This window comes from Planktothrix sp. PLAVEN19ND (genome assembly GCF_057220675.1).
This window is the reverse complement of record NZ_CM170132.1, coordinates 1,230,741-1,288,411: the sequence shown is the minus strand read 5'-3', so window position 1 is coordinate 1,288,411 and position 57,671 is coordinate 1,230,741. Positions and strand designations below refer to the sequence as shown.

The 57,671-nt window shown below is 40.7% G+C and carries 52 protein-coding genes and 2 pseudogenes (2 of these 54 cut by a window edge); 28 read left to right on the top strand and 26 right to left on the bottom strand.

What is annotated here, in order from left to right; translation table 11 throughout:
• Positions 1–35 carry the beginning of a D-alanyl-D-alanine carboxypeptidase gene (locus AC2D3N_RS05610; RefSeq protein ID WP_484693046.1) on the bottom strand. 1,276 nt of this gene lie to the left of the window's left edge, so 35 of the gene's 1,311 nt are visible here — the first part of the coding sequence; it begins with the start codon at positions 33–35; its stop codon lies beyond the left edge, outside the window.
• 166 nt (positions 36–201) lie between these two features.
• Here AC2D3N_RS05610 and plsX point away from each other — a divergent pair, with 166 nt between their 5' ends.
• From plsX to AC2D3N_RS05590, 4 genes are all read left to right on the top strand, one after another.
• Positions 202–1,245: a phosphate acyltransferase PlsX gene (plsX, locus tag AC2D3N_RS05605; protein ID WP_079679201.1), complete on the top strand. Its 1,044-nt coding sequence runs from the start codon at positions 202–204 to the stop codon at positions 1,243–1,245.
• Positions 1,246–1,424: 179 nt separating this feature from the next.
• On the top strand, positions 1,425–2,417 hold the full coding sequence (locus AC2D3N_RS05600) for a beta-ketoacyl-ACP synthase III (protein WP_079679197.1): 993 nt from the start codon (positions 1,425–1,427) through the stop codon (positions 2,415–2,417).
• A gap of 150 nt (positions 2,418–2,567) precedes the next feature.
• The gene (gene fabD / locus AC2D3N_RS05595) at positions 2,568–3,425 is read left to right on the top strand and encodes an ACP S-malonyltransferase (RefSeq protein WP_079679196.1); all 858 of its coding nucleotides are present in this window, start codon (positions 2,568–2,570) and stop codon (positions 3,423–3,425) included.
• Positions 3,426–3,584: 159 nt separating this feature from the next.
• Positions 3,585–4,388, top strand: coding sequence for an alpha/beta fold hydrolase (locus tag AC2D3N_RS05590; protein ID WP_484693045.1), 804 nt, complete (start codon positions 3,585–3,587; stop codon positions 4,386–4,388).
• 19 nt (positions 4,389–4,407) lie between these two features.
• Here AC2D3N_RS05590 and proX read toward each other — a convergent pair whose 3' ends face one another.
• From proX to AC2D3N_RS05555, 7 genes are all read right to left on the bottom strand, one after another.
• Complete coding sequence (gene proX, locus AC2D3N_RS05585; RefSeq protein WP_484693044.1) at positions 4,408–6,351, bottom strand: glycine betaine/L-proline ABC transporter substrate-binding protein ProX; 1,944 nt, start codon at positions 6,349–6,351, stop codon at positions 4,408–4,410.
• The gene (locus AC2D3N_RS05580) at positions 6,348–7,598 is read right to left on the bottom strand and encodes a quaternary amine ABC transporter ATP-binding protein (RefSeq protein WP_484693043.1); all 1,251 of its coding nucleotides are present in this window, start codon (positions 7,596–7,598) and stop codon (positions 6,348–6,350) included. Before AC2D3N_RS05580 ends, proX begins: the two co-directional genes overlap by 4 nt.
• Positions 7,599–7,664: 66 nt before the next feature.
• Positions 7,665–9,020, bottom strand: coding sequence for a MurL C-terminal domain-containing protein (locus AC2D3N_RS05575; RefSeq protein WP_484693042.1), 1,356 nt, complete (start codon positions 9,018–9,020; stop codon positions 7,665–7,667).
• Between the two features lie 3 nt (positions 9,021–9,023).
• Positions 9,024–9,518, bottom strand: coding sequence for a DUF427 domain-containing protein (locus tag AC2D3N_RS05570; protein WP_484693041.1), 495 nt, complete (start codon positions 9,516–9,518; stop codon positions 9,024–9,026).
• A gap of 229 nt (positions 9,519–9,747) precedes the next feature.
• Positions 9,748–11,298: a radical SAM protein gene (locus tag AC2D3N_RS05565; RefSeq protein ID WP_484693040.1), complete on the bottom strand. Its 1,551-nt coding sequence runs from the start codon at positions 11,296–11,298 to the stop codon at positions 9,748–9,750.
• A gap of 193 nt (positions 11,299–11,491) precedes the next feature.
• On the bottom strand, positions 11,492–13,078 hold the full coding sequence (locus AC2D3N_RS05560; RefSeq protein ID WP_079679191.1) for a mechanosensitive ion channel family protein: 1,587 nt from the start codon (positions 13,076–13,078) through the stop codon (positions 11,492–11,494).
• Positions 13,079–13,285: 207 nt separating this feature from the next.
• On the bottom strand, positions 13,286–13,492 hold the full coding sequence (locus AC2D3N_RS05555) for an SUMF1/EgtB/PvdO family nonheme iron enzyme (protein WP_484693039.1): 207 nt from the start codon (positions 13,490–13,492) through the stop codon (positions 13,286–13,288).
• 237 nt (positions 13,493–13,729) lie between these two features.
• Here AC2D3N_RS05555 and AC2D3N_RS05550 point away from each other — a divergent pair.
• The 5 genes and pseudogenes from AC2D3N_RS05550 to AC2D3N_RS05530 all read left to right on the top strand — a co-directional run.
• Positions 13,730–13,882 (top strand): annotated as a pseudogene (locus AC2D3N_RS05550) (IS701 family transposase); the annotation flags it as partial.
• Positions 13,883–14,408: 526 nt separating this feature from the next.
• On the top strand, positions 14,409–16,463 hold the full coding sequence (locus AC2D3N_RS05545) for an NAD(P)H-quinone oxidoreductase subunit 5 (RefSeq protein WP_484693038.1): 2,055 nt from the start codon (positions 14,409–14,411) through the stop codon (positions 16,461–16,463).
• A 149-nt stretch (positions 16,464–16,612) separates the two neighbouring features.
• Positions 16,613–18,199, top strand: a complete 1,587-nt coding sequence (locus tag AC2D3N_RS05540) for an NAD(P)H-quinone oxidoreductase subunit 4 (RefSeq protein WP_484693037.1) — start codon at positions 16,613–16,615, stop codon at positions 18,197–18,199.
• Between the two features lie 205 nt (positions 18,200–18,404).
• Positions 18,405–18,623 (top strand): DUF433 domain-containing protein, encoded by a 219-nt coding sequence (locus tag AC2D3N_RS05535; RefSeq protein ID WP_484693036.1) that lies wholly within the window; start codon positions 18,405–18,407, stop codon positions 18,621–18,623.
• A gap of 50 nt (positions 18,624–18,673) precedes the next feature.
• Positions 18,674–19,141, top strand: a complete 468-nt coding sequence (locus AC2D3N_RS05530) for a DUF29 domain-containing protein (protein ID WP_484693035.1) — start codon at positions 18,674–18,676, stop codon at positions 19,139–19,141.
• A 159-nt stretch (positions 19,142–19,300) separates the two neighbouring features.
• Here the strand turns inward: AC2D3N_RS05530 and AC2D3N_RS05525 are convergent, their stop codons facing one another.
• The 3 genes from AC2D3N_RS05525 to AC2D3N_RS05515 all read right to left on the bottom strand — a co-directional run bounded on the left by AC2D3N_RS05525 (position 19,301) and on the right by AC2D3N_RS05515 (position 21,055).
• Entirely contained in the window at positions 19,301–19,567 is a 267-nt protein-coding gene (locus tag AC2D3N_RS05525; RefSeq protein ID WP_484693034.1) for a type II toxin-antitoxin system RelE family toxin, read from the bottom strand.
• Positions 19,557–19,778 carry a hypothetical protein gene (locus AC2D3N_RS05520; RefSeq protein ID WP_484693033.1) on the bottom strand — a complete coding sequence of 74 codons (222 nt, stop codon included), beginning with the start codon at positions 19,776–19,778 and terminating at the stop codon, positions 19,557–19,559. Before AC2D3N_RS05520 ends, AC2D3N_RS05525 begins: the two co-directional genes overlap by 11 nt.
• A 155-nt stretch (positions 19,779–19,933) precedes the next feature.
• Positions 19,934–21,055, bottom strand: coding sequence for a ligand-gated ion channel (locus tag AC2D3N_RS05515; RefSeq protein WP_484693032.1), 1,122 nt, complete (start codon positions 21,053–21,055; stop codon positions 19,934–19,936).
• A 91-nt stretch (positions 21,056–21,146) separates the two neighbouring features.
• Between AC2D3N_RS05515 and rpsP the strand changes: the two genes are divergently transcribed.
• The 7 genes from rpsP (at position 21,147) to AC2D3N_RS05480 (ending at position 25,797) form a co-directional block, all read left to right on the top strand.
• Positions 21,147–21,434 carry a 30S ribosomal protein S16 gene (gene rpsP / locus AC2D3N_RS05510; protein WP_079679590.1) on the top strand — a complete coding sequence of 96 codons (288 nt, stop codon included), beginning with the start codon at positions 21,147–21,149 and terminating at the stop codon, positions 21,432–21,434.
• Between the two features lie 19 nt (positions 21,435–21,453).
• Positions 21,454–21,819 (top strand): KH domain-containing protein, encoded by a 366-nt coding sequence (locus AC2D3N_RS05505; protein ID WP_484693031.1) that lies wholly within the window; start codon positions 21,454–21,456, stop codon positions 21,817–21,819.
• Between the two features lie 303 nt (positions 21,820–22,122).
• Positions 22,123–23,082 carry a PhoH family protein gene (locus AC2D3N_RS05500; protein WP_079679182.1) on the top strand — a complete coding sequence of 320 codons (960 nt, stop codon included), beginning with the start codon at positions 22,123–22,125 and terminating at the stop codon, positions 23,080–23,082.
• Positions 23,083–23,170: 88 nt separating this feature from the next.
• Positions 23,171–23,575: a ChuX/HutX family heme-like substrate-binding protein gene (locus AC2D3N_RS05495; protein ID WP_079679180.1), complete on the top strand. Its 405-nt coding sequence runs from the start codon at positions 23,171–23,173 to the stop codon at positions 23,573–23,575.
• Positions 23,576–23,675: 100 nt separating this feature from the next.
• Complete coding sequence (locus AC2D3N_RS05490) at positions 23,676–24,500, top strand: DUF6816 family protein (RefSeq protein WP_484693030.1); 825 nt, start codon at positions 23,676–23,678, stop codon at positions 24,498–24,500.
• A 6-nt stretch (positions 24,501–24,506) separates the two neighbouring features.
• Entirely contained in the window at positions 24,507–25,343 is an 837-nt protein-coding gene (locus AC2D3N_RS05485) for a transglutaminase-like domain-containing protein (protein ID WP_484693029.1), read from the top strand.
• An 85-nt stretch (positions 25,344–25,428) separates the two neighbouring features.
• Complete coding sequence (locus tag AC2D3N_RS05480; RefSeq protein WP_484693028.1) at positions 25,429–25,797, top strand: Lin0512 family protein; 369 nt, start codon at positions 25,429–25,431, stop codon at positions 25,795–25,797.
• 193 nt (positions 25,798–25,990) lie between these two features.
• On the opposite strand, the gene AC2D3N_RS05475 is transcribed toward AC2D3N_RS05480, so the two are convergent.
• Positions 25,991–26,500 carry a hypothetical protein gene (locus tag AC2D3N_RS05475; protein ID WP_079679175.1) on the bottom strand — a complete coding sequence of 170 codons (510 nt, stop codon included), beginning with the start codon at positions 26,498–26,500 and terminating at the stop codon, positions 25,991–25,993.
• Positions 26,501–26,619: 119 nt separating this feature from the next.
• Here AC2D3N_RS05475 and AC2D3N_RS05470 point away from each other — a divergent pair, with 119 nt between their 5' ends.
• The gene (locus AC2D3N_RS05470; protein WP_484693027.1) at positions 26,620–27,909 is read left to right on the top strand and encodes a YcjF family protein; all 1,290 of its coding nucleotides are present in this window, start codon (positions 26,620–26,622) and stop codon (positions 27,907–27,909) included.
• A 10-nt stretch (positions 27,910–27,919) separates the two neighbouring features.
• On the top strand, positions 27,920–28,351 hold the full coding sequence (locus AC2D3N_RS05465; RefSeq protein WP_484693026.1) for a DUF29 domain-containing protein: 432 nt from the start codon (positions 27,920–27,922) through the stop codon (positions 28,349–28,351).
• Positions 28,352–28,535: 184 nt separating this feature from the next.
• On the opposite strand, the gene AC2D3N_RS05460 is transcribed toward AC2D3N_RS05465, so the two are convergent.
• Together AC2D3N_RS05460 and shc are read right to left on the bottom strand one after the other, a co-directional pair.
• Positions 28,536–29,006 (bottom strand): GUN4 domain-containing protein, encoded by a 471-nt coding sequence (locus AC2D3N_RS05460; protein WP_079679170.1) that lies wholly within the window; start codon positions 29,004–29,006, stop codon positions 28,536–28,538.
• Positions 29,007–29,103: 97 nt separating this feature from the next.
• Complete coding sequence (gene shc / locus AC2D3N_RS05455; RefSeq protein WP_484693025.1) at positions 29,104–31,065, bottom strand: squalene--hopene cyclase; 1,962 nt, start codon at positions 31,063–31,065, stop codon at positions 29,104–29,106.
• 226 nt (positions 31,066–31,291) lie between these two features.
• Between shc and AC2D3N_RS05450 the strand changes: the two genes are divergently transcribed.
• Positions 31,292–32,557, top strand: coding sequence for a glycosyltransferase (locus AC2D3N_RS05450; RefSeq protein ID WP_484693024.1), 1,266 nt, complete (start codon positions 31,292–31,294; stop codon positions 32,555–32,557).
• Between the two features lie 17 nt (positions 32,558–32,574).
• Here the strand turns inward: AC2D3N_RS05450 and AC2D3N_RS05445 are convergent, their stop codons facing one another.
• Entirely contained in the window at positions 32,575–33,657 is a 1,083-nt protein-coding gene (locus AC2D3N_RS05445; protein ID WP_079679164.1) for an AI-2E family transporter, read from the bottom strand.
• 135 nt (positions 33,658–33,792) lie between these two features.
• Here AC2D3N_RS05445 and AC2D3N_RS05440 point away from each other — a divergent pair, with 135 nt between their 5' ends.
• Positions 33,793–35,703: a GTPase family protein gene (locus AC2D3N_RS05440; protein WP_484693023.1), complete on the top strand. Its 1,911-nt coding sequence runs from the start codon at positions 33,793–33,795 to the stop codon at positions 35,701–35,703.
• Between the two features lie 123 nt (positions 35,704–35,826).
• Positions 35,827–37,557: an Rqc2 family fibronectin-binding protein gene (locus tag AC2D3N_RS05435; RefSeq protein WP_484693022.1), complete on the top strand. Its 1,731-nt coding sequence runs from the start codon at positions 35,827–35,829 to the stop codon at positions 37,555–37,557.
• A 23-nt stretch (positions 37,558–37,580) separates the two neighbouring features.
• On the opposite strand, the gene AC2D3N_RS05430 is transcribed toward AC2D3N_RS05435, so the two are convergent.
• From AC2D3N_RS05430 to aroB, 4 genes are all read right to left on the bottom strand, one after another.
• Positions 37,581–37,979 (bottom strand): type II toxin-antitoxin system VapC family toxin, encoded by a 399-nt coding sequence (locus AC2D3N_RS05430; RefSeq protein WP_079679160.1) that lies wholly within the window; start codon positions 37,977–37,979, stop codon positions 37,581–37,583.
• Positions 37,980–37,983: 4 nt separating this feature from the next.
• Positions 37,984–38,229: a hypothetical protein gene (locus AC2D3N_RS05425; RefSeq protein ID WP_079679158.1), complete on the bottom strand. Its 246-nt coding sequence runs from the start codon at positions 38,227–38,229 to the stop codon at positions 37,984–37,986.
• 90 nt (positions 38,230–38,319) lie between these two features.
• Positions 38,320–39,348, bottom strand: a complete 1,029-nt coding sequence (locus AC2D3N_RS05420) for a peptidoglycan recognition protein family protein (RefSeq protein ID WP_484693021.1) — start codon at positions 39,346–39,348, stop codon at positions 38,320–38,322.
• Positions 39,349–39,556: 208 nt separating this feature from the next.
• Positions 39,557–40,666 carry a 3-dehydroquinate synthase gene (aroB, locus tag AC2D3N_RS05415; protein WP_484693020.1) on the bottom strand — a complete coding sequence of 370 codons (1,110 nt, stop codon included), beginning with the start codon at positions 40,664–40,666 and terminating at the stop codon, positions 39,557–39,559.
• Between the two features lie 113 nt (positions 40,667–40,779).
• Here aroB and petL point away from each other — a divergent pair, with 113 nt between their 5' ends.
• A complete protein-coding gene (gene petL / locus AC2D3N_RS05410; protein ID WP_484693019.1) occupies positions 40,780–40,884 on the top strand; it encodes a cytochrome b6-f complex subunit PetL in 105 nt (34 codons plus the stop codon).
• Positions 40,885–40,992: 108 nt separating this feature from the next.
• Here petL and AC2D3N_RS05405 read toward each other — a convergent pair whose 3' ends face one another.
• Complete coding sequence (locus AC2D3N_RS05405; protein ID WP_484693018.1) at positions 40,993–41,685, bottom strand: ISAs1 family transposase; 693 nt, start codon at positions 41,683–41,685, stop codon at positions 40,993–40,995.
• Between the two features lie 10 nt (positions 41,686–41,695).
• Here AC2D3N_RS05405 and AC2D3N_RS05400 point away from each other — a divergent pair, with 10 nt between their 5' ends.
• From AC2D3N_RS05400 to AC2D3N_RS05390, 3 genes are all read left to right on the top strand, one after another.
• Positions 41,696–42,028 carry a hypothetical protein gene (locus AC2D3N_RS05400; RefSeq protein ID WP_484693017.1) on the top strand — a complete coding sequence of 111 codons (333 nt, stop codon included), beginning with the start codon at positions 41,696–41,698 and terminating at the stop codon, positions 42,026–42,028.
• A complete protein-coding gene (locus AC2D3N_RS05395; RefSeq protein ID WP_484693016.1) occupies positions 42,015–42,569 on the top strand; it encodes an RNA-guided endonuclease InsQ/TnpB family protein in 555 nt (184 codons plus the stop codon). Before AC2D3N_RS05400 ends, AC2D3N_RS05395 begins: the two co-directional genes overlap by 14 nt.
• A 113-nt stretch (positions 42,570–42,682) precedes the next feature.
• Positions 42,683–42,823 carry a hypothetical protein gene (locus AC2D3N_RS05390; RefSeq protein ID WP_484693015.1) on the top strand — a complete coding sequence of 47 codons (141 nt, stop codon included), beginning with the start codon at positions 42,683–42,685 and terminating at the stop codon, positions 42,821–42,823.
• Between the two features lie 119 nt (positions 42,824–42,942).
• On the opposite strand, the gene AC2D3N_RS05385 is transcribed toward AC2D3N_RS05390, so the two are convergent.
• From AC2D3N_RS05385 to AC2D3N_RS05375, 3 genes are all read right to left on the bottom strand, one after another.
• Positions 42,943–43,383 carry a slr1601 family putative cell division protein gene (locus tag AC2D3N_RS05385; RefSeq protein ID WP_484693014.1) on the bottom strand — a complete coding sequence of 147 codons (441 nt, stop codon included), beginning with the start codon at positions 43,381–43,383 and terminating at the stop codon, positions 42,943–42,945.
• 252 nt (positions 43,384–43,635) lie between these two features.
• Positions 43,636–43,731: a photosystem I reaction center subunit XII gene (gene psaM, locus AC2D3N_RS05380; protein WP_026788242.1), complete on the bottom strand. Its 96-nt coding sequence runs from the start codon at positions 43,729–43,731 to the stop codon at positions 43,636–43,638.
• Positions 43,732–43,765: 34 nt separating this feature from the next.
• Complete coding sequence (locus AC2D3N_RS05375; protein WP_484693013.1) at positions 43,766–44,050, bottom strand: hypothetical protein; 285 nt, start codon at positions 44,048–44,050, stop codon at positions 43,766–43,768.
• Between the two features lie 33 nt (positions 44,051–44,083).
• Here AC2D3N_RS05375 and AC2D3N_RS05370 point away from each other — a divergent pair, with 33 nt between their 5' ends.
• A complete protein-coding gene (locus tag AC2D3N_RS05370; protein ID WP_484693012.1) occupies positions 44,084–44,782 on the top strand; it encodes a TerC family protein in 699 nt (232 codons plus the stop codon).
• A gap of 46 nt (positions 44,783–44,828) precedes the next feature.
• On the opposite strand, the gene ndk is transcribed toward AC2D3N_RS05370, so the two are convergent.
• Positions 44,829–45,278: a nucleoside-diphosphate kinase gene (ndk, locus tag AC2D3N_RS05365; protein ID WP_079679348.1), complete on the bottom strand. Its 450-nt coding sequence runs from the start codon at positions 45,276–45,278 to the stop codon at positions 44,829–44,831.
• Positions 45,279–45,407: 129 nt separating this feature from the next.
• On the opposite strand from ndk, the gene speA reads away from it, so the two are divergent.
• Entirely contained in the window at positions 45,408–47,399 is a 1,992-nt protein-coding gene (gene speA, locus AC2D3N_RS05360) for a biosynthetic arginine decarboxylase (protein ID WP_079679347.1), read from the top strand.
• A 114-nt stretch (positions 47,400–47,513) separates the two neighbouring features.
• Here the strand turns inward: speA and AC2D3N_RS05355 are convergent.
• Positions 47,514–51,830, bottom strand: a pseudogene (locus AC2D3N_RS05355) (amino acid adenylation domain-containing protein); the annotation flags it as partial.
• A 56-nt stretch (positions 51,831–51,886) separates the two neighbouring features.
• Between AC2D3N_RS05355 and AC2D3N_RS05350 the strand changes: the two are divergent.
• The gene (locus tag AC2D3N_RS05350) at positions 51,887–52,012 is read left to right on the top strand and encodes a hypothetical protein (protein ID WP_484693011.1); all 126 of its coding nucleotides are present in this window, start codon (positions 51,887–51,889) and stop codon (positions 52,010–52,012) included.
• On the opposite strand, the gene AC2D3N_RS05345 is transcribed toward AC2D3N_RS05350, so the two are convergent.
• A protein-coding gene (locus AC2D3N_RS05345) for an amino acid adenylation domain-containing protein (RefSeq protein ID WP_484693010.1) crosses the window boundary here: on the bottom strand, positions 52,007–57,671 show its end. Its footprint extends 8,519 nt past the window's final position; only the last 5,665 of its 14,184 coding nucleotides appear in the window; its start codon lies beyond the right edge, outside the window; it ends in the stop codon at positions 52,007–52,009. The two genes, AC2D3N_RS05350 and AC2D3N_RS05345, sit on opposite strands and share 6 nt — an antisense overlap.

The window sequence follows — 57,671 nt, the reverse complement described above, 5'->3', positions numbered from 1 at the left end:
ACACTAACTAATCCCGAACTCAGAATATCAATCATTGTAAATCGCTAAACACTATCAAACAAACCAAGATTGATCGTACCAGTGCCAGATCAAGATTGACTTGATCACGCCAATTAAAAAGCCATCCCCCAAGCGAGGAAAAGACAGGGCTTTAGAGCCGTTTTTTTGGTAAAATCCTGAAGGTTTCTCAAAAGTTGGTCAATGAGTTCAACTCGCGCACGAATTGCAATTGACGCTATGGGCGGAGATCATGCTCCCGCCGAAATCGTTGCTGGAGCGCTAATGGCCCAGGAAAAATGGGATGTGGAAGTCTTTTTGGTTGGCGACCCCGATCAAATTGAAGCAGCCCTCAAACACCACCATAGCAAGCTCCCTCTGTCTCAAATTATTCCGGCTGAAGGCACGATCGAAATGCACGAAGAAGCCTTGGGTGCGTTAAAACGCAAACCCAAAGCTTCAATTAACGTGGCTATGAATCTAGTTAAGCAAAAAAAAGCCGATGCCGTCGTCTCGGCGGGTCATTCCGGTGCAGCCATGGCCTCAGCCCTGTTGCGTTTAGGACGTCTGCCGGGGATTGATCGTCCGGCGATCGGAGCCGTTTTACCCACCATGAGGCCCGACTCCCCTGTTCTGGTGTTAGATGTGGGGGCAAATGTCGATTGTCGCCCTAAATTTTTAGAACAGTTTGCCGTGATGGGAACGATTTACAGTCGTTATGTTCTGGGAACATCTGAACCCAAAGTGGGGTTACTCAATATTGGTGAAGAATCCTGTAAAGGGAATGATCTAGCCATTCGCACCTATCAACTCCTAGAAAATCATCCTGAAATTGCCTTTGCCGGAAACGCCGAAGGGCGGGATGTCCTAACGGGGAAATTTGATGTGATTGTCTGCGATGGTTTCGTGGGGAATGTGCTTTTGAAATTTGCCGAAGGAGTGGGAGAAGCAGTTTTACAAATGCTCAAGGAGGAATTAACATCGGGATTACAGGCTAAATTAGGGACTACTCTGCTCAAACCCAGTTTAATGCGGTTTAAACAACGGGTGGATCATGTTGAACATGGGGGCGCCTTACTCCTTGGGGTGGCGGGGGTTTGCATTATTAGTCATGGATCTTCTAAAGCGGCAACGATTGCGAATGCGGTTCGTTTGGCAAAAGAAGCGATCGATAACCAAGTCCTAGAAAGGATTCAATCCCAATATCAAAAACACCCGCAACCGGATGAAAAGGTGATCAGTGGTTAATCTCTATTTCAGGGAATAGGGAACACCGGAACACTGGATGCAGCCTATCGGTTTGGGCATTAGTCCATGTTCTAACCGTGTTTCCACGACTGCTATAAAACAGCAAAATGTTCTTGTTTTCAGCTTTTTCCTGGTTACTGCTCGCTATTTTTAAGATCAAGACAAAGAACAGAGCATCAATGATAACAACAGGCATTGCAATTACGGGTTGCGGATCGGCTACACCCTCGGTTTTACTTGATAATTATGGACTCTCTCAACGGGTCGAAACCTCCGATGAATGGATTACTTCCCGCACCGGAATTTCTCAACGACGTTTAGCTGATTCTGATACCTCGTTGAGTCAATTAGCAATAGCGGCGGCTCAAAATGCGATCGCCATGGCGGCCATTGACCCGGTGGATATTGATTTGATTATCTTAGCCACATCAACGGCCGATGATTTGTTTGGTAGTGCCAGTTTTATTCAATTTCAACTAGGTGCAACTAAAGCGGTGGCTTTTGATATGACGGCGGCCTGTTCGGGATTTGTGTTTGGGTTAGTCACCGCCTCCCAATTTATTCGCACTGGAGTTTATCAAAATGTTCTTTTAATTGGGGCGGATGTCCTCTCTCGTTGGGTTGATTGGTCGGATCGCAGAACCTGTATTTTATTTGGGGACGGAGCCGGGGCGGTGGTTTTACAAGCGGATGAACGCGATCGCTTTTTAGGGTTTGAAATTAGAAGTGATGGCAGACAAAATCAGTCTTTAAATTTATCTTATCAACCCCAACCCCTGGAAATAGTACCCGGTGTTACCATTGGTCAAGGCACCTATCATCCGATTACGATGAATGGTCAAGAAATCTATAAATTTGCGGTTAAAAAGGTTCCAGAAGTCATTGAAAAAGCATTATTTAGGGCAAATTTAACCGTTGATCAAATTGATTGGTTAATTCTGCATCAAGCCAATCAACGCATCTTAAATGCGGTCGCAGAACGATTAAATATTCCCCATGAAAAGGTGATTAGTAATTTAGCAAAATATGGTAATACTTCTGCGGCTTCGATTCCCTTAGCTCTTGATGAAGCGGTGCGAGAGGGAAAAATTAAACCGGGCGATCGGATTATGACCTCCGGTTTTGGCGCAGGATTAACCTGGGGGGCGGCTTTGTTTGAATGGGGGAGATAAGGGTACTGGGAGCAGGGGGAGCAGGGGAGGCAGGGGAGGCAGGGGAGGCAGGGGAGGCAGGGGAGGCAGGGGAGGCAGGGGAGGCAGGGGGAGCGTCCTCAATTAACCATTAACCATTGACAATTGACAATTGACAATTAACTAATAAAAATGACAACAACAGCATGGATTTTTCCGGGTCAGGGTTCACAAAAAATTGGCATGGGATCGAATTTATTTGAACAGTCTGAACATCAAGAACGATTAAAATTAGCTGAAAAAATTCTGGGTTGGTCTGTTCCTGAAATTTGTCAACATCCCGAAGATAAAATATCTCAAACTTTATATACTCAACCTAGTTTATATGTCCTTGAAAGCCTACTAGTTGATCAGTTAAAACAACAAGGACAATCTCCCGATTATGTCGCGGGTCATAGCTTGGGGGAATATGTGGCTTTGTATGCGGCGGGAGTCTTTGATTTTGAAACGGGTTTAAAATTAGTTCAATGTCGCGCTGAATTAATGAGTAGTGCGGCGGGGGGACAAATGGCAGCGTTAATTGGGTTTGATCGAGAACAACTGGATCAACAAATTCAACAAACCCCCAATATTGTTCTGGCAAATGATAATAGTACCGCCCAGGTGGTAATTTCTGGAACCCCAGAAGCGGTTGATCAAGTCTTAGCTAATATTAAAGTCAAACGGGCGGTAAAATTAAACGTTTCCGGTGCATTTCACTCCCCCTTAATGCAGGAATCTGCCACACAATTTCAACAGATTTTAGACGGAATTTCCTTTAATAATGCCCAAATTCCGGTTATATCCAATGTTGATCCCACACCGACCACCGATGCAACGCTATTAAAACAACGCCTCACCCAACAAATGACGGGTTCTGTGCGATGGCGAGAAATTTGTTTACAATTATCAACATTAGGGGTGGCACAAGTTGTAGAAATTGGCCCTGGAAACGTCCTCACGGGTTTAATGAAACGGACTTGTCCCGAAATTCTGTTACAAAATATCTAGCAACCGTTGTTGCCGTTGTTGCGCTTCAGCGCAATCTTAACAGCCTTAGCAGCAACAAAGAAAGACAATATACTAAGGTTTGTTGTTACACTTGAGCACCTCTAAGATGGCGCTGAAGCGCAACAACGGGGAATATTAACCAGACTCACCTAAAATACCTTGAATTTTCTTAAACCCACTGCCCCCAGACCCGATTTGCCCCTATTCCTATTTTTCCCTGGAATGGATGGAACAGGTCAACTATTCACAGTTCAAATTCCTCGGTTAATGGATGGGTTTGAAATTCGTTGTTTAACCATTCCCCAAACCGATCAATCGGACTGGGAAACCTTAGTTAAAAAAACCATAGATTTAATTGAAATAGAACGTAAAACCAACCCCAAACGGGAAATTTATTTATGTGGAGAATCCTTTGGGGGATGTTTAGCTTTATTAGTGGCAATTTTTGCCCCCCATTGGTTTAGTCGTTTAATTTTAGTTAATCCCGCATCATCGATTAAACAACAACCTTGGTTACAATGGGGTTCCTATTTAACCCAATGGGTTCCCGATTGGTTTTATCCCAGTTCTGTTGTCGTTTTATTGCCTTTTTTAGCCGCTTTAGGACGGATTGAAGCCTCAGAACGTCAAGCTTTATTAATGGCAATGAAGTCCATTCCTCAAAAAACTTCAGTTTGGCGATTAGAATTATTACGATTATTTCAACCCACTGAATCCGAGCTAAATCGAGTTAATATTCCGGTTTTAGTGATTGCCAGTGGTGCGGATAGATTATTACCTTCGGTATTAGAAGCTCGATTTTTAACCCAAACTTTACCTAATTCTCAAATGGTGGTTTTACCCGATAGCGGTCATGCCTGTTTATTAGAAAGAGATACTGATTTATACACACTAATTCAGGCTTATTATGTTTCGGAGGAAAGCGATCGCATCGGTTCAATATCAGAGGTAACCGCTCTTTGAACACTACAGAATAGAGATCTCAAGAGTTATTGGTCTTTACTATAGCTTGAGTAATCCGGTCAAGCAGGATTGCCAACAAAACAATTGCGAGTCCTCCCACTGCCGCCATCCCCACATCCAAACGCCCCATTCCTTGTAATACCGTTAAACCCAGTCCCGGAACTGCAATCATCGAAGCAATTACCGACATTCCCAAAGCAAACAACACCGTTTGATTCACTCCCGCCAGAATCGTTGGTATGGCTAGAGGAATTTGCACTTCCCACAGAATTTGTCCGGGGGTTGAACCAAAAGCATAGGCCGCCTCCACCACTTCGGTTGAGACTTGTCGAATGCCCAAATTCGTGAAGCGAATTAAGGGGGGAAGGGCGTAGATAATTGTAGCAATTACCCCCGGAACTTCTCCAATCCCAAAGAGCATGACGACGGGAACCAGATAGACAAAAGTGGGCAGGGTTTGCATGGCATCGAGCAGGGGTCTAAAGGCTTGCTCAAAGCGATCGCTCCGCGCACAGGCTACACCCAAGGGAATGCCGACTATGATACAAAATATAACCGCCGTAACCACTAGGGCAAGGGAAATCATCGCGGCTTCCCACAGCCCAACAAAACCAATTAACGTTAGGGCAAGCAGGCTATAAATGCCCAAACCTTTTCCGGCAATTTTCCAGGTCATCAAGCTAATTAAAAGTAGAGAAATCAGAGGGGGAATAGCCAACAATAAACCGCGAACTTCTGTTAGTAACCAATTAATAGGAATACGAAAAGATTGGAAAAAGGGACGAAAGTTGTCTACCAGGAAATTAATGCCGCCTGTAATCCACTTATCTAGTGGAATGGTGTAAAGCCCGAAGGGATTTAGTAAGATATTCAGTCCTTCTAAACTTTTGTTAGTAGTATTGTTTATTATACTTGAGGGTTTTTCCCCTAGCTGGTTGCTGGTCTGATTGATTTGGGCTAACCACCCATCAAAAAGGTCTTGATTTTGCCTCACCCATTCTTCCGCATGACGACGAATATCTTGGGGTTTATCTTCACCCTTTTTAATCCGATAGCTTTCCTGAATCATATCTTCATAAGGAATTTTAACCCGTTCCAAGAAATGTTTAACCGATGGATGGGCGGCTAAAAATTTCCGGTTAGCAATCACTCGATATTTACCCAGAACCATCCCCAGATTTTTCCCATTGACAGATGTATCTTGGGCGGTAAGATTTCCAATATTAGAGGTGGTAAAAGGAACTTCTAACCAAATAACATCTTGATCGACCTTCAGCACCTGACCGAGCCAGAAAGGACTATAAACATAGGAAAAAAACGGTTTTCCTTGTTTGTAACGAGTTAAGGCATCGGCAATTAAGGCAGTATAATTTCCCTGATTGATTTCCACCGTATCCCGCAGTTTGTAAGCATCCATTTGATGTTCTATTTCTAACTCACAACTCCAACCGGGATCACAACCAACCAGATCGGCTTTGCCATCTCCATCGCTATCAAATAGCTGGGCAATTTTTGGATCTTGAAATTGTTGTAAGTTAGTAATTCCATATTTGTCGGCAGTCTTTTTATCAATCTGATAGCCCTGTATCAGAGGAAAAAGTAGACCGACTTTCTCCAACTTTTTTTCACCGCCAGCATTTTGATAAAATTCATTATGTCCGGGGTCTCCAAAGACGGGAGCAATATCTAAATCACCATTAGCGACGGCGGTATACAGGGCTGGATATGCCACCGATACCAGTGGTGCTGTTTTGTAACCGAGTCTCTCCAAGCCGATATTAACAATCTCAGTTTGAAACCGATCCTCAATCCAATCGCTTGTCCCTGAACGAACAGTTACTGTTTTTCCAGACAAAGCAGAATCGGTTGTTGTTTGGGCGCGGGAGGAAAAACTGATTAAACCGATCAGAAATAGAGTGGCCAGAACTAGCAAAGTTGATTGTTTCAGGCGTTTTTTAATCATAGATTTTCTCCTGTAATATTGATGCTGAGGGGTTCTTTTTGGGGGTCAAAAACTTCGCCAAACCGACTAAGACTAGCAAGGACATCTGCCTGTTCTAAAACTCCCTGAAACTTTCCGGTTTCATCAACCACAACTAGGCTTGGTTCGTTGCGGTAAAGGTGAAAAATATCTTCTAAAGGAGCGGTTGCTTTCACCTGGGAAAAGTTGGTTTGTATCAATTGATTGGTAATGTCTTTAAGGTCTTGCTGAATTTCCAGATCAAGCTGTTGTGGATCAATAAAACCTATCGGTTCTTGGTCAGGATTGAGTATATAAATTCGCTGGAGGTTTTGGTTTTGTATCTGTTGGAGTGCGACTTGATCTAACTCTTGACCGAGAATTAGACAAATAGTTGGACGGGCAATCGTGCCTGCTTTGAGGATTTGCCCTCGATTAACATCTTGAATAAAATCACGGATATAGTCATTAGTCGGTTGATTTAACAGTTCTTGTGGTGTCCCCAGTTGAACAATCACCCCCTCTTTCATCACCGCAATCCGATCGCCTAATTTTAAGGCTTCGGGAGTGTCGTGAGTAATAAAAACTATGGTTTTATTCAACTCTTTCTGAAGTCGTAATAATTCATTCTGCATCTCTCTACGAGTTAAGGGATCGAGGGCACTAAACGGTTCATCCATCAGCAAAATCTCGGCATCCGTTGCCAAAGCACGAGCCAGCCCCACCCTTTGCTGCATTCCCCCACTCAGAGCCGAGGGTCGATAGTCTGCCCATGGAGCCAGCCCAACCACTTCCAAGGTCGCCAACGCTTTTCTCCGACGTTGGGTTTTACTCATTCCCAGTAACTTTAGCCCGTATTCTACGTTATTCACGACAGTTCGATGGGGAAATAACCCAAAATGCTGAAATACCATCGATACTTTAGTGAGGCGAATTTGACGAATTCGTTTTTCATCTATATAAGCAATATCCTCATCATCAATATAAATGTGTCCCCGGGTTGGGGCAATCAAACGATTAATACAACGAATCAGAGTCGATTTACCAGAACCGGACAAACCCATCACCACAAAAATTTCGCCGGGGTTAATGGTCAAAGATACATCGGCAATACCGAGAACCTGACCTGTGGCCTGTAAGATAGCTTCTCGGCTGGCTCCCTGGGAAAACAGCTTCAGGGCAGCACCACAATTCTCTCCATAGATCTTGATCAGATGTTCGATACGAATTTTGGGTTTAGGATCACTCATGCTTTTTTGATCAAAAAAATAAAGGCTTTTGGGTTGAACCAGTGCAAATTATTGATTTTTTATTCTTTAGAAATTGCCTTTTAGTTGATCAAAAAGCTGATCGGGAATGGCGTGTTCTTTTGAATAAACAAAGTTATATTTTTGTTCTAGGGTCTGCCAATCTATAGAAGTGTCTGAAAGAATTTCTTGAGTAAATATTTCCAACGCTTTACCTGATAAACCTTTCTCGAAACATTTTTTCATCAGCAAACGGCTTTCATCGATTTCGCCAATACATTCAAAAGGAGTATGGGTTGATAACCCTAACATTTCTCGGAATGTGGGTAATAAATCTTCATCATCAAACAAGTTGGATTGAAACACAGCATCAACCTGCTCCGGTTGACAAAAAGCCATTAATCCTAACCAAACATAAGCACATTTAGGGCAGGTTTTACACCAAGGTTTTTGGATATTACAGGAATGGATTGTAGAAATAACTTCGGGATATTTGCTTAAGTTTTGAAAGATTCGGAAGTCGTAAATAGGTTGTAAAATGCTGAAATATTTAAGATCCGATAAAAGATAATCTCGAACAAATTGATCTAAAATTTGTTCAGCTTCCAGACTTTTACCCCATTGATGATTAACTTCTTGTCCAATTTCTGACCAAAACAGATTCCCTGTGTTAGCACTTTTTTCATGGGCTAGACATAAATAATTGTATCCTCCATCTAGCATTAAAATTAAGGATTCAAAGATAGAAACTGGGGTTTCTGGGGCGGTAATTCCTGAATTTTCGGGAAAATAGAGTTGGAGAAAGGGAAAGTCAACGAAATCATCAAAAATTGAGATTTTATGGCTTTTAATGGGTTGAACATTTTCCAATACTTGAGCAATTAAATTGTGTTGTAAATTGGCTTTGCCATAAACACTATGGGAATATTGCATAGAAGCGAAAGGAATATCTGCTTCTTGCAACATTTTCATCGCTAAAATACTATCTTTACCGCCCCCACAACCTGTAAGAATTGTATGATTATCCCCTAAAATCGAAACCGGATGACTTTCTCCTATCTCTTGTGAATAGATAATTTCAGGCTGTTGATAATCTGTGACATTGTTTTCATACCAATGTTGACCAAATACGCCTTGATATATTTTGACAAATAAATCTAAAACCGGCTTTTCCAGATGGGAGGAGATTTTGGAAATATCGTAATATTGGGGAAATAAGGAACAGAATTTCATGCCTTCAAATAAGGCAATATGGGCAGCAATGCGTTCTATTAAGGGTTGAGAATACTTTTCTATCAGTGCCGAAAAGCAGACATCATGATAAAAAACTTTAGTAGAAAATCGAAATTTATCGGCACTGTAAATAATATCGAGATGATGTTCATGAATGGTTAAATCATCTATTTTAAGGACTTCAATTTTCATGACTTACCATCCCCATGTATCTGGGCCACCTTTAAACGGCCCCACAATATCCGCCGTAATCCATCCCCCATAAAAGTCCCCGGATTGAGGGGTTACTAGCTCATCGTTAACATAGCAAGCATCCATTAAACAGGCAATAAAACCGTAGTATTCTGCAATGTCTACAAAATCGGAGGTTGGGTCAAAATATCGCCATGCAGCATGATTTATATATTGATCACCGATGCTGACATCGTAATATTGATATTGCCCTTTCCATTCACATAACCCTTTTTTTGGCGTTACAATTAGATGTTCTAATTTAATGTCTTCTGGGGGAAAGTAATAGGTCGGAGGATGACTGGTTTCTAAAACTCTTTTCCCTCTGTTGGTTTCGGCTAAAATAATCCCCTTACAAATTACCTTTAGATGTTTATTCGTGTCTTCTAAACAAGCGGGACGGGGATAATCCCAAACGGATTCTTGACCAGGTTGTGGGGGGATAGGATTGGGTCTCATTGTTGTATAGGGTGTTTAGATTTCTGGGATTAGATAATATCATTGTTTATCTCTTTTATTAAGATATAGCAATCCGCGCCTTCGAGACGGAGATTGTAATATTTGAAGGTAGGGGTTGGGTCTTCCAACCCAGATGCCAAGAGGGTTAGAAGACCCAACCCCTACAGGTTTTGATCACAAAACATTTAGACTTGCTATATCTTGATCAGATTGTATCAAAGTTAACTAATCAAGAATTACCGGATTTACTGACGGTTGATAGTTTGGTCAGTCCTCCATGATAGTTAATCAATTTAGATTCGGCTTTACCGATTTTAGCCAAGCGAAATTGCCACTCCGAAATATCTTCATAGCTGAGGTGGTGGGTGTCACAACTGGGCGTCCAGAACCCACCAATAATTGAGGGATCATCAAAACGCAATAAACCCGATTTGCGAATCGTTTCTCCTTGCGGTGTTCCGGGTATGGGGGAAATAGAATAAGAAGCGACTTGAAATTCAAGGTCAGGGTTAATTTCTCGGAGTTGTTGATGCAGTTCTAAAACGGCTTCCTCAAGACGCAATAAACTGTCATGGTTATCATCGGGAAAGCCAATGATTAAACCATAGACAATCACGGGAAGACCGACTCGAACGATCGTTTGCATCATCTCACAATGCTGTTGCCAAGGCAAAAGCTTGGCATAGGATTCTCGGCCAAAAACCGGACGTTCGGCGGGAATATAACCCAGAAAACCGCCCACTTTGCCATCCCATCCCCAGAGGGCTTCGATCAATTCTTCGTCCGGTGAGAGGTCTGTATGATCGTAGTTGCGTCCTTTGCCTAAAGTCGCTTTTCTCAGTTCCAAACCATTAGGCCATAACAGAGGCATTTCCATTTCTCTTGCGCCTTTGGTAATTTCCAGAACTTCCTCTCGTCCGCCGGGGAACAACACTCTACCGAGAAATTGATCGGAACCCATGACAGTACATTTAGCCCCGGCTTCCTTCTGACGTGCAACCCATTTGAGGGTGGTTTCCGGTGACATCCGCCGATAGCCTGATGTGTAAGTTGGTGTTTGGCAAAAGTCACATTTTCGATCGCACCCAATATCAGGATAGACCGAGCCAATGGGTACAAGGTCTTCGATAAAAGGTTCTTCTGAGTATTCTTGACCCAAACATTGCCGGGCGACGTCCACCGATGGGATTGCCCACTCATCGGGACTCATGGCTTTAGTCCGGGTTCGATAGGAACGGCCATCGGCGAAGATCACACCCGTGAGATCTTCTCGTGGAGTTGTTCCGACTACATAGTCAAAAATCGGCCAATTGGCTGCACCCGATTTATCAGTAACGATGGCTGTTGCACCCGCTTTCAGGTAATGTTCCGGTTCAGCAATGGCGTCAGAACCACCGACGACAACGGGTTTTCCTTTACGCGCTAGATGGGCAATCGTCATACAGGTTACCTGGCGTTCTTGGGTGTAGTTAACGGTAACTCCCCAAGCATCATGGGCTTCTGGGTCAATATCCGCAATCTTCCGCCCCACATAAGCTTTGGTCAGATTCATGCCTTTCCAGGTCACATCTCCAAAGGGTTCTTGACAATCGCCATCTTTGAGATTGACCAATTGGGCATCGAAACCACCCGCTTGCAGGTCAGCCATTAAAACCTGCTTACTCAGGAGAGTGTTGCGTCTATACAATGCCGTCCAGTTATGTCCATCTTCGTCATATAGCCCCAGGGCGGGTACTTCCACGAGTCCAATTGTCGGAGCCTTTTTTGAGGGTGATTTCATAACAATATTCTGGCTACTTGTTAATAAATTTGGGACAAAATTACCGAGGTGGGATACTATTTTGGGTTAGCTAATGCCAATCTTTGTGATCTTTATGCAGGACTAGATTAGTGATTGTCGTTCCTGCGAATAATCATACTACAAAATTGATCGCTATATTTTAAGATTTATAACACCCCCCAATCATGCTAAATTAGTCTTCACTACTTTCAGGGTGAGCCGGAAGTAGAATCCCTTCCTTTAACAAGGTATCCATAAAATTCTTTCGCAAAATCCGCTGAATCTGAAGATGTTTTCCGGGCTTAACTTTGGTTAATGTTCGTAACAATAAGTTAGACTCGCTCAGATTTTCTACGCCATCAATTTGTGTGGGTTCCAGTATATCTGTAGAATTGGCTTTTAACTGTTGTCCTACCTCCTCAATGACTTGATAAATATAAGCTAAATTAGAATCATAAGGGACGCTAACATCTACTACGGCAAAAACATATTGTTTGGAGTAATTGGTAATGGAACCCATATCGCCATTGCGAATAATTTGTAATTGACCATTGGGATGTCGGATGCGGGTTGTTCTGAGTTCAATGGCTTCAACAATCCCTTCTACTGTTGTTTCTTCAGCTTTTCTCAACTCAACATAATCACCCACTAAATAGTAGTTTTCAAACAGAATAAAAAACCCACTGACGATATCGTTAATTAGGGTCTGGGCTCCTAAACCGATAGCAATACCGACAATCCCCGCACCCGCTAATATGGGAGTGGGATTAATATCAAGGGTATAAAGAATGAAAATTCCAACGGTGAAATATATTAAATATTGCAATAAACTCCGAAACAACGGAATCAATGTTAAGCGTCTACTTCTTTGGATGTCTGTCAAATTCTGCTCTTTAAATACCACTTCTTCAATCAATAAGTGAACAACTTCAAATAACACCTGACTCAAGAAGATTAGGGCAATAATTTTAATAATTCGTAGACCAAAAGTAGAAAGTTGGGCGATTAATTGGATCTGTTGTGTTACTAATGTGGCGATGCAAACATAGATGACAAATTCCAGACACCGTTTTAATAAAGGTATAAGGTGTTGCAGACGAGCATAAAATCGCAACAGGTTATCCGAGTTAGAGTATTTGAGGGTGAGAACATCTAGGGTATCGACAATGGCGGCGGCGGCTTTTAAAACCAGTAATCCGACTGCTATAATCAGATAGATCCGTAGTGCGATATAGAGATATTCAGAAACGATGGCGGGTAATTTGAGAAATTGAGTACAGGAAATGATTACCCACAGCCATATTCCGCCTCGGATTCTTTGATAAAGGGCGGTAAAAAAAGCATCAATACTTTCATCATCGGCGGTGCTTCTTTCGATGTTTTTGGCACGAGTGCTGGCTATTTTTAGCCAATATTTCAGCAGTTTAAGAGCGATTAATGCTACAACAACAGCACCAATACTTTGACCAATACCGATTCCGAGGTTAATCCAAAATTCCGGGGGAATACGGCTAATTAAATCGAGTGTATATTGTTGAATATTTTCACCTTGATAGAGTAAAAAACCATTCACCCCGACAATCAAAATACACAGCACTAAGCCAACTAATACCAACAATCTTGTGATGTTTTGGCGCAGGGTTTTGATTCGGGAATCGTTGCTTTTAAAGAGGGAAAATTTAATTAAAAGTTGGGATGAATTTCTAACCAGACCAATCAAGAATAGAAAAACAATGATTACTAGGCTAACTTCAGCCAAGATAATTAATAGGTTGCTCATTTTATTGTAAGAGTCAAAAGTTTAATAGACTATTTACTGATAACTGCTAACTGATAACTGTTAAGTAAGGGCGGGTTTAGTCAGATCTTTGTTGATTAATAAAATTTTGATGAACCCGCCCCTACAAACTGATAACTATATTAACTAAATATCTTGAGCGATCTGAAAACCAACGTGTTGATAGAAATTTGGCTGGAACCAATTGCGTTAATATTTTAACGCTTCTGTACAGTTTGTAATCCAACATCCTCCTAACATCATTTGATGTTGGGTATCAAAAAAGATGGCAGAATTGTCTTCATAAAGAAAATGAGGTTCATATCCACAAAAGGGGTTTAAATTATCACTCAACCATTCCCAAACATTACCTCGCAAATCATAGAGTCCAGAATAACTTTTGGCAGTTTCTAACATTCCGACGGGACTGGGTGAACCGATTGCCAAGCATCATGAAAATAATTGAGGAGGGTTTGGCGATCGCAACAATCTAGTTTTGGGGGACAATTAGATACAAGGGTGTTCATGGTTAATGGAAATGAATGTTTTCTCAAAATAAAGTCCGAAAATCGGGCTTTATCCCTCTTTTGTTATTCTCCAAGTATAATAATATAGAAGAATCAAAAGATCAAACTCTACAAGATAGGTGGGGTAATGGATGTAGAATTACAAATCCTGAAGCATTTGGCGAGAGAGGCTCAGCCAACAGTTGCCATCATAGATGAATATTGTGCCGAGTATAAAGACTTATTTCAAGAAGCCAGAAATTATGAATGCTTCAAATATTTACACTTAGGAATAATTTCAAGGTCACAATTTATTTCCTTTTGTGATAACTGAGATTTTTTATTGTTTAGCGATCATGTCATCAACAACTAGACATTACAAGTTTTCAACTCATTGATGATTCCTTGATATTCTTGAATTTTTTGCCGGGTTTTATCGTTGTTTTTTTATTGATAATTAAGGAGATGGGGGAACATCACCCTTAATTATCCGATTGTTAGCGTTGCTAGTTTGAGGGTTTTGAAATAATATTTAACAATTTTCTAAAGGAATTTTTTCAAGCAGTAGTCAGGGTTGCTCAAATGTCATCTCATCTGTGTTAATTCTTAGTGGAGCAGAAAAGATACAAAGAAATTGACATTGGCTACGAGCCTAGAACCAGGGGGATTTGTGTATGATACAATCCCCCGAACGTAGTCCTAAATTTACGGTTTCGGTGACTTCCTAAGAAAGATTTCAGGAATTTTTACTCATAAGGTTCATACTCTATGTCAAAATTATCAACAGTTTTGGCAAGTTCATTAAGAACTATAAAGTTGACATAGTTATGGAACCTCTCTATCAATACGCCTGGTTAATTCCCGTGTTGCCCCTATTAGGTGCAACCCTGGTTGGAATTGGGCTGATTTCCTTCAACACCGCCACTAACAATTTGAGACAAGTTTGTTCAACCTTCCTCGTCTCAACCTTAGGGGCATCCATGGTCTTATCTTTTGCCCTGCTTTGGAGTCAACTCAGCGGTCATGCTCCCTACACCTATATTATTGACTGGGCAGCGGCTGGAGACTTTAGACTAACAATGGGTTATACCATTGACCATCTAGCGACGGTGATGCTGGCAATTGTGGCGACCGTTGCCTTCCTGGTCATGATCTACACCGATGGTTACATGAATCATGACCCCGGATATGTACGCTTTTATGCCTATCTGAGTTTATTTAGTTCTTCAATGTTAGGGCTGGTGATTTGCCCGAACTTGATTCAGGTTTATATTTTCTGGGAACTGGTGGGGATGTGTTCCTACCTGTTAATTGGGTTCTGGTACGATCGCAAACCCGCGGCCGATGCTTGCCAGAAGGCCTTTGTCACCAACCGGGTTGGTGACTTCGGTTTACTCTTAGGAATATTAGGCATCTATTGGGCTACCAATACCTTTGATTTTGACTTAATGGGGGAACGCTTGGAACAAGCGGTAGAAACGGGTTCCCTGAGTGTGATTTTAGCCACTTTATTAGGAGTATTAGTTTTTCTGGGCCCGGTGGCTAAGTCGGCCCAATTCCCCCTGCACGTTTGGCTTCCCGATGCCATGGAAGGCCCAACCCCAATTTCTGCTTTAATTCACGCCGCCACGATGGTGGCCGCCGGAGTGTTTTTAGTGGCTCGGATGTACCCTGTATTTGAAGGGTTGCCGATAGTGATGAATATTATTGCCTTTACCGGATGTTTTACGGCATTCTTGGGGGCCACTATCGCCCTCACCCAAAATGACATTAAAAAAGGGTTAGCCTATTCGACGATTTCCCAACTGGGTTACATGGTGATGGCCATGGGAGTTGGAGCTTACAGTGCCGGACTATTCCACCTGATGACCCACGCCTATTTTAAAGCCATGTTATTCCTGTGTTCGGGTTCGGTGATTCACGGGATGGAAGCTGTGGTCGGCCATGAACCCGTTCTAGCCCAGGATATGCGTCTGATGGGCGGGTTACGCAAATATATGCCCGTGACCTCCGCCTGTTTCCTGGTGGGAACTTTAGCGATTTGCGGTATTCCTCCCTTTGCGGGTTTCTGGTCAAAGGATGAAATTCTCAGTAATGCCTTTGCCGCCAACCCGATATTATGGTTAGTCGGCTGGTTAACGGCCGGAATGACTGCCTTTTATATGTTCCGAATGTATTTCATGACCTTTGAAGGCAAATTCCGAGGGAATGACACCACCATTCAACAAAATCTGTTAACGGAAGCTAATGGCCCTCAATTTGCCTTTGGCCCTGGGGCGATGAATCCCGAGGAACTCGAAGACGATCATGATCACGGCCATAGCCACGATCCCCATGAATCCCCGATTACGATGATTTTACCGTTAATGGTTTTAGCGGTTCCTTCGGTATTTATTGGGTTAGTGGGGACTCCGTTTAATAATATTTTTGAACTGTTTATCCACGCCCCCGGGGAAAGTTTGAAACAGGTTCAAGAACATTTGGCGGAATTTGAATTAACGGAATTTTTGATTATGGCGGGAAGTTCCGTTGGTATTGCTTTAATTGGAATTAGTGTCGCCTATTTAATGTATTTGGCGGGTAAAATTGACCCCGTGGCGATCGCTACAAAATACCCAGCCCTTTACAATTTTTCTAAGAACAAATGGTATCTGGATGATATTAACGAGGTGCTATTTGTTCGGGGAAGTCGTCGATTAGCACGACAAGTGATGGAAGTAGACTATCGGGTTGTCGATGGAGCCGTTAACCTCACCGGGTTAGTCACCTTAGTCACCGGAGAAGGCTTAAAATACCTCGAAAATGGTCGTGCCCAATTCTACGCCCTGATTGTATTTGTAGCCGTTCTCGGCTTCGTGGTCTTCTCAGGAATTACTGGGTAAATTCATCAGTTATCATTTGTAGGGGCGGGTTCATCAAGATTTATATAATTAACAAATATCTAATGGAACCTGCCCCTACCAGTTAACAGTGGTTAGACGTGCTAACTGATTGTAGCTTAATTTTAATTCCTTCATTTAGTGCTTGATCTATGGAACATTTTCCCTGGCTAACAATTACCATCTTATTTCCCATTATCGCCGCCTTACTGATTCCAATTATTCCTGATAAAGATGGAAAAACGGTGAGATGGTACGCTTTAATTGTGGGGCTAATCAATTTTGCTATCCTGATTTATGGCTTTAATACGGGATACGATTTTCAGACCCCAGGGTTACAACTGGTAGAAAAATATGCTTGGGTTCCCCAAATAGACTTAAATTGGTCGGTGGGAGCCGATGGGTTATCCATGCCCTTAATTATTTTGACCGGATTTATCACCACTTTAGCGACTTTAGCCGCTTGGCCGGTCACCCTCAAACCCAAATTATTCTATTTTCTGATGTTATTAATGTACGGCGGACAGATTGCTGTCTTTGCGGTACAGGATATGTTGCTGTTCTTTTTAGTTTGGGAATTGGAATTAGTTCCGGTTTACCTAATTCTATCAATTTGGGGTGGGAAAAAACGCCTCTATGCTGCTACAAAATTTATTCTTTATACAGCCGGAGGTTCTCTTTTTATCCTGGTCGGGGCTTTAGCCATGGCCTTCTTTGGGGATACGGTCACTTTTGATATGCAGGCGATCGCTTCTAAACACTATCCCCTAAATTTACAACTGTTATTATATGGTGGGTTTCTCATTGCCTATGGGGTGAAATTACCGATTTTCCCCCTGCATACTTGGCTTCCCGATGCCCATGGAGAAGCTACCGCCCCCGCCCATATGTTACTCGCAGGCATTCTGTTAAAAATGGGGGGATATGCCTTACTAAGAATGAACGTCGGAATGTTACCCGATGCCCATGCGACTTTTGCCCCGATTTTAGTGATTTTGGGGGTGGTAAATATTGTCTATGCCGCTTTCACTTCCTTTGCCCAAAGAAACCTCAAACGCAAAATCGCCTATTCCTCAATTTCCCATATGGGGTTTGTATTAATTGGGATGGCATCCTTCACCGATATTGGCATGAGTGGGGCGATGTTACAAATGGTTTCCCACGGGTTAATTGGGGCGAGTTTATTCTTTTTAGTCGGCTGTACCTACGACCGCACCCATACCTTGATGTTGGATGAAATGGGTGGGGTTGGCGTCAAGATGAAAAAGGTCTTCGCCATGTGGACAGCTTGCAGTATGGCTTCCCTAGCCTTACCTGGAATGAGTGGATTTGTGGCTGAATTAATGGTGTTTATTGGGTTTGCCACTAGCGATGCCTATAACCCAACTTTTAAAGTCATTGTGATTTTATTAGCCGCCATTGGAGTGGTTTTAACTCCAATTTATCTGCTGTCGATGTTGCGTGAAATTCTCTACGGCCCCGAGAATAAAGAGTTAGTTAAAAACGAAAAACTGGTAGATGCCGAACCCCGGGAAGTGTTCATCATTGCCTGTTTATTGGTGCCGATTATTGGGATTGGATTATATCCCAAAATATTAACTCAAGTCTATGATTCGACCACCACACAGTTGACGGCATTAATTCGTAATTCTGTTCCGACTTTAGCGCAAAAAACGCCAGAAGTTAAACCGAGTAGATGGAAATTCCTCTCCGTGACCGCGCCTAAAATTGGCAATTAGTTAATTAATCATCAAATATTAGTGATTTCATAAACCTGATTTCTTGAAGAAATCGGGTTTATTTTTATTGCTGATGATTTAGACCGGATGAAAGAGGATGGAGTTAGTTTAATTGTAAGCGATCGCACTCAATCCCGATAAAAATAGTTAAACTAGAAAATAAATCTCTATCTAAACGATTAATATTAACTAATTCATAACCCCTATGTCTAAGAATTTCTCGGTGATTGGTACATCTGCGGAAATCATGGGAGGAACTCCAGTATTTCTAGGTACAAGAGTTCCCATACAAACGCTATTTGACTATTTAGAAGCGGGAGAGTCTATTGATGATTTTTTAGATGGATTTCCCACTGTTAGTAGAGAACAAATTATTGCCTTGCTAGAAGAAGCTAAAAAACAACTGTTCAGCAGGGGAGCTTAATCAGAAAAAAGTTAGTATAATAAAGTTAAAAATAAAGTTGAGCGAATATCATGCACAAAATTGTAAAAGCACATCTAAATCAATTAACCCTTTATGACCAAGATTATTATTTATGGATTCATAAAACTATAGAACAATTACATCATAACCAATTTCAAGAGATTGATCTTCAAAATTTAATTGCCGAGTTAGAAAGTATGGGGAGGAGTGAGAAACGCTCTGTTCAAAGTAATTTAACAGTGTTGTTAATGCACTTACTTAAATATAAATATCAACCGAATAAACGATCTCGAAGTTGGAGGAGTACAATTGTTGAGCATCGACGACGTTTATTAATTTTGTTTAAAGATAGTCCCAGTTTAAGGGGATATGGTCAAGAAATTTTTGCAGAATGTTATCAAGATGCGCGTCAGGATGCAGCAACAGAAACTCAATTAAAAGTTAGTGTTTTTCCTGATGAATGTCCGTTTAATTTAGAAGTGGTTTTAAGGGTTGATTATTTGGCGGATGAAGAATAAGCGATCGCATTTTAACTCAAATCATTGAGAAATAGGACGGATAACAGGATAAAGCTGATTTCTTGAATATTTGGGTTTATGCAGAAGCGTATTCTGAAGAAATTGAACAAGCATTAAAAGAACAAGAAACAGCAATTTAGATACATTTATATATAATGTCTAAGGAAAAAAACGATAGATTTCTTTTCTTTGTAAAACTCTGATAAAAATTACAGTATCTTGTTCTAAAGCAATACCAATCCTGTAGTCACCTACTCTAATTCGATAATAGTTGCCATCGAATTGAAGTTTTTTAATATTTTTAATTTCAATCATTTGACTAACTGTTTCTACTTGTTCAATAATCATTTTGATTGCTGCTAATAAATTCCGATCTTTAATTTTATTAATATCTTTCTCAAAACTGTTCTTGAATTTAACTTTCATGGTTTTGATCTAAAAGGTTAAAAATTGTATCTCGACTCACGGTTTCTGTTGTTTCTCCTTGCTTAATTGCATTAGCTAAAGCAATATCTTCTATAATCTCACTGAGTAAGTCAGATAATAGTTCTTGATCTTCTTGAATTAGTTCTCGAATCGCTTGTTTAAGCAGTTCTTTGAGGTGCTGGTCATCCAAAGTTATAGGAGTGGGAGTCATAGCAATTTTACGGGTTAAACTTGATTCAATAATAAATTATAACCGAGTCATAGAATAAATGATTGAATTTGTAACTAATCTGTAATAAAATCAAACTAACAGAAAAACAGGGTTGGGTTAAATGTCGAGAAACCCAACCGATATAATCCTTGATTTTAAAATAGCAAAAACAGGATCATTCCCCCCGATAAAATCACGATATTTGCGATTAAAAACCATCGGTCAATTTTTTTGACTCGGACAATGGATTCGGGATGTTCACTTTTGATCCAATCTGCGGTAATAATAGTTTCTAAAATCCCGGCAATAATTAAAACATAGACTAAGGCATAGATTTTATCTAATAAAACCAAATACCCAACATCAGGTAAAGCATCGGAATAGGACTGTTGCAGAAATACAATCGTTAATAAAGCGGTGACGGGAAGAATAATTCGAGAGTCAATATAGATGGGATAAAGTAATAAAGAACCCCAACTAGAAAACAAAACTACAAATAACGGGAGTAATAATTTCCAGGTAAAGAAACTCAGGGGACGGGAAATGTGCATTTCAAACCGCAGGGTAGAATAAATCGAGTTATTTTTTCCTTCGTCTAAATCACCAAAATTAGAGGGATAGGGATGGGATAAACTCAGAATTTGAGAATTTCTAATTTTCCATCCGGGAACAGTTAAATCCGCAGCATAACCGGATTCTTTTGTATCTGCGACATAGACTAACTGATTTAATGGATAAACGGCATTTTCAATTGTTACCCCTAACCGTTGTTCATCTAGGGGATAACGGGAAAATTCAAAGGGTTCTCGAAATCGACTTTCTACCCGCATAATTTGATATAAACTGCCATCTTTGAGTTTTTTGGGTTCGGGATAGGCGGGCTCGATGATTCTTCCCCAGTCTTCAACACCGTTCATAAATTCTAAGTTAGCAATGGGGTCAATTTTGCCTTTCCAACGTAACCATAAATAGAAATCCAGATAATAAGTATTGCTCGAAGCATTCAGTTCATAAATATTTTGAGCAAAAACCCCAACGGTGACTTTTTGGGCGGTGGCGGGAATTTCGGTTAGGGGTTGATAAACGGATGAGTTTTTGGGCGGGGTCGGGGTACGGAAATGTTTCCCGATCTGTAAAATCAAGATTAGGGCAACAATACCCAAAGCGGGGAATAGAAATTTACGACTATTTTTTTTAAGGTCAATCCAGTGGGATAGAATGGGTGATGGCATAATATTTCTGACGGTTTGAGTCGTTTTGAGGGGTGAATCGCCCATACAGCAAGTGTTGGCTAAAGTTTATCCCAAACAAATGACTCGGTTGTTGAAAAATAGCTTACAATCCATAGAGAAGTGTTTTGCATCAATAATGATCAAACTGCGTTTAAAGAGATTCGGAAAAAAGCGGGAAGCTAGTTACCGCATTGTGGCGATGAATAGTTTGTCTCGCCGAGATGGTCGTCCCCTAGAAGAACTGGGCTTCTACAATCCCAGAACCGACGAAGTTCGATTGGATAAGGCTGGCATTATCCGTCGCCTACAGCAAGGGGCACAACCGACTGATACTGTGCGTGACATCCTGAGAAAAGAAAATGTTTTTGAACTACTCAAGTCTGGAGTCCAACCCGAAGCCACTGTCGCAGAATCCGCAGTCTAGTCCCAGTTATGACGAACTGGTGCGGTTTTTACTCAAGCCGTTTTTGGAATTTCCAGAATCCCTGAAGGTCGATTGTGAACGTTTTTCTAGCATACGCAGAACTTGGATTCGGTTAGCTGTAGAAGCCGAAGATAAGGGACGGGTTTATGGTCGCGGAGGACGCAATATTCAAGCGATTCGGATGGTTTTAACGGCCCTGGCTGCATCTTCTGGTGAAACGGTCTATTTGGATATCTACAACAATGGCGAGTCCGATGAGCCCGCGAGTCCTAGGGAACCCAGGGAGAGCTTTAATCAGCGCTCCCCTGGTCAATATTCGGATCAAGCTCGTCCAGTCCGTTCAGCCCCTTCTAAGCCTCGTTTGAACCGAAGATATGAAGAATGAGGTGATCTTAATTTTGTTCTTAGCAGTGAAGCCCTAACCATTGCTCAAGGCGGGTTAAGTCGTTGGATTAGTTTTCTCCTGTTGGGCAGAATTGGGTTTAACCAACCCTAACAATTTTGCCCAACGTCTTCTCTTGCGAATTACGAATTACGAATTACGAATTGCGAATGGGTAGTGGTAATTTGGTTTTCAATTTTTATAATAAAAGTCATCATATTTTAGCTATATTTATACTTTATACCTTTTTACCCAACTTTTAAGTCTTGAAAATTAGTACCAAAAAAACCAATTTTGTAATATCTAATGACTGAGCGATTCACCCTTGGGTTACCCAGTATGGAAAGTGCCATGGCGCTTTCTGGTTATCAAGAAGATAATCTTAAAGTTCTATCTCAACAAACGGGGGCTGAACTAGTTATGCGAGGACAGGAATTGCTAATCAGTGGTACCGCCAGTCAGATTCAATTGTGTCAAAAATTAGTTACATCTTTGAGCGAGTTATGGAAAGATGGAAAACCGATTAGTTCTGTGGATATCCTGACGGCGCGCCATGCAATTAATACTCATCAAGAGGATGTTTTTAAAGATATTCAGCGTGATGTTTTGGCGAAGACCAGGCGAGGAGTAGAAATTCGGGCAAAAACTTTTCGTCAACGCCAATATATCCAGGCGATGCGTAGCAATGATTTAGTCTTTTGTATTGGCCCGGCGGGAACAGGAAAGACCTATTTGGCGGCAATTTTAGCGTTACAAGCCCTATTATCTGATCAGTATGAACGGTTAATTTTAACTCGCCCGGCGGTGGAAGCTGGGGAAAGATTGGGGTTTTTACCTGGAGATTTACAACAAAAAGTTAATCCCTATTTACGACCATTATATGATGCCCTTTATGAATTAATTGACCCGGAAAAAACGGCAAATTTAATGGAACGCGGGGTAATTGAAGTGGCTCCCATTGCTTATATGCGGGGTCGGACGTTAAACAATTCCTTTGTGATTTTAGATGAAGCCCAAAATACTACCCCGGGTCAGATGAAAATGGTATTAACTCGCTTAGGGTTTGGTTCTCGAATGGTGGTCACCGGAGATATTACCCAAACGGATTTATTACCCAATCAAACATCGGGATTAACAACGGCTTTAAAAATATTAAAAAATGTTGAGGGAATTGCGTTTTGTGAATTTTCTCAAGCGGATGTGGTGCGTCATTCCTTGGTACAGAGGATTGTGGCGGCTTATGAAAAGCATGAAAAGCCTAAGTAAAAATATATCTCAAAAAGATTTAAGTTGAAGTTCCCAAAAATCTAGTAAAATTAAGTCTTAAAAACTAATTAAATTGGGAACTTGAACCATGGGTAATCTCAAAGCGTTTTTAGAAGATTGTGAAAGTTTAGGAACCTTACGGTTAATTGTAACCAGTAGTTCGGCTGTATTAGAAGTACGGGGAAAGATTGAAAAACTATTTTATGCAGAATTACCCAAAGGAAAATATGCGAATATGCACACCGAGGGTTTTGAATTTCATCTAAATATGGATCATATTAAACAGGTAAAATTTGAAACCGGAGAAGCGAAACGGGGCAATTTTACTACCTATGCTATTCGGTTCCTGAATGAACAAAATGAAGTAGCGTTAAGTGCCTTTTTACAATGGGGAAAACCCGGAGAATATGAGCCAGGACAGGTGGAAAATTGGCAAGGTTTAAAAGAACAATATGGGGAAGTTTGGGAACCAACTCCCCTGGAAAGTTTGTAGGATTAATCATCCAAATTTTGGGATGTTTAAAAACGGCTATGGTTTTGGGCGAGAAAACCTCGCCCCTACAGATTATATGTTTCCTATTCCTTATAAAAAAATGAAAAAATTAATTCTGATTTTTAGTTTAATTGTGGGTTTAATCGTTGGAGAAACCCAAGCTCAAGCGGGACAGTTGGCAGACCGTTTGTCGGCGTTTCCCAATTGGAATCATAAACCGATGGTACAAGCGGTGAAGGAAGATTTATATTATCCCGCATGGATGGAGGGGGAATGGGAGGTGACGAGTACGTTAGTAGATAAAGTGGCTCCCCTCGCGCCTAAAATTACCACTCCTGGGTTTAAAAATGGTTCCGAATTTCTGAATCAACCGCTTCAGTTTCAGGTTCGGTTTAAACGGGTGGAATCCTTACCTAAGTTACAGATTTTTCCCCTAACTTTATTTTTTCCACAACTAGGTTTAGACTCAGAAAATAATGATAAAATCTCTCTTAAGATAGTGGGCGATCGCGCTTTTAATAGCTTTAATATTGGCAAGGCAACTTTGGGAGAAAATGGGATTTTATCGGTTAGGATCGATCCAACTAATCCTAATCGTCAACTTACGGTTTTACCTGGAAATCTGGAATTAACTTCAACGGTGACGGGTCGAAGTAGTGAAATTCCCAGTGAGGATCGGTTTATTGCAACAGAAATCAGTCAACAATTGTTTGAAAGTTCCTCTCAAATTTATTTGAATGAAGTTGAAACAACCACTGGTTACCAAGCAGAATTTGAAAAAACAGAATCAAAGTCTGAAGTTCAGTCAATTGTTGCTGATCAAGTGACGGCGGTTTATTTATCCCCTAAAGATCCCAATTTCTTTGCGGCGAGTGGTCATCCGGTGGCGTTATATCGATATCGACTCAAGTTAGTTAAGAGGTAGGGAAATATGAAATTTAAAGTCGGTTGTCAATTAGAGTATGAAGTCAGGGATTATAGTACATTTATTTTTAATGTCAATGTTGCTAAAACTCGCAATCAACAGATCCTAGAAGAATCTCTAAAATTAGAGCCCAATCTCTATTATGAGGAATATTTGAATCCGGTTTTAGGCAATCGTTATCTGCGGATGAATGTATCTTCGGGAACCTTTTGCCTATCCTATCAAGCTATTGTTAATGTGATTTATGAAGAAACAAATCCCACAACGATTCATGAAGTTCCGATTGCTCAACTTCCTTTAGAAATCCTACAATATATTTATCCGAGTCGCTATTGTCAATCCGATCGATTAATGCGCTTGGCTCAATCGGAATTTGGTTATTTACTGCCCGATTATTCTCGAGTTACGGCAATTTGTAATTGGATTTATGATAATGTCATTTATTTATCGGGGAGTAGTGATCAACATACTTCAGCTTTTGATACGGTAACCGAACGGGCGGGAGTTTGTCGAGATTTTGCCCATCTAGGAATTGCCTTTTGTCGAGCGTTAAATATTCCGGCTCGGTTTTCCTCGGGTTATGCTTATAAACTGCAACCACCGGATTTTCATGCTTATTTTGAAGCCTATTTAGGCGATCGCTGGTATTTATTTGATGCAACCCGTTTAGCACCCCGCAATGGATTAATTAAAATAGGCACGGGACGAGATGCAGCCGATACAGCTTTTGCTACGATTTTTGGAGATGTGGAAATGACTCAAATGAATGTGGGGGTTGAAGGTTTAGAAATGACCTCCGACGAGGATTCTTCCGACTATACGACTCAAGCGATTAGTCATTAAAATCCTCAAAAAATTAATCAGCTTTTCCGTAGTATACTATCTACTAAATCACCCTAACATACAGTTAGAAATAACCGAAAAAATTATGGCTAAAAAACGATTTGTGATTGAAATGGGAATGGGTGTGGATCAACACGGACAGGAGCCCACCATTGCCGCCGCCAGGGCGGTGAGAAATGCGATTGCCCATAATGCTTTACCCGGAATTTGGGAAGTTGCCGGGTTAGATCATCCGAATCAAATGATTGTAGAAGTGCAAGTGGCCGTTCCCTATCCCGAACAAGTTAGAACTGAAGAAGTGTTGGCGGTTTTACCCTTTGGACAGAAAACTCTTACCGTTGAAAATGGGGGAATGGTGGTACAGGGACGGGCAATTGAAGAATTTCAAGACAAAAATGATGAAATGTTGATTGCTGTTGCTGCGGTTACGGTTTGGGTAGAAATAGAGGATTAATAATCAGTTATGGTGTTACCTAAAATCAAAGGATTTTGACCACAAATTAATCTTTTAAGGCAATTATAAGGTTTAGTTGATCAGGGTGCAAACCCTAAACTTTGGCTACACCCTAATCATTCAAACAACTCATAATTTAATATTCCTAGTGGTAGCAGGTTATCAGAAAAAAATGCGAGTATGATGTGATTATTTAGACAGGATAGTACAAACCATCGCCCCGTCTGTGCCAACCAATACCACTGGGATCTTTTTGTTGACTCCAATGACTAAAATGTTCTGCACCTTTAGAAAATTCTTTGGCAACATTTCCTGTATTTACCCCTAAGCGACGAGTGAGTTCTTCCTCTGTTTTTGGTGTTAACCTCAATAAACTTCTGGGATGATTACTATTCACAGAATTTGAGGATCGACGGTTAGTTTCGCTGGAGTTTTTTTTGTCTAATAACTGCTGCATTAAAGACATTTGATCTTTTAAAAGATCAATATCTTCTTTGAACAGTTTCAGTTGCTCTTGTACAATTTCTTCGACCTCAGTTTTTAATTCAGAATTGAATTGAGGTTGTTCCCCATCAAAGAACTGTTTAATCATCTGAACTAAAGCGGCACTTTCAGTTAAGTTGTGCCGTTTCATGTACTGACGCAGTTTTTTATGATAGTCCGGTGGAACGTAAGTAACGGCTCTGATATTCTTTGTTACCATGAGTATAATTAAATTATGCTACCTCAACATTAACACTACTTGTAAACAAGTACGCTACCATTAGCATACTATTAATATTAAACCGATTAGCTCTATTTGGAAAATATCAGATCCAACCTATGACTGAAACCCCGGATACCCAACCCTCTAATCAACCGACATCGGCTAATCTCCCTCGGATCAATGGGGGTTGGCGTCGGACAACCCAACAATTAAAAAGACTATTCCCCACTGACCGAATCGCTAAAACCTTTGTCCAATGGTTTAATGTCAATGAAACACAAATTGCTGAGATTTTAGAAACAATTCGGGCAGAACTCCCCACGACAGAAGCCCTATTAATTGGTAAACCTCAAGCGGGTAAAAGCTCAATTGTTCGGGGATTAACGGGAGTTTCAGCCGAAATTATTGGTCAAGGATTTCGGCCCCATACCCAAAATACAGAACGTTATGCTTATCCGTCTAATGATTTACCTTTACTCATTTTTAAAGATACCGTTGGTTTAGGAGATATCAACCAAGATACTTCCATCATAATTGAAGAATTAATCGGCGATTTGCAGAAAGAAAGTCAAGGAGCTAGGGTTCTAATTTTAACGGTTAAAATCAATGATTTTGCTACCGATACCCTCCGCACAATTGCCGAAAGCTTACGCAAAACCTATCCTAATATTCCCTGTCTATTAGTGGTTACTTGCCTCCATGAAATTTATCCGCCCCAAACTGAAAATCATCCGATTTATCCCCCGGATTTTGAGGATATTATTCGGGCTTTTTCAGCCTTGAAAATGGCGTTTAAAGGCTTGTATGATCAGGCGGTTTTAATTGATTTTACCCTGGAAGAAGATGGTTATAATCCTGTACTTTATGGCTTAGAATCTCTACGAGATACCTTGGCTGATTTGCTTCCTGAAGCCGAAGCTCGAACGATTCATGAATTATTAAATGGAGAGGTTAATAATCAACTGGGAAACATCTATCGAGATGTGGGACGACGGTATATTTTAGCCTTTAGTATTATGGCGGCGACCGTTGCAGCAGTTCCCCTTCCTTTTGCCACTATGCCTGTCTTAACAGCCTTACAAGTTTCTCTAGTGGTGTTATTAGGAAATCTCTATGGAAAAATCTTAAATATTTCTCAAGCTGGAGGTTTAGTTAGTGCGATCGCTGGAGGGTTTTTCGCCCAAATGATCGGTCGGGAACTAATTAAATTTATCCCCGGTTTTGGGAGTGTTATTGCTGCGTCTTGGGCTGCCGCCTATACTTGGGCATTAGGGGAAGGAGCTTGTGTTTATTTCGGGGATTTAATGGGAGGGAAAAAACCTGATTCGCAAAAAATTCAAGCGGTGATGAAAGAGGCTTTTAGCACAGCAAAAGAAAGGTTTAAAGGGATCAATTCATCAAAATAAAGGAGGAAATATGACGGATTTATATGAAACCGATTTTTATGGTTGGATTCAAAATCAAGTTAATTTGCTTAAAACTAAACAATGGCAACAGTTAGATCATCTAAATTTAATTGAGGAAATAGAAGCTTTGGGCAGGAAAGAACGGCAAGAACTTAGAAATAGATTAGGGATTCTCTTAGGACATTTATTAAAATGGCAATTTCAACCTAATAAACGAACCAATAGCTGGTTAGGAACAATTCGAGAACAACGAGTACAAATTAAGTTTTTATTACAAGATAGTCCCAGTTTAAAGCCCTATTTGAATCAAGTTTTACCCGATGCTTATGAATTAGGATTAGCCTTAGCTATTCGAGAAACAAAACTCGGTGAACAAATCTTTCCCGAAGTTTGTCCCTATACCTTAGAACAAACCTTAGATATTCAATTTTTACCAATTTAATTTCCTTATATCCTCCCGCACAAATACCGACAGAGTTTCGATGCAACCCAGAAACCTGGTTTTGCAATAAATCTTAATTGCAGAAGTCAAGCTAACAACAAAAACCCGGTTTCTATTTCTAACTCCGTCTTATTTTCTCAATCATACTATTTTCCCTAAAACTTGATCAACGCTAATACTAAAATCAGGAAAAAATTGTCTGCTTTTCGGAACCGTGCTGCTTAACAGTGGAATTTTTGATATCTTCAATTCTACAAATATCCAAGCGGGAAATAATCGCAGAACTTAAATTTTGTTGATCATTTTGCCAACTCATGATTTTATTTCTAAAATGAATAGTTCCCTGGGTATAAGGATGCCAAATTTTTTCTATTTTCCTTAAATCTTCACAGGGAAGTTTAGCAATATCTCGTTTTTTTAACTTAATTGGATCAGAATATTTCGGATTTTTTCCTAAAACCAACAGCATGATTCTATAGGTTTGTAGTTCAGCTTTTGTAAATTGTTTTGCTAATAATAAATGCTCCAATCGCTGATAATCCGGTTTCACCATAGTTTTTTCCGATACCGTAGCTGTCCTTGCCATCCCAATTATCAAAGATGTAATTGATGCAATTACACCCAGTGAAACAATAACTTTTTCTCGATGACCCATTTTTCATTCAAATTAATTTGTTATTGGGCTTTAGCCCTAATTCCCCAAATTATAAACCTTCAATCCCTTGCTGACATATAACCCGCTCCATATCGAGTTAAAGTTCTTGTAACTTTTGATAACGACCTAATGCTAATAATGGAAAATAATGTTGATAGTAATGATATTTTATATAAAAATGTCCCGGAAATCCAGTTCCCGTAAATTCCGATTCATCCCAGCGACCATCGGAAAGTTGTGTTGAAATTAAATAGTTAATTCCTGCTGTAATTATCTCCATTTCATAGCTTCCTGTTACTTGTCCCGTTGCCATTAAACCAATTAATGCCCAAGCAGTTTGTGAGGCGGTACTAACCCCTTTTCCTTTCAATTTAGGATTATTATAACTGTGGCAGGTTTCTCCCCAACCTCCATCAATATTTTGACAACTAACTAACCAATTTGCCCCTCGTTTCATCAAGGGTTGAAGACAACCATGACCCCACTGTTTATAAATAGGATTAATTACCGCTAATGCTGATAATACCCCACTGGTTCCATAAATATAATTCACGCCCCAACGTCCGAACCAACTACCATCGGTTTCTTGTTCCTGTTTTAAATAGGAAATTGCCCGTTCAATTGATGGTTTCAACGATTGAATTTTCAATTGAAATTCTGAGGAATTAGGATCTAATTCTCCTAACATTTCAATCACTCTCGCTGTAACATCCGCCGTATTAGGATCAATCATGGCTTTTAAATCCCCATAGGGAACTGCATTAATCCAATCCTGATCATTATCCATATCAAAAGCTGCCCAACCTCCGGCTTTGCACTGCATTGAAATCATCCAATCAATCCCTCTAGTTATCGTTGCTGTTTTCAAGGATTCATCGGCAATTTTAGCTTGATTTAATGCCATAACGACCACAGCAGAATCATCTAAATCAGGATAAAATTGATTCATAAATTCAAACGCCCATCCCCCAGGTTTTCCCTGTTTATTTTTAATATTCCAATCTCCATAGTCTAAGATTTGTTGACGAATTAACCACTCTGAACTTTGAGTAATAGCAGGATGATCAGGGTTAATTCCTGATTCAATTAAAGCTCGAATAACCCAAGCCGTATCCCAAACTGGAGATACACAGGCTTGCATTCGATAAGTTTCTTCTGTTTCTATAGCAAAATTATCTATAGCTTCTAAACCCCGTTGAACAATTGGATCAGATACCGAATAATTCAAGCATTTTAACGCCAATAAAGAATTTAACATGGCTGGGATAATTCCCGCCCAATCCCCAGTTATTTCTTGTCGTTCTAAAATCCATTTTTCGGCTGCTTTTAACCCCTGTTCTCGTAAAGGAACAATATTAAATAGTTCGGAAAATTTGAAAATATGATCTAACCCGATAAATATATCTGTCCAATCATTATTTTTAGACAGTTCAAAGATGGCATTTTGTCGTCCTTCAGTATATAATTCATCTAAATTTAGACTAGAATCAAACCGAAAAATAGGTTTTTTATCAAATACAATCAACAAAGGGACGGTACTACTTCTAGCCCAACTCGACATTTCATAAATCGTAAATGGAGAACCTTCGGGTAACAACATAATCCAAGGGGGAATTGAGGGAATTCCTCGCCATTCATAACACCCAATTAAGGCTAAATGTAGCTTAGTAAAAATCCTGGTTTTGGTGATTCCACCCCGTTCTAAAATAAATTTTTTAGCTTTAATTAAGGCGTGATCTGTTTCAGATACCCCTAATATTTTTAATGCCATATAGGCTTCAACGGTGGTACTGAGTTCCCCGCCATCTCCATAAAATAATTCCCAACCTCCATGATCTCGTTGTTGGGAACGTAAGTAGGTTTCGGCTTTAGATAAAGGGCGAGTTTGATCGATTCCCCAAATCTTGTATAAAAGGATAATTTCTGATATAATTGTTACATTAGATTCTAATTCTGCCCACCAATAACCGTCGGGATTTTGTTGAGAGAATAGAAAGTTTTGACTGGCTGCGATCGCATCTTTTAATTGAGTTACAGAGACTTGATTTTCTATTTTCATTGTTATCTGTTTAACTCCTGCTACTGTTTTTGAGAATATCATTTTTTAATTGGTTACAGATATTATATCATATTTTTTGTTGAATTAATCAGAGTTTTATTATATAATAAATTTTAAAGCTAATTTTGTAATTTTTTGTTTAGTGCCGATTTAATGTTGTTATCGAGAAGGTGTTTATGCCAGAAATTAGCCGATTTTTTGGGGCTGTAATTACATTGATTTTAAAATGGAAAATTTAATTTTAACTTTAACGCTATTCTCTTTAATAATATGGATAATATTATTAGGATTTAGAGGTCAATTTTGGCAAGGAGATCAACGGCTTTCTGAGGTTCAAGAACCGTTATTAAATTATCCTTCTGTTGCTATAATTGTTCCGGCTAGAAATGAAGCCGAGTTAATTTCTACGAGTTTGCGATCGCTTCTCAATCAAAACTATCCTGGTTCATTTTCTATTATTTTAGTTGATGATCAAAGTAATGATGAAACAGCAAATATTGCCCAGGAAACTGCTCAAAGTTTAAATCAAACAGACAGATTAAATATTATTACCTCTCAACCTTTACCTGCGGGATGGACTGGGAAACTTTGGGCGATGGAACAGGGAGTTAAATATATTTCTATGTTAAATTATATCCCCCAATATATTTTATTTACCGATGCTGATATTGAACATTCTCCCGATAATTTAAAGCAATTAGTTGAAAAAGCCGAAACCGAAAACTTACAATTGGTTTCCTTAATGGTTTTATTACGTTGTCAAAGTTTTTGGGAAAAATTATTAATTCCAGCTTTTGTATTTTTCTTTCAAAAATTATATCCTTTTCGTTGGGTAAATCACCCTCAAAGTCAACTGGCGGCGGCGGCGGGAGGATGTATTTTAATTCGTCAGGAAGCATTAACTCGCATTGGGGGTTTATCTATTTTAAAACAAGCATTAATTGATGATTGTTCCTTAGCGCAAGCGGTGAAGAATACCCCCCCAACTCTCCTTGGTAAAGGGGGAGAAGAAGGGGAATTACTAACACCCGTAAATCAGGGTTTTTCTATAGGGAGTTTTATCTTTCCTTTTACATCGAAATCCTATTATCCGATTTGGTTAGGGTTAACAGAAACAACCCACAGTTTAAGACCCTATCCTAATTTATCAAGTATTTGGGATATGGTAGCCAGAACAGCATTTAGTCAACTGAATTTTTCGACTCTGTTATTAGGATCAACCCTAGTCGGTATGGTTTTAATTTATTTCATATCACCTCTAAGTTTAATCTGGGGAATGGTTCAGGGAAATGGGTTAATTATAGTCTTAGCTTTATTAACGGGGTTATTGATGGAAACCGCCTATTATCCCACCCTAAAACTCTATCAGCTTTCTCCAATTTTGGGATTAACTTTACCATTTATTGGATTTTTATATGCCTTAATGACTTTAGATTCCGCCTTGAGATATTGGCGAGGAAAAGGAGGAAGTTGGAAGGGAAGAACTTATTAAAAAACCCGGTTTCTAGGTCAGGTTTTAGCTTCAAGAGAATCTTTATTCCCTTCTTTAGATTGCATTTCTTCAATATCTAATAAATTAACAATCACGCCCGCAATAGGAACGGATAGAAATACGCCTAAAATCCCAGCAATTCTAGCCCCAATCATCAAAGCAAAAAACAAAACTACAGGGTTAATATTCACAGAACTTTGCATAATTTTAGGGCCAATAAAATTATCCTGAATTTGCTGTAAAATCACACTGACAACGACTACTTGTAACATCACAAACCAACCACTTTGAATTAAAATAATTAAACTAATGATTAAAATTCCCAAAGTTGCCCCAATTCCTGGGATGAAATCAAATAAGCTAATAATAATCGCTAGAGACAAAGAAAAAGGTATTCCCAAGATACTATAGACTATAAAACTAGATACTCCTAAAAAAACTGATAGTAAAAGTTGACCTCGAAAGAAGCCCAGAAAACTTCTTTGAACAGCTAAAGAAAATTGGTTACGATAGCTATAAGGAACTGTTTTTAATAATAAAAACCATAGTCTTTCACCATCAATTAGCATAAAAAATGAAATAACAAAAATGATAACGAATGAAAGGAATGTATTCGGTAAAGAAGAAAAAGTACCGACAAGAATACTCGCGAGTGTGACTAAAGACTTATTAAATTCAGCTTCTAGGGGAGCGAGATTAATATTAACTTTCCGATTGGTAAAAAACTCTTGTAAATTGTCAAAAGGATTATCTGTTGAGGTTAAATTTTCAACAACAAGAGAGAGAAGCTGTTGAAACTGATTGAAAAACATCGTTCCCAGGGCTAATCCTGTTGCAACTACGATGAATAGACTCAAAAATAGAACAATTCCTAACGCAAACCCTCGACCCAAATAGCGTTCTAAATATCGCACAGGATAGTTGAGAAGAAACGCAAAAATGGCAGCTAAAACAAAGGTAAAAAAGATACTTTCAAAATAGTTAAAAATTAAAATTAATGCCCATCCAGAGGCAAAAAACAATAAAAATCGCACTAAACCATTCGTGCTAATCTGGTTCCAAAAAGCACTATCTTGAGAATCTGGGGGTAAATTATCCATTGGAACGACTCAATTTTAGCCAACCTTAACATTTTAGCGGATCTTGTTGACTTACAATCGCACTTTCTTAATCGGTTAAATTCTGATTGAATGATCTATCTTTAACAATAGTCTATGAATTTTGAGGAAGCAACGATGATTAGACTCAAACTATGGCAATGGATGGTATTGATCGCACCGATGGCAATGATTGTGATTTTTTTGCTAACGGCGGCGGGGGTCACGATTCATGATTGGGGAATGAATTGGATTTGGGCGGTATTTACCTTGATTTTTGTGGGTTGGCGTTGGTTATTAGTCCAATGGACTCAACCAATGCTGAAAGAGATGGAAACCGTCACAGCCAAATTTAATGAGGAACTAGAATTATCCTTGGATCAATCGAGATTACAACCTTCTACAAATTCCAATATTACTCAAGTTGAAACAGCCCTACAAGAAATTTTAAAAGCAGCCCAGAATGATCCGCCAATTTGGGAAGATAGTTCGATTTTTTGGAAACGCTGTCAAGATGTGGTGACAACCGTAGCTAATATTTATCATCCTGAAGTTCAATATCCTATTTTGAGTATTTATATTCCCCAAGCCTATCAATTAATGCGGGGAACTATGGATGATTTGGATCAATTAATCCAAAAGTTATCTCCAGCTTTAAATCAAGTAACCGTTGGACAAGCCTATCAAACCTATCAAGTTTATCAGAAGTTAGAACCCTCGGCTCGTAAACTTTTAAAAGTCTGGAATTGGGCGCAATGGCTGTTAAATCCAGTATCCGCTTTAGCGCGGGTTTCGACCCAAAAAACTACCAATCAAGCCACACAACAATTATTAGTTAATTTGAGTCAATCTTTACGAGAAGTGGCTTTAAGAAATTTGTGTTGTCAAGCGATCACCCTTTATAGTGGAGACACCTTACCCGTAACGGAATTTTCTGTTAATAATCTTTCCTTTCCTCAAGCAAAAACCCAAGCCCTCCGGGATATTTTAACAACGACAGAACCGATTAAAACCTTAGAACAAAAACCCGTTAATTTGCTCTTGGTTGGACGTACAGGGGCAGGAAAAAGTAGTTTGATTAATACCCTATTTCAAATGGATCAAGCCATCGTCGATGTCTTACCCAGTACCGATCAGATTCAAAATTATCAGTGGCAAACAGACACCGGAGAGAGCCTGAATTTATGGGATACTCCGGGTTATGAACAGGTGAATCGTCCTGAGTTACGAGAACAGGTTTTAGACTATGCAACTAACGCAGATTTATTATTATTAGTCACCCCTGCCCTTGACCCAGCTTTGCAGATGGATGTGGATTTTTTACGCGAGATCAAACAGCAGGAATTAGAGTTACCCATTATTACAATTATTACCCAAGTTGATCGCTTACGTCCCATCCGCGAATGGCAACCGCCCTATGATTGGCAATGGGGAAATCGTCCCAAAGAAAAAGCGATTCGAGAGGCTACAGAATATCGGTTAGAACAGTTAGGAGAATATTGCGATCGCGTGTTACCAATTGTTACCCAGGATAGTCAAACCCAGCGCCAACCTTGGGGAGTAAATGGGTTATCTATTGCTATTTTAGAAACGATTAATCCCGCTAAACAAATGCGTTTAGCTCGATTTTTACAAAATCAAGAAGCTCGAATTGTTGCCACGGCTAAAATCATTGATCATTATACCTTTCAAATGGCAACAACTCAAGGATTAGCGGCGTTATTAAAAAGTCCAATTCTGAGATTTATTTCTACCTTAGCCACAGGATCTCCGACTTTAGCCTTGTTACTCGCAGAAAAAATTCCCGTCGAACAATTACCCGTTGTCATTGGTAAATTACAGATGGCCTATGACTTATTTTTATTATTAAATTCAGGAGAGTCTGATCCGATGAATTTTGATTTACTAATTCTCTGGCCGTTGCTATTAGAAAATCCCAATCCCCCAGACAAAAATGCTTGGGCATTTGGTCATGCTTTGGTGGAATATTGGACACAAAAACTAACCATAGAACAAATGCAGCAACGGTTTCAATTTTATTTAAAGTAGGGAAAAGTTTAACGGGTTAAACTTCAGAGATATTTCTCTCAAATAATCTGGTTCTAAAAGATTAGGTCAGGTGGGAAAAATAGTGAGACAATAGGGAAGGGTTAAGGCGATCAGACAAATATTATGCAATCTTTTGATTTAACAACATTAATCGCCAGTTGTGGTGAACTGCGGCAAGACTGGCTTCCAGCGCGGTTAGAACAGGTGTATCAACGCGATCGCTTTACGATTTCTTTGGGCTTACGCACCCTAAAAAGTCGAGGCTGGCTTGATATTTCTTGCCATCCCCAAGCGGCTAGAATTTGCATCGGTGATCCTCCTCCTCGCATTCCTGATACCTTTACTTTTAGTGATCAACTTCGTCATCAATTGGCGGGATTAGCATTAGTTGAAATTCGGCAAGTTGACCCCTGGGAACGAGTTTTAGATCTGCAATTTGCCCAACGTCCGGGGGATACTCCCCTATGGCATTTGTATGTGGAAATTATGGGGAAATATAGTAATGTAATTTTAACGGGATCGGACAATATTATTGTTACGGCTGCCCATCAAGTGAATCTACAACAATCGAGTGTTCGACCCATTTTAACCAATCAATTCTATGAACTTCCCCCCAAATTAACCGAACCAATTCCGAGTTTAAATGAAGATCAATCCCGTTGGCAAGAGCGGGTTAGTTTGATTCCCAGTGCTTTAAAACAACAACTATTAAAAAACTATCGAGGTTTAAGTTCTGGGCTAGTTCAAGCCATGATTGAAACTGCGAGTTTAGATCCAACTCAACCCACTAATAGTTTAAATTCAGAAGACTGGAATCGATTATTTAAAAGTTGGCAAACTTGGCTAAAAACCCTAGAAAATCAATATTTTATTCCCAATTATACTACAAAAGGCTATGATGTTATCCCTTGGAATTTAGAAAATATTTCTGAAGTTAAATCGGTTCAAATTTTACTCAATACTTATTATACAAATCAGTTAAATCAACAGGAATTTCAGCAACTGCGTCATCAAGTCAGTCAAAAACTTAATAGTGTTTTAACTAAATTACAAGTTAAAGCGGATCAATTTATTCAACGGTTACAACAATCCGATGAAGCGGACGATTATCGGGCAAAAGCGGATTTATTAATGGCTTTTCTGCACGAATGGAAACCAGGCATGAAAGAGATTCATTTACCGGATTTTGAGACGGGAAACCCGGTTAAAATACCCTTAAATCCCGAGAGTAATGCCGTCCAAAACGCTCAAAGTTTATATAAACGACATCAAAAGCTAAAACGGGCGAGAATTGCCGTTGAACCCCTATTAAATGAAGTTAAAACCGAAATTAACTATTTAGAACAAGTCGAGTCAGCAATTAGTTTAGTTGAAACCTATCAAACCGCCGAAGATTTACAAACCTTGGCCGAAATTCGAGAGGAGTTAATTCAACAAGGGTATATTAATATTCCTGATTATCGCAGTCCTAATGCTACTGTATCAACACAATTCCATCGTTATCAAACCCCGAATCAGATTGAGGTTATAATTGGTAGAAATAATCGTCAAAATGATCAGTTAACCTCTAAATTAGCGACGGACTATGATTTGTGGTTTCATACTCAAGAAATCCCCGGAAGTCATGTTTTATTACGGTTAAACCCCGGACAGGTTGCTGATGATATTGATTTACAATTTACGGCTAATTTAGCAGCCTATTATAGTCGAGCTAGAAATAGTGAACAAGTTCCGGTTATTTATACTAAACCTAAGCACGTTTATAAACCTAAAGGGGCTAAACCGGGGATGGTGATTTATAAACATGAAACCGTGATTTGGGGGAACCCTCACCAGGCAAAAATCCCATTGTGATATTAATATTTTTGTGATTGTTTTTAATTGGAGTTTAACCAATTTTCTACTTGTAAATTAGGAATATTTTCAAAATGTCGAATATTATCTGTGATCAGAATAAACTGACGAGAACGAGCGACTGCTGCAATTATAGCATCCAGTTCTCCGGTCGGTTTTCCAATTTTTCTTAATTCAGCCTGTATCTTCCCAAATTCTAAGGAAGCTGGTAAATCAAATTCAATAATTGGGATTAAACTGATAAATTCATTTAAGGTTTTTAAATTATCCTCAACTCGACGAGAACAATACACCCCTTTATATAATTCGGCAATCACAATTGTAGACAAGTAGGATGTCTCTGTTTTGACAGTAAACTCAGAAACAGCCAGAGGATTATTTTTTAATAAAGCAATACAAATATTAGTATCTAGTAAATACATAATTTTAATCAAAATCAATCATTTTTCTACCTTGATAGTGATGGCGTTCTTGATCTATTTCTGAAAAAATCTCATCGAGTTCGGGTTGATTTTGCCACGCTCCAAAAATAGCTCTTAAACGGTTCAGGCGTTCCGATAAACTTAAAATTGGTACTGTTTTAACTTCAACGGTAATTTCTACGCCGTCAGGTAGGTCAATATCTTGAAATAATTCAATGGTCTTGCCTCTTTTTATCCCTTTAACTTGCATAGTATCCTTAAAAAGTTTTGTGGTTCAAAATTAGCTGTTCTCTGTTCTCTGTTCTCTGTTCCCTGTTCCCTGTTCCCTGCTATAACTATTTTAATTCAGATAGGCAGATTGACAACTAATCATAATTTCCTGAGTCCGGGGTATTGATTGTAAATATTGCGAAAACAGTTGAGCATCAAAACTTCTAGGATCTCGCCTTTCTCCCGAACGGTCAACCGCCGCATGGGTTGTAATTCGGGCATCAGGAACTCCGGTTTTTGCTATTAACCAGGCTAAAGATTGATATTGTGCGGTGGTATAACCACTGTGAGAATTGGCATTATTTCGACCATCTACAGGGGTTTCTAAAGAAACATGATAGGCAAAATTATTCACCGAAGGCGGACGTTTAGGATGGGTTTTTACGGTTTCCGTTCCCGTTGAACTAGCAAACACCGAATTTCCCGCACCAAAAGCTCTTAAATCCGGGGGAACAATATAAACAATATCCCCGGTTAACATAATTAAAGTATGATAACTGGCTTGATTATCCTCCGAAGCTTGGGCATTTTGGAACAAATTTACCGCACTATAAACATCCGATACCGTTTCATGGATGACCACAATCGGGGCATTATTCACCGCTTGGCCGTTAATATCATATAAAAACCGTTGTCCGTAATTCGTCCCATTCGCCATGGCTTGATACTCATTCGGAGTGTAACCCGCCCCCCCTGGAAGATTGGCCGTTTGCACATCCGTTGGTCGGCGAAACCGATATAACGTTACTGGATTAACGGGTGGCCCAGGTCTACCATTAACTGGGGGGTTCGGGTCGGGTTGTAGGGCGCAGGTTCCCGGCACAGGAACATTATTAACATTAACCAGGGTTTCTGGTTGTGGCTCCTTCACCTTGGGCGGTTCTGGGGGTTTCTCATCCGCTACCAGTTTAGTCTCTGCGGGTTCCGGGGGTGGAGAGACCGTTTCCGCCATCACCCGCTCCAAGGGCAAAGGGGCAGGCTGTTGTTGCCATAATGTCATCCCCTGTGCCACAATCCAATCTCGATTTTTCAGTCCAATTGTCGCCCCCACCGCTAGTAAATAGAGGGTTAACAGTAGAATCGGAGTCCATTTTCTCATGGGTGAGTTTAGCCAGGTTTAAGTGCAGTGTTTTCCAGTGTACTACGACAAATAATCAAGCAAAAAAAATCCACTGGTGATGAGCCAGTGGTGAGGAACGAAACGTGATTTGGGTGTGAGGAGTTAACTTGCCTTTGATTTATAGATTATCGTCAGGATATGAAGTTAATGTGTCAATCCGATGACATTAATATGAAGTTTTGCCCATCTAAGCCGGACAATGAATGGGAGAAGTTTCTAATACTTGACGAATTATATCAGAAGTGACAATATCTGTTACCGTTGCGGCTCCGATGCGGGTCGGTAAAACAAATCGGACTTTTCCAGCTTTAACTTTTTTATCCGTTTGTAGACTCTCTAAAATTTCATCAATCTTGAGTCCGGGGGGGAGTTGGGTCGGTAATTTTGCCTTTTCAATGATCTCAAATTGACGGCGATCGCTATCTTCATCCCATAATCCTAATTTAAGCGCAATTTGACTGGCGGCGACCATGCCAATTCCCACCGCCTCCCCATGAATTACCACGGTATATCCGGTTAAACTTTCAACGGCATGACCAATGGTATGACCATAATTCAAAATTGCTCTTAACCCCGATTCTTTTTCATCTTGACTCACCACATCAGCCTTACTTTGACAGGAACGGGTTAAAATTTCTTGTAACAATCCACTATCTAAAGATTGAATATTATCTAAGTTTTGGGATTGTTCCAATTTATCAAATAATTTATGATCCCAAATCACACCATATTTAATCACTTCTGCCATTCCCGCCCGAAATTCTCGCTCAGGAAGGGTTTGCAAAACATCGGGATCAATTAAGACTAATTTCGGCTGATGAAATGCCCCAATTAAATTTTTTCCTTGGGGATGATTTACCCCGGTTTTACCCCCAATAGACGCATCAACCATCGCTAATAAAGAGGTGGGAACCTGCACCACATTAATTCCGCGTAACCACGTCGCCGCCGCAAACCCGGTCATATCTCCAATAATTCCTCCCCCTAAAGCAAGCATCGTGGAGGAACGTTCTAGTCTATGTTTTAACGCTGCATCATAAATTGTTTGCAGGGTTTGGGGGGTTTTGTATTCCTCTCCGGCGGGAAGGGTACAAATAGCCAGATCAAACCCCGCTTTTTCTAAAGCTGTGCAGGTGCGTTCTCCATAATAATTAAAGATTTCCGGGTTAGAAACTAATAATACTTTTTTGCCTAAATTTAAGGAGGTCATCTCCTCCCCTAATCTGTCTAAATTTCCAGCACCGATGGCAATATTATAGGATAATAAACCTAAATTTACCCGAATCAACGACTCCATATTTTTCCTTGATTAACTCACTCTTAAAAATTGTATGCCATTTTTAACCCGTTACGGATAGTCACAGAATGATCACTCATGATTCAATAGAGTAATGTTTATGGAGATGTCTAATGATTACAGCCGATGGTGCGATCGCTTACTTGGTCATCTATGCGGGTGCTTTAGTCGCAGCAGTGGGAATCCTATTTACCCTGCGTGCAGTTAAACTGATTTAATTCTACCCTGTAGAGACGAGCCACGGCGCGTCTCTACCCGTTGTTGCGCTTCAGCGCATCTTCTCTTAATGCAGGGCGTTTTCATTTTCCAAAATGCGATCGCTATCTTCAAAAAAAATCATCAAGTTTTCCGGTCAAATTACCTCTAATTTTAATCAGATAAGTTAGAAATATTAAGAATGAACAATTTTGATATTTATTGACAGCAAAAAATAGCCATTTATTTCCCAACCATGACTGTCCCTCTTTTATTGAACTAAAACCCAAACTTCTGTATATATTCAAAACTAATGTTACTAATAACGAGAATTTCCCCGCTACGTCTATCCCTTTTATTCCTGATTTATCTTCATTAAAATTTACATCTTTGACCCAATGTACTTGATTTTCAATTAACCAATGTGCTTTAATTTTTTCTGCAAATGTTTTCGCACTTAATTTCTGACTACTAATATAATATAAGGTTTGATTATATTCTTGATCACCCCGAAAACCTGTTCTTTCTACCTCAATAAAACTTTGAAGATGAGGATAATTTTTATGATTCACATTTTGGCTATCAAATACCGATACTTTTCTGCTAATATTTCGTCCATGACTAAAATCTTTTTCTTCATATACTGTCAAAGGCTTTTCAACTTTTGCTAATTTTTTGATCTGCTTGTGCAATTTCATTTGATTGCCTTTTACCGTAATTAAATAATCATTTTTGCTCTCAATTATTGCCTGAGTTGTTCCCTTACTACAATGGAGAGCATCGAGAGTAAATACTTTATTTAATAACCCACATTCCTCTATCATAGCGAGAACTTTGGCGTTTTCAGAACTCTGTTTACTTTCTCTCCCCAACTACGCAAAAGCAGAATATAATACAATCGGTAAAAGCGATCATCTTAAAGAGATCCAAACCATGAAAGTTATTTCCTTGTCCGCACATTTTGATGGGCAGTCTATTCAGCTAGATGAACCCTACAAGTTTGAACCAAACACAAAACTTATTATCACAATTCTCCCGGAACAATCAGCAGAATACGAAGCCTGGTTGTACCTGTCAAAGCATCAACTAAACAATGCTTATAGTCAGGATGACGAGTATCCACTGGATGCAATTAAAATAGCAAATCCTGACTATGAAGGAAGCTGATATTGTTCTAACCCCAATTCCCCAAACTGACGGGAAAATCAAGAATCGTCCAGTCATCCTACTCAGGGAATTACCCCCTTATAAAGATTTCTTAGTCTGTGGTGTTAGTACCCAACTACATCAACAAGTGCAGGGTTTTGACGATATTATTACCCGTACCGATTTCCTACATAAGTTATCTACACAGATTGTTCGTGAAAACCAAACAATAGTCTTGGAAGATTTGAATGTGTCAGGGATGATTAAGAACCGGAAATTATCAAGAGCTATTTCTGATTTAGGATGGAGAAGTTTTAGAACTTTCCTAGAAGCTAAATCGGAAAAATATGGTAGAGATTTCCGAGTGATAGACCGATGGGAGCCTACGTCAAAGACTTGCTCTTGTTGTGGATTTAAAATCGGTAAATTAGATTTGTCTGTAAGAAATTGGATTTGTTTGAATTGTGGCACTTCTCATGATCGAGATGTTAATGCTGCAATTAATATTAAAGTCGCCGGAGGGATGCACGGAGACTTTAAACGGACGTGGAGAGAAGGTTAGACTTTCCAAGGAAAGCGCATCTCGGCGAAGCGTCAACCCACCAGCATTTCAACAGCTATCAATTTTTGATTTGTTGAAATAGATGGAATCCCCATCCGTTTACGGCGGGGCGGATGTCAAGCTCTCAATCTTTGATTCGGTTAGGTTTTCTTGCTGTATTGCCTCGTAATCAAATTATCGGTTCTATTGGAGCTATTTCATCAGAGCGACATCGACACTTACTCAAAACTCTGAGTGATTATCTTGTGAATTAGAGAAAGGGGCAATTGCTTTTGTCAGCAATGTTTTTGTACAGGATAGCGATCGCTGTTTATTCTCTAATTATAAATACTAGCTTTGCTTTCCCTTTCACCGCATAAAGTTTTTCTAGGTTCTATTCTAAACCTGCGTAAGTGGTTGTTGGTTCCTCCGCTGATTCTGCTATGGTGCTTGGAGGTTTTTCTAAGAAAATAATCGGCTTTTGAGTGGGATCAATTCGGTTCCCTTGTTCCTGCATAATACTTTTAGTTTGCTGGGGATCAAAATAGCGAGTAAATTCTTCCCTTTCTTTGGTCACTCTTTCTTCTGTGATTTTCACCTCAGCTCGAATATCCTGAAGTTTTTCTGAGGCAGAACGATGTTGGGGCAAAATCTGAATTAAGGCAGAGAGGGCAAACGCAGACAAAATCAGATTGACACCTAACTTGACGGTTGTTTCCACCGTAAGTAGACCCGGGTTATGAATCGGTCGGCGCCTAGAGGTTCGACGCGCACGGGGACGGCGAGAAGGGGAAACGGGTGGAATAATTTGGGGAACAGGTCGAATCGCAGACATGATCTTTTCACTAACGTCACAACGCACGGAACACCAACAGTAGTAGCGGGTTTTAGCTTTCCCTAAAACGGGTAAAGAATTAACATCCGATGCAGATCCCTATAAAAAACTGTCCCGACACCTTTACCGAGTTAACACACAATACTTTATCCCATTTGGGGTTAATTGTCTGCTATTTGGGTTATTTTTGTCGAGACAGATTTAGAAATTGACCAGTTACCAGTGAATTTTCACTAATAAGTTCGAAATTTTCTATTTATACAGTTCGGTCGCCAAACGGAAGGCCAAAATTCCAGGGATCAAGGCAACAACCAGGGCAATATACACCTGAGTATCTGTTAATGCCATTCTTGAATAGCTCCTTCATAAATTGAGATAATCGTTAACCAATGTCAACTAATTTGGGCATTTTGGGAAGGGTATCGTAACAAAAAGTTGAAAAGCGAACAGGTAATGGGTAATGGGTAATGGGTAATGGGTAATGGGTAATGGGTAATGGGTAATAGAAAGAGTTTACCTCCCCTGCTCCCCCTGCTCCCCCTGCTTCCCCTGCTCCCCCTACTTCCCCTGCTCCCCCTGCTCCCCCTGCTTCCCCTGCTCCCCCTACTCCCCCTGCCCCCCATCCTGAGCAATCGGCGACAAAGATGGCAAACTCTAATATAATCAAAAATTAGGACACTATAGGAATCATCAATCGTTAATGTTAGATCTTGATAACGTTCTTGAATTTTCTCGAAATATAGAGTTAAATCTTCTCGTATTACTGCCGATTTTAATTGCCCTAGAAGCAGTATTATCAGCTGATAATGCTATTGCTCTTGCTTCTATTTCCTGTGGATTGGAAGATCCAAAACTTCAAAACAAAGCTTTAAATATTGGTTTATTTTTAGCTTTTATTTTACGAATTATCTTGATCATTACTGCAACTTGGGTGATTAAGTATTGGCAGTTTGAATTATTAGGAGCTTTATATTTACTTTGGTTAGTATTTCGATATTTTTTCAATAAAAGTCAGGAAGATGATTCAGAAAAAGTATTGCGTTATAAGTCTTTTTGGCAAGTTCTCCCCCTGATTGCCGTAACGGATCTGGCTTTTTCTCTTGATAGTGTCACTGCCGCGATTGCCATTTCAGATCGAGCTTGGCTAGTAATTACAGGGGCAACCATCGGAATTATTATTTTGCGATTTATGGCGAGTTTATTTATTAAGTGGTTAAAGGAATATGTCTATTTAGAAACTGCTGGATATTTAACCGTTGGTTTAGTGGGGTTACGATTATTAATGCGGGTGATTGATTCGGCTTTAGTCCCGCCGGAATGGTTAATGGTTGTTCTCACTCTGAGTTTATTTGCTTGGGGATTTTCCCAACGAGTTGCGGATGTCCCGAATAATAGTTAATCGTTAACGGTTAACCGATAATTGTTAACCGCTAACACCATTAAAACTACTCAACTAACCAAGGTTTAATCGTCGATTCCCAGTTGGCTAATTCAGCATCGGTAAACCAGAGACTAATTTCCCGTTGTGCGGTTTCAATGGCATCGGAACCATGGATAATATTACGGCCAATACTAATCGCAAAATCTCCCCGAATTGTACCCGGTTCGGCGGTTAAGGGGTTGGTTGCTCCAATAATTCTCCGGGCAGAAGCTACAACGCCATCCCCTTCCCAGACCATGGCTACTAAGGGGCCGGAGGTAATAAAAGACACTAAATCCTTGAAAAAAGGTCTTTCTTTGTGGATATCATAGTGGCGTTCGGCTAACTCCTGGCTGGCAATCACCAACTTCAAACCAATCAGGGTAAAGCCTTTGGCTTCAAAGCGCCCAATAATTTCTCCCACCAGTCCACGCTGGACGCCATCGGGTTTAATTGCAATAAATGTCCGTTCCAAGGGAATCTCCTTAACTGTGATTCAAGTTCACAATTTAGATTACCGTATCCTTGGTAACAGATGGCTGGTCAAGATTAACTTAAACCGCTACACTGTCTGATGGTTGCTCAACGGCAAGGATAGAAACAGATGGATGTCAATGCACTCGCCCCTAAAACCCAGACACCCGAGGTGACAATGGAGTCCCCCCAGGTGACGGTGAAAAAGACCTGGACAATTGAAGATAGCGAAAAACTCTATCGGATTCAGGGATGGGGTGATCCTTATTTTTCGATTAATGCTGTGGGTAATATTACGGTTTCCCCGAAAGCGAACCGAGGGGGATCTTTAGATTTATTAAAATTAGTCGAATCTCTGAAAAGTCGCAATATTGAATTACCCTTATTAATTCGTTTTCCTGATATTCTTGAAGACCGAATTGAACGATTAAATGCTTGTTTTGCTAAGGCGATCGCCCGTTATAGTTATCCGGGGGTTTATCGGGGGGTTTATCCGGTTAAATGTAATCAAGAACGACATTTACTGGAAGATTTAGTCCGGTTTGGTCAGCCCTATAATTTTGGTTTAGAAGCGGGTTCAAAGCCAGAATTACTCATCGCTTTAGCATTACTAAAAAATCCTGAATCCCTATTAATTTGTAATGGTTATAAAGATCAAGAATATATTGATACTGCCCTATTGGCTCAACGCTTGGGACAGACGGCAATTATTGTTTTAGAACAAATTGAAGAAGTGAATTTAGTCATCGCTGCGAGTCAACAATTAGGCATTCGTCCGATTGTGGGAGTGCGGGCTAAATTAAGTACCAGGGGGATGGGACGTTGGGGTGGATCAACGGGCGATCGGGCTAAATTTGGCCTAACCATTCCTGAAATTATGGAAGTGGTTGAAAAGCTGAAAAAAGCTGAAATGTTAGATAGTTTGCAACTGTTACATTTTCATATTGGTTCTCAAATTTCTTCAATTAGTGTGATTAAAGATGCCCTACAAGAAGCCAGTCAAATTTATGTGGAATTGGCGAAAATAGGGGCAAATATGAAATATTTGGATGTGGGGGGCGGTTTAGGTGTCGATTATGATGGGTCTAAAACCAATTTCCACGCCTCTAAAAACTACAATATGCAGAATTATGCTAATGATGTTGTTGCCGAGGTTAAAGAAGCCTGTGAGGAGCGAAAATTACCGGTTCCCACATTAATTAGTGAAAGTGGACGGGCGATCGCTTCCCATCAATCTGTTTTAGTATTTGATGTGTTAGGAAGTAGTGATATTCCGATGGATGAACCCCCGGCTATTGCTGAAAAAGATCATCTAATTTTAAGGAATTTGGATGACACTTATCAATCTATTAATGAGGATAATTACCAAGAAGCCTATCACGATGCTACTCAATTTAAGGGGGAAGCGATTAGTTTATTTGGGTTTGGTTATTTAAGTTTAAGCGATCGCGCTAAAGCTGAAAAAATTCACTGGGCCTGTTGTCGAAAAATCCTAGAAATTGTTAGAAATTCCGATTATATTCCCGATGAATTAGAAGACTTGGAAAAGATTATGGCTTCAATTTATTATGTCAATCTTTCCGTCTTCAAATCCGCCCCTGATACTTGGGCGATTGATCAATTATTCCCCATAATGCCGATTCATCGATTAGATGAAGAACCGACAAAACGGGCAACTTTAGCGGATTTAACCTGTGATAGTGATGGCAAAATTGATCAGTTTATTGATTTACGAGATGTGAAATACGTTTTAGAATTACATTCTTTAGAACAGAGTGACGATTTATCTCAAAATCCCAATGAAAAACAACCCTATTATTTGGGAATGTTTTTAGCGGGTGCCTATCAAGAAATTATGGGAAATCTACATAATTTATTTGGGGATACGAATGTTGTTCATATTAAACTTACTCCTCAAGGATATCAAATTGAATCCGTGATTAAAGGAGATACTATGCACGAAGTTTTGGGTTATGTTCATTATGATACGGAGGATTTAATTGAAAGTATTCGTCGCCAGACCGAACAAGCATTAGAACACAGTCGGATTAGTTTAGAAGAAGCTCAACTGCTATTACAGAACTATGAACGCAGTTTGCGACGTTATACTTATCTGCATTAATTTCACGAAAAGATAGTATTTTCAGATATTGGGACTTATCTTAATACTTCTGGATTAATGGGACTTTGAATATTTGGCATTGATGCAAACTTTTAACTGTTCGGCTAAAACTTGAACATGAGGTTCTGCCATAATAGTGATATGATTACCCAATACATAATGAATATCTACTGGTTCTGTAGAAAATTCACTCCAGCCTAAAGATAAATCCTGTGAACATTCAGAAACTAACTCACTATTGGGATCTTCTGGCAAATCTTCGTTAGCGCGTAGAATTGTAAGTTGACCCGGATAAATCTGTTCTGGTAAATAATCAACCAGACATAAACAGCTAGTTTTATAGGCTTGTACGATATTTTCCAGTTCGGTAGTTTCGGCATGGGGAGGCAACATATTAGCCATTTTAAAATAGGTTAAAACATATTTTAATTGTTCCTCCACAGCTAAAGGTTGCAGGGTATTGTAGGAAATATCTACATTCTTGTCTAAATAAACTTCTATACCTTTGCTAACTTCAGCTAACCATCTAGCATGATCCCAATTAATATAATCAATCAGCATTTGCTTATCTTTATAGGTCGGTGCTGAAGAATCAATAATTGCTACCAAAGCAACCTCCTGTCCCAGTTTTCGCAACTGTTGAGCCATTTCAAACGCGACGTTTCCTCCATAGGAATGTCCGCCTAAAAAGTAGGGGCCTTGGGGCTGAAAATCTTGGATAGCTTTAATATAAATACTAGCTATATCTTCAATGCTAGTGATCGATCCTAATTCCCGATACAGATCATTTTCAAAACTGTATAAGGGTTGATCTGCTGCTGCCAAATAACGTCCTAAATGATATAAATAAAATGGTCGTCCCCCCGCTCCTGGAACACAAAAGAAAGGTGGATTTGAACCATTAGGTTGAATAGCGACTAAACAGGACTGATGATTGTGATCTGAATCTGTTTGGATAATTGTTGCTAACTGTTCAATAGTTGGATTTTGAAAAAGCGTAGTTAACGGAATATCTTTGTTAAATTGCTGTTTAATTTCGGTCATTAAATAGGGAGCCAAAAGGGAATGACCACCTAGATCAAAAAAGTTATCCTGCACACCAATTTTGTCAATTTTTATCACTTTTGACCAGATTTGCACCAATTTTAATTCTAATTGGTTCCGCGCTTCAATAAATCTCTCTGAATCACTGGTATTATCAGGAGCTTTCAAAGCTCTGCGATCAACTTTGCCATTGGCAGTTAGGGGCAAAGACTCCAGAATCACAAAAGCACTAGGAATCATGTAGCTAGGCAGTTTATGGGTAAGAAACTGACGCAAATCCCTCGTTGTTGGTGTCATATCAGGTTGTGGTACAACATAAGCGACTAGGCGTTTATCCCCAGGATGATCTTCCCTGATAATCACACAAGCTACTTTAACAACCTCGTTTTGACTCAGTACGGCTTCGATTTCCCCCAACTCAATCCGAAAGCCCCGAATTTTCACCTGATGATCAATCCGTCCAATATACTCAATATTCCCATCGGGTAAATATCGGGCTAAATCCCCGGTTTTATATAGTTTACTAGCCCCGGCTTTGACCCCCCCTAGCCCCCCCTTACCAAGGGGGGGAAATTTGCTCTCTAGCCCCTCCTTGGTAAGCGAGGGGAAATTGCTCTCTACCTCCCCCTTGGTAAGATTGCTCTTTAGCCCCCCATTAGTAAGGGGGGGTTGGGGGGGTTCAAAGGAGTCAAGGGGAGAGCCAAAGGGATTAGAAATAAATTTCTCTTGTGTCAATTCCGGTCGGTTAAGATAGCCCCGGGCTAACCCAGCCCCGCCAATATGTAATTCTCCTGGTACACCTACAGGAACTGGTTGCAAATAATTATCTAAAATGTAAACTTGGGTATTAGCGATCGCCTTCCCAATGGGAATTGACTTTATAGTGGTCTCAAGTTGTCTAGGAATAGGATAACAACAAGTAAAAGTTGTACTTTCTGTCGGGCCATATCCATTAATGATTTGCGTAAATGGTAGGGCTTCCAGGGCTTTCTGAACATGAGCAACCGAAAGCACTTCTCCACCAATTAGTAGCTGTTTAATTCCTGATAATGCTTGGGGGTGATCATCAATTATGGCGTTAAATAAAGCCGCCGTCAGCCATAAAATAGTAATCCCATGTTGCTCTATTTCATCCCTGAGACCATTCGCTGTAGGCATATTTCCCGGGAAAAGAACACATCTACCCCCATGCAATAAAGCCCCCCAAATCTCAAAGGTGGAAGCATCAAACGCCATAGTTGCTATCTGTAGAAATCTTTGTTTGGCATCGAGATTAACATAATTTACGCCAAACAAAAGACGATTAACGCCACGATGAACAATTTCAACGCCTTTGGGTTTACCCGTAGAACCAGAGGTATAAATTATGTATGCCAGATTCTCCGCAGAAACCGCACGATTAAGATTATCTTGACTTTGCTGGTTAATGGTCTCCCAATCTTTATCTAAACAGATGACACGGGCTGGATGGGTTGGAAAAGAAGAAACCAAAGACTCCTGAGTTAACAGGACTTTTACCTGAGTATCCGTCAGCATAAAGCTTAGACGTTCTTGGGGATAATCTGGATCGAGGGGTACATAGGCTCCACCCGCCTTGAGAATACCCAATAATCCTATAATCATTTCTAAAGAACGTTCCACACAAATCCCGACCAAGCTGTCAATTTCTACTCCTAAAGATTTTAGGTAATGGGCTAATTGATTAGCGCGACTATTCAATTGCTGGTAAGTCAGTTGTTGATTTTCAAATACTACTGCTACTGCATCGGGTGTAAGTTCTGCCTGTTTTTCAAATAGTTGATGAATACACTGATCTTGGGGATATTCGGTTTGAGTTTGGTGACTTTCAATTAATAATTGATCACGATCGCTTTGACTCAATAAAGGCAACTCAAAAATTCCGATTCTGGGATTAACGGTGATCGCTTCTAATAAAGTTTGAAAATGCCCACCCATCCGTGTAATCGTGCCCTGAGCAAATAAATCCGTGCTATAACACCAAACCGCTTCCAGACAGTCGGAAACTTCCCAGAAGTTCACTTCCAGGTCAAATCTGGCTTGAATATCAATAGATAAAGGCAAATTTTGGATACTTAAACCCGATAATTTGCTGTCGGATTGAGGGGTATTTTGGAGAGAAAATATCACCTGTACTAGAGGATTCCGGCTCAAATCCCGGTCTAGCTGCAACTTTTCCACCAACATCTCAAAGGGCAAATCCTGATGAGCGTAGGCTGCTAGAGTTGTTTGCTTCACCCGTGCTAATAAGTCCAGAAAGCTAGGGTTTCCAGAAAGATCGCCCCTTAAAGCTAGGGTATTCGCAAAAAATCCCATCAGTTGCTCGATGGCGGAATTATTGCGGTTGGCGATCGGAGAACCAATAACAATATCTAACTGACGACTATAACGAGAAATTAAGACGAAAAAAGCTGCCAATAGGGTCATAAACAGAGTTGCCCCGGACTCCTGGCTCAACTGCTTGAGCCGTTGGCTTAAGGCTCGATCAAGTCGAAAAACCTCACCATTACCTCGGAAACTCTGAACTGCGGGGCGGGGATAATCTGTTGGGAGTTCTAAAACGGTCGGTGTCCCGGCTAACTGTTCCCGCCAGTAGTTGAGTTGTCGGTCGAGGACTTCACCCGTTAACCATTGACGTTGCCAAACCGCAAAATCAGCGTACTGGATCGGCAATTCCGCCAGGGGAGAGGGTAAACCTTGAACAAAAGACTCATATAAACAAGATAGTTCGCGAAAAAAGATACTCAAAGACCAGCCATCATAGATAATGTGGTGCATTTTCAACAGCAGTACATACTCCTCGGAACTTAGTTTAAGGAGTGTAAATTGTACCAATGATTCCCCAGCGAGATCGAAAGGTTTTAAGGAAGTAGCGATCGCCACTTCTCGAAGACGCTCGGTTTGTTCCTCCGTCGATAACCCCTGTAAATCCTGAATCGGCAAAGTTACTATTGAGGGGGGAGCAATTCGCTGAATTGGTTTTCCTTCTACCATGGGAAAAGTAGTTCTTAAAACCTCATGACGGCGAATCAATTCAGTTAGACTTTTTTCCAATGCTACCAGATTTAGGGGGCCTGCTAACCGCAAAGCTTCTAAGAGATTATAGGAATGACTATCGGGTGAAAGTTGGTGCAGAAACCAGAGTCGCTGTTGAGCAAAGGAAAGGGGTAAATCCTGATCCCGTGAAACCGGAATAATCGCTAATTCAACAGCACTGGAAGGTTTTTTGGCATCTTTTAAAAATGCCAGAATTTCAGCTTTTCTTGTCCCTATTTCTGCTTTAATTTCCGGTGTCATTGCGCCCTTGGGAGCATGATAGCGTAACTTATCTTCCTCAAGCCAAAGTTTAATTTCTAAACCATTCAAATAAGATAAAAATTCTAATACTTTCACTGGCAAATTACCTTTTTAATTAGTTATAGGGAATGGGGAATGGGGAATGGGGAATGGGGAATGGGGAATGGGGAATGGGGAATGGGGAATGGGGAATGGGGAATGGGGAATGGGGAATGGGGAATGGGGAATGGGGAATGGGGAATAAGGATTTATAATTCTCCTTCTTCATAATCTTCTGAGGTTTCGGTAATAGCTAGTTGACCATCCTGTGCAACCGTAAGTACCTGAATAATTTGGGCTAAATTAGCGATTGTTGGGTACTCCAGCAAATTTTGTAAGGACAATTCCACCGAGAAAATATCGCGGGAACGAGAGACAACTTGAGTCGCCAATAGAGAATGTCCTCCTATTTCAAAGAAATTGTCCTTAATTCCAATCCGTTCTAATCCCAAAACCTCACTCCAGATTTGCACCATTTGAGCTTCAATATCGGTTCGAGGAGAAACAAAGCCTGTGGAAAGACTGATAGAAGCTGTATTAGGTGTGGGCAATACCCGCCGATCTACTTTACCATTGGGGGTCAAGGGCAAAGCGTTGAGCAGGACAAAAGCCTGGGGAACCATATAACTTGGTAGTTTTTGTTGGATAAATTCCCTCACTTGTGGTACTAGCTTCTGAACCAACTTACCGTATAGGGGATTGTTGGTGTAGTCAGTCCAGGGTTTAGCCGTAACTGTCTGATTATCCCAAAAAGCGATCGCTTCATAATCGTCAGATTCCGGCGTTGAACTTTTGCGACAGAAAACCACATCATAAGAACCATTCTGACTACTTTCCCACCAACTCAGGTGGACTGTATAGCCCAAATCTTGCCCCAGTTGCCAGAAATGCTCAGGATTGATCCCTACTTCCCCCCTTACTAAGGGGGGGCTAGGGGGGGTCTGTTGTCCTAACAGTTGCCGCAGTTGTCCCACCGTCTCGACGGCTGGGGGATTTTCCAACCAGGTCAAAATTTGTAGGGCTGGCTGTACCCGTTGATTCGGTACATCCCTGATGCCCAAACGTTCTGGCTGTTCCGATTTGAGCTTATCTTGCAGTTGAGCGTATGAAAGTTGGTCGAGTTGCCAATTGAGCCAGGTAACTGCCGAATTTTGCACATTGCCACCCAGATGCAGGGTGACATCATAGCGGAATTGGGTTAACTCATTTTCAGCATGACCGCGTTTGGGCTGAATTTCCACCCAAGCAATTTGGGGAAAGTGCTGTTTCAAGGCGATGAAAAATCTGGGATCGATCAGGAGTTCTTCCTCGGCGGCGACACTCTGATGTACCTGTCTTTGCCATTGCTCAAGGGTTTTTTCCGACTCGGCCCGGGCTAACTGTACGGCGGCATGGTATGGCTCTAGCAACGGTAGACTGCGGACATCCCCCAGGAAAATCTGACCGTGATCGCCGATCGCCGCTATTGCTCCTTCTACTACCCGTAACAGATAATCCACACTGGGGAAATACTGGACTACGGAGTTGATCACCACCGTATCAAAGGCTTGGGAGGGGATATTTTCAAAGTTATCTGCCGTTTGGTGTAATAGCCGCACTGTTCCTAGACCTTCAACCGTGCCACATAACCGCTCCAGATTGCGAATAGTAGCCAAGGAATAATCAGCCCCCCAATATTCCTGGCAATGTTGAGCGACACGGAATAGCAGCAACCCACTACCGCAACCAATTTCTAACACTCGCTGCGGTTTCCCTGCCAAAATTCGGCCCACCGTGCTTTCAACCCACTCCCGCATTTCCTCCGCCGGAATAGGTTGCCCGGTATAACTACTATTCCAACCACTAATATTAAAAGTTGGATCATCCGTTGCTGCTTGGGATTGGCTATAGGAATCTTCATAGAGTTTTTGCCAATCACTAACGTACTCGCTCTGCCATTCGGCCAGTTGTTCAGGTAGGACTTGACCCTTGAGGGCCGGAACTAAGTAGGCCACCAGACCTGTATTCATGGCCGTTGTTGAGGAGTGTTCACCCTGACTATCAGCCCGGGCGATCACAACTGCTGACTGTACTAAGGGGTGTTGGTTCAAAACCGCTTCAATTTCTCCTAACTCGATCCGAAAGCCGCGTACTTTGACCTGATTGTCGATGCGTCCAATATATTCAATATTACCATCGGGTAAATATCGAGCTAAATCCCCGGTTTTATATAGTTTCGATCGGCCAAAAGGATTAGAAATAAATTTCTCTTGTGTCAATTCCGGTCGATTAAAATAGCCCCGGGCTACCCCCGCCCCACCAATATGCAATTCCCCCGGAACACCAATTGGCACGGGCTGTAAATGGGAGTCTAAAATATAAACCTGGACATTGGCAATCGGACGACCAATGGTGACTTTAGAATCAAAAGCACTACATTTTGCCAGCGTTGCACAGACACTAGCCTCCGTTGGCCCATAGGCGTTAAAGAAATTTCGTCCCACTGACCATTGTTTGACCAGTTCGGGAGCACAGGCTTCCCCTGCAACAATAATAGTTTGTAAAGTAAGTAAATTTTCTAAGGGCAGAACTGCTAAGGCAGACGGTGGGAGAGTAATATGGGTAATGCCATACGCTTGTAATCGCTCCATTAAAGGTGTACCCGGCATCAGAGCGTCTTTAGTTCCCAGGTAAAGTGTAGCTCCCGATCCCAGTGCCATCAAGATTTCCGAGATACAAGCATCAAAACTGAAGGAGGCAAACTGGAGAACGCGACTATTAGAATTCAAGCTAAAAGCCTGAATTTGAGCTTGAGCTAAGTTATACAAGCCTTGATGCTCAACCATCACCCCTTTGGGTTTACCCGTGGAGCCAGAAGTGTAAATCACATTAGCTAAATTGGAAGCTGTTACGGCTGTAGTCAGATTATCCTGGGGATTTTGGCTAATTTCTTCCCAGAGTTTGTCTAAAAAGACGGATTTTGCTTGATGTTGGGGTAACTTCTCAATTAGTGTTTGTTCGGTTAGTAGTAACGCCACTTGACTGTCTTCCAACATAAAGCTCAGACGCTCCATGGGATACTCCGGGTCAAGGGGTACATAAGCTCCCCCCGCCTTGAGAATTCCTAATAATCCCACTATCATTAAGGGCGATCGGTCTACACAAATACCGACAAGCTGATCGGCTCCCACACCCAAAGACCGTAAATAATGGGCTAACTGATTAGCCCGACTATTCAATTGAGCGTAGGTCAACTGTTGATTTTCAAAGACCACCGCCACCGATGACGGGGTAAGTTGTGCCTGTTTTTCAAATAACTGGTGAATACACTTGTTATAGGGATAATCGGCTTCTGTATTGTTCCACGCTTCTAATAATTGATGGCGATCGCCCGGATTCAGTAAGGGTAGTAGGGCCACCGATTGCTGGGGATTCTCAACAATTGCTGCTAACAAAGTCTGGAAATGTTCCATCATCCGGGAGATGGTCTCAGAATCAAATAAATCACGGTTGTAAGAGCAGTAGCCACTTAATCCATCGGGTAAATCCCATAGATAGACCTCCAGGTCAACCCGCACCGAATCTAGTCCCGATGCCATATCTTCAACTTTGACCCCGGGCAAATCCCAGGCGGAATCGGGAGCATTCTGGAGAGCAAAGACAATTTGTGTTAAAGGATTACGATCCAAATGTCGTTCTAATTGCAATTCTTCGACTAACATCTCGAAGGGCAAATCCTGATGGTCATAGGCGTTTTGGGTAGTTTGTCGTACCTGGGCCAGAAAAGCCTCAAAACTTGGTTCCTTGGACAGATCAAACCTTAAAGCCAAAGTATTGACAAAAAAGCCAATTAATCCCTCAATGTCTGTACGGTTACGATTAGCGATCGGTGAGCCAACCACCAGATCCGTTTGTCCACTATAGCGAGACAGTAAGACGGCAAAACCCGCCAACAAAGTCATAAACAGGGTAGTGCCAGACCTTTGACTAAGCTGTTTAAGTTGTTGTGTCAGTTGGCCATTGAGTTGCAGTCGCTCCGTAGCACCTCGAAAACTCTGTATAGCTGGACGGGGGCGGTCTGTGGGGAGTTGGTGCAGAAGCGGCACTCCGGTTAACTGTTGTTCCCAGTAACTTAATTGACGCTCTAATATCTCATTTGTCAACCACTGACGTTGCCACACCGCAAAGTCGGCATATTGTATTGGTAACTCTGGTAAATCTGCCGTCGTGACCCCACAGAAACTTCGATAATAGGCTGATAATTCACTGATTAAAACCCCCAACGACCAACCATCCGCCGCGATATGGTGAATGGCTAATAACAGGACATACTCGTTGTTTGCCACTTGCCATAATTTGACTCGCAAAACGGAACCATTGGCTAAATCGAAGGGTTCACAGACGGCTGCTGTTAACAGAGTTTCTAATTGTTGTCCAGGCTGAATATTAACGACAGGCAATGTGAAATTTATACTAGGAGCGATCGCCTGGATGGGTTTATTATCCTTGAGTTTAAACTGAGTCCGTAGAGGTTCATGGCGTTGGACAAGGGTTTGAAAAGCCTGTTCTAAGGCTTTAATATTCAGATCGCCCACCAAACGTAGGGTTAAATCAATGGTGTAGGCTCCACTTTCTCCCTCTAATTGATTCACAAACCACAGACGTTCCTGCGCCCAGGATAGGGGAATATCTTGGTCTCGATCAACAGGCACAATCGCCGGAACCTTTAGACCTAATCCAGTTTGCAATTCATCTAAAATTATATTACTTAACTGAGAAATTTTTGGATATTCAAACAGATAACGTAACGGCAAGGCAATATCAAAAGCCTGTTGACAGCGAGAAATAACTTGGGTAGCTAACAGAGAATGACCTCCTATTTCAAAGAAGTTATCTTCAATGCTGACCCGTTCTAATTTCAGGACTTCAGACCAAATCTGGGCTAGTTTTTCTTCAATGGGATTACGGGGAGCCAGATATTCACCTTGGCCCTGGGAATCGGGGGCGGGTAGGGCGGCGCGATCAATTTTGCCATTGGGAGTCAAAGGTAGAGCTTCGAGCATCACAAAAGCACTGGGAATCATGTAATCGGGCAATTTAGCCTTGAGGAATTGACGTATTACATCTATTTCCAGCGTTACCTCTGGTTTTGTTACAACATAGGCGACTAGACGTTTATCCCCTGGTGTATCTTCCCTGATAATCACATAAGCTGATTGGACACCAACCTGTTGACTCAGTATGGCTTCGATTTCTCCCAACTCAATCCGAAAGCCCCGAATTTTCACCTGATGATCAATCCGTCCAATATACTCAATATTACCGTCAGGTAAATATCGGGCTAAATCCCCAGTTTTATATAGTTTACTAGCCCCGGCTTTGACCCCCCCTAGCCCCCCCTTACCAAGGGGGATTTTCCCCCCCTTGGTAAGATTGCTCTTTAGCCCCCCATTAGTAAGGGGGGGTTGGGGGGGTTCAAAGGAGTCAAGGGGAGAGCCAAAGGGATTAGAAATAAACTTCTTCTGTGTCAATTCCGGGCGATTCAGATAACCCCGAGCTACCCCCGCCCCACCAATATGCAATTCCCCTGCAACCCCAATTGGCACAGGCTGTAAATGGGAGTCTAAAATATAAACCTGGACATTGGCAATCGGACGACCAATGGTAACTTTAGAATCAAAAGCACTACATTTTGCCAGCGTGGCACAGACACTGGCCTCCGTTGGCCCATAGGCGTTAAAGAAATTTCGTCCCACTGACCATTGTTTGACCAGTTCGGGAGCACAGGCTTCCCCTGCAACAATAATAGTTTGTAAAGTAAGTAAATTTTCTAAGGGCAGAACTGCTAAGGCAGACGGTGGGAGAGTAACATGGGTAATGCGATCATCGCGTAAT

Excerpts from the sequence above, each read along its gene's own strand:
- plsX (WP_079679201.1), top strand. The coding sequence starts at position 202 with ATGAGTTCAACTCGCGCACGAATTGCAATTGACGCTATGGGCGGAGAT.
- AC2D3N_RS05600 (WP_079679197.1), top strand. The coding sequence starts at position 1,425 with ATGATAACAACAGGCATTGCAATTACGGGTTGCGGATCGGCTACACCC.
- fabD (WP_079679196.1), top strand. The coding sequence starts at position 2,568 with ATGACAACAACAGCATGGATTTTTCCGGGTCAGGGTTCACAAAAAATT.
- proX (WP_484693044.1), bottom strand. The coding sequence starts at position 6,351 with ATGATTAAAAAACGCCTGAAACAATCAACTTTGCTAGTTCTGGCCACT.
- AC2D3N_RS05580 (WP_484693043.1), bottom strand. The coding sequence starts at position 7,598 with ATGAGTGATCCTAAACCCAAAATTCGTATCGAACATCTGATCAAGATC.
- AC2D3N_RS05575 (WP_484693042.1), bottom strand. The coding sequence starts at position 9,020 with ATGAAAATTGAAGTCCTTAAAATAGATGATTTAACCATTCATGAACAT.
- AC2D3N_RS05570 (WP_484693041.1), bottom strand. The coding sequence starts at position 9,518 with ATGAGACCCAATCCTATCCCCCCACAACCTGGTCAAGAATCCGTTTGG.
- AC2D3N_RS05565 (WP_484693040.1), bottom strand. The coding sequence starts at position 11,298 with ATGAAATCACCCTCAAAAAAGGCTCCGACAATTGGACTCGTGGAAGTA.
- AC2D3N_RS05560 (WP_079679191.1), bottom strand. The coding sequence starts at position 13,078 with ATGAGCAACCTATTAATTATCTTGGCTGAAGTTAGCCTAGTAATCATT.
- AC2D3N_RS05555 (WP_484693039.1), bottom strand. The coding sequence starts at position 13,492 with ATGTTAGAAACTGCCAAAAGTTATTCTGGACTCTATGATTTGCGAGGT.
- AC2D3N_RS05545 (WP_484693038.1), top strand. The coding sequence starts at position 14,409 with ATGGAACCTCTCTATCAATACGCCTGGTTAATTCCCGTGTTGCCCCTA.
- AC2D3N_RS05540 (WP_484693037.1), top strand. The coding sequence starts at position 16,613 with ATGGAACATTTTCCCTGGCTAACAATTACCATCTTATTTCCCATTATC.
- AC2D3N_RS05535 (WP_484693036.1), top strand. The coding sequence starts at position 18,405 with ATGTCTAAGAATTTCTCGGTGATTGGTACATCTGCGGAAATCATGGGA.
- AC2D3N_RS05530 (WP_484693035.1), top strand. The coding sequence starts at position 18,674 with ATGCACAAAATTGTAAAAGCACATCTAAATCAATTAACCCTTTATGAC.
- AC2D3N_RS05525 (WP_484693034.1), bottom strand. The coding sequence starts at position 19,567 with ATGAAAGTTAAATTCAAGAACAGTTTTGAGAAAGATATTAATAAAATT.
- AC2D3N_RS05520 (WP_484693033.1), bottom strand. The coding sequence starts at position 19,778 with ATGACTCCCACTCCTATAACTTTGGATGACCAGCACCTCAAAGAACTG.
- AC2D3N_RS05515 (WP_484693032.1), bottom strand. The coding sequence starts at position 21,055 with ATGGGCGATTCACCCCTCAAAACGACTCAAACCGTCAGAAATATTATG.
- rpsP (WP_079679590.1), top strand. The coding sequence starts at position 21,147 with ATGATCAAACTGCGTTTAAAGAGATTCGGAAAAAAGCGGGAAGCTAGT.
- AC2D3N_RS05500 (WP_079679182.1), top strand. The coding sequence starts at position 22,123 with ATGACTGAGCGATTCACCCTTGGGTTACCCAGTATGGAAAGTGCCATG.
- AC2D3N_RS05495 (WP_079679180.1), top strand. The coding sequence starts at position 23,171 with ATGGGTAATCTCAAAGCGTTTTTAGAAGATTGTGAAAGTTTAGGAACC.
- AC2D3N_RS05490 (WP_484693030.1), top strand. The coding sequence starts at position 23,676 with ATGAAAAAATTAATTCTGATTTTTAGTTTAATTGTGGGTTTAATCGTT.
- AC2D3N_RS05485 (WP_484693029.1), top strand. The coding sequence starts at position 24,507 with ATGAAATTTAAAGTCGGTTGTCAATTAGAGTATGAAGTCAGGGATTAT.
- AC2D3N_RS05480 (WP_484693028.1), top strand. The coding sequence starts at position 25,429 with ATGGCTAAAAAACGATTTGTGATTGAAATGGGAATGGGTGTGGATCAA.
- AC2D3N_RS05475 (WP_079679175.1), bottom strand. The coding sequence starts at position 26,500 with ATGGTAACAAAGAATATCAGAGCCGTTACTTACGTTCCACCGGACTAT.
- AC2D3N_RS05470 (WP_484693027.1), top strand. The coding sequence starts at position 26,620 with ATGACTGAAACCCCGGATACCCAACCCTCTAATCAACCGACATCGGCT.
- AC2D3N_RS05465 (WP_484693026.1), top strand. The coding sequence starts at position 27,920 with ATGACGGATTTATATGAAACCGATTTTTATGGTTGGATTCAAAATCAA.
- AC2D3N_RS05460 (WP_079679170.1), bottom strand. The coding sequence starts at position 29,006 with ATGGGTCATCGAGAAAAAGTTATTGTTTCACTGGGTGTAATTGCATCA.
- shc (WP_484693025.1), bottom strand. The coding sequence starts at position 31,065 with ATGAAAATAGAAAATCAAGTCTCTGTAACTCAATTAAAAGATGCGATC.
- AC2D3N_RS05450 (WP_484693024.1), top strand. The coding sequence starts at position 31,292 with ATGGAAAATTTAATTTTAACTTTAACGCTATTCTCTTTAATAATATGG.
- AC2D3N_RS05445 (WP_079679164.1), bottom strand. The coding sequence starts at position 33,657 with ATGGATAATTTACCCCCAGATTCTCAAGATAGTGCTTTTTGGAACCAG.
- AC2D3N_RS05440 (WP_484693023.1), top strand. The coding sequence starts at position 33,793 with ATGATTAGACTCAAACTATGGCAATGGATGGTATTGATCGCACCGATG.
- AC2D3N_RS05435 (WP_484693022.1), top strand. The coding sequence starts at position 35,827 with ATGCAATCTTTTGATTTAACAACATTAATCGCCAGTTGTGGTGAACTG.
- AC2D3N_RS05430 (WP_079679160.1), bottom strand. The coding sequence starts at position 37,979 with ATGTATTTACTAGATACTAATATTTGTATTGCTTTATTAAAAAATAAT.
- AC2D3N_RS05425 (WP_079679158.1), bottom strand. The coding sequence starts at position 38,229 with ATGCAAGTTAAAGGGATAAAAAGAGGCAAGACCATTGAATTATTTCAA.
- AC2D3N_RS05420 (WP_484693021.1), bottom strand. The coding sequence starts at position 39,348 with ATGAGAAAATGGACTCCGATTCTACTGTTAACCCTCTATTTACTAGCG.
- aroB (WP_484693020.1), bottom strand. The coding sequence starts at position 40,666 with ATGGAGTCGTTGATTCGGGTAAATTTAGGTTTATTATCCTATAATATT.
- petL (WP_484693019.1), top strand. The coding sequence starts at position 40,780 with ATGATTACAGCCGATGGTGCGATCGCTTACTTGGTCATCTATGCGGGT.
- AC2D3N_RS05405 (WP_484693018.1), bottom strand. The coding sequence starts at position 41,685 with ATGATAGAGGAATGTGGGTTATTAAATAAAGTATTTACTCTCGATGCT.
- AC2D3N_RS05395 (WP_484693016.1), top strand. The coding sequence starts at position 42,015 with ATGAAGGAAGCTGATATTGTTCTAACCCCAATTCCCCAAACTGACGGG.
- AC2D3N_RS05390 (WP_484693015.1), top strand. The coding sequence starts at position 42,683 with ATGTCAAGCTCTCAATCTTTGATTCGGTTAGGTTTTCTTGCTGTATTG.
- AC2D3N_RS05385 (WP_484693014.1), bottom strand. The coding sequence starts at position 43,383 with ATGTCTGCGATTCGACCTGTTCCCCAAATTATTCCACCCGTTTCCCCT.
- psaM (WP_026788242.1), bottom strand. The coding sequence starts at position 43,731 with ATGGCATTAACAGATACTCAGGTGTATATTGCCCTGGTTGTTGCCTTG.
- AC2D3N_RS05370 (WP_484693012.1), top strand. The coding sequence starts at position 44,084 with ATGTTAGATCTTGATAACGTTCTTGAATTTTCTCGAAATATAGAGTTA.
- speA (WP_079679347.1), top strand. The coding sequence starts at position 45,408 with ATGGATGTCAATGCACTCGCCCCTAAAACCCAGACACCCGAGGTGACA.
- AC2D3N_RS05350 (WP_484693011.1), top strand. The coding sequence starts at position 51,887 with ATGGGGAATGGGGAATGGGGAATGGGGAATGGGGAATGGGGAATGGGG.